Genomic DNA, 57,671 nt, shown 5'->3' with positions numbered 1-57,671 from the left:
GCTCGCGCATCACATTCTTCCATGACGTATTGCCGCTAAGCTTATCGACAGCAGATGAAATATGAAGCAAGCATGGCGTCATGCCTTTTCGTGACAGCCACTCCATACTTCTTATCACATCAGCGCCTGTATCAGGTGTAATCACAACGGCAAAGCTGCCAGGCTCAAGAATCGTATCCGCCTGCTGCAGCGAGGAATAAAGCGGCCTTACTGCATCCGCATCCACAAAGGTGAGATGCTTCATCATGATATTCCGCTGTTCAATGCCTGATTTGGGACTAATCATCGTCAGCTTATCGCCAATGGACAGCAAGCCCATTGCTGTATCATCCTTCAAGCCATTCTCAAGCAGAGAAGCCGCAGCCGAAACCGCGAGCTCAAATCGAGTCGCCAGCTCCATCGCATAGCCGCCGGCATATCGGTCAAGGATTACGATTGTACGCGGCAGCGACTCCCGCTCAAAGGCCTTGGATTTCCACTCCCCCGTCTTCGCAGTCGCATTCCAGTGCACGCGGGACAATCGATCACCGTACAAATATTCCCGAACCCCATTGATTTGTGTCGTTTCTTTCGCTGATCGGGATGCAATGGCATGAGAATAAGGACCGCGAATACCTCGCTGAATCCCATTCCATTGCCTTAATGGCACGGTCTGAGGCAGAACATTAAAGATTGTTTCGGTGCCGAATTGACCGGAGTGCTCGAATAATCCGAATACGTCATATGACATGCATTGCGTATGCGTAAATCGGTATTCACCGCGCTGCAGCGGAGGGGTTTGGTAGACTACCTGGCCGCTTCGTTTCCAATTCGGTACGAAAGAAGATTCGAAAGCCAATTTCTGTCCATTATGGCGCTGCATTTGATCTCTCACAATCACATATGGAAGCGGGTAATAGCCTGGAATTTTCATCGAGAGAGTGACATCCAGGGAGCTTCCCGCGGATAAGCTCTGTTCAAGCGCATTCGCGCTGGGAACCGTATAGGTTCTGCTGCCTGTAACTCGGTTAATGCCGCTCCAGCGGCCAAGCACCAAATAGACGAGCAATAGATTCAAAATCATATAGAGCATAAAAGCGGTTTTTCCGCCTTGAAATAAAAAATAAAACAGACTGGTCACATAAATAACGGCAACAAGCTGCCAGCGCAGCTTCTTCGATTTAGCCGCTGCCATCGTTTAACGCTCTAGCCGAACCGGCACCTTGGTGGATTGAATCACCTGATCGATGATATCCTCCGCTTTTAGACCGTTCATTCGGGCTTCCGTGCGAAGCAAGAGTCTATGGGACAGGACAAATGGCGCTAGCTCCTTCACATCGTCAGGCGTTACGAACTGGCGCTGCTGGATATAAGCGCTCGCTTTGGCTGCTCGTGCAAGCGCGAGTGCCGCACGCGGGCTGGCTCCCAGCATCACGTTCGCGTGCTCCCTTGTGCCTCTTATAACGCTAACCAAATATTTGCCGACAGCATCATCGATATGCACCTTGAGCACTTGATCTTGAATATGAATCATGTCTGCTATATCAATCATCGGTTGAATACGGTCTGACGGATGTATTCCTTCATTAGATAACACCATGCGCTGCTCATCGGATTCACTTGGATACCCAAGCGACAGCTTCATCATAAAGCGGTCCAGCTGAGCTTCCGGAAGCGTATACGTTCCTTCGAATTCGATAGGGTTCTGGGTTGCCAGCAGCACGAACGGGCGAGGAAGCTCGTACGTGTCACCGTCCACCGTAACATGTCCCTCTTCCATTGCTTCGAGAAGCGCCGATTGCGTCTTCGTGGTCGCGCGGTTAATCTCATCCGCCAATAGAATGTTCGACATGACCGGGCCAGGCCGGAAAATAAAAGATTCCTGCTTCGGATGATAGATCGAAACACCCGTAATATCAGTTGGCAATAGATCGGGATTGCATTGGATGCGGCGGAACTGTCCGCCGATTGATTTGGCTAGCGCCTTGACGAGCTGGGTCTTCCCCGTGCCGGGCACATCTTCGAGCAAAACATGTCCGCCTGCAATTACCGCGATGAGCAGCCTTTTGATTTCTTCCTCTTTGCCTAAGATACAAGTTTCTAAGTTTCGTAGAATCGTAGCACATAATTGCATGTCTGCAGGACGAATATCCATTCCATTACCTCCCGAAATAACGCTTGTGTTAATGTTCAATACTACTATTTTACAGTACTACCTTTCCACTGCACAAACTTTTTCGCTACAAAAAAAATTGGAAGATCCCACAGGATCCTCCAATTGTTTCATGCTATTCGTTAGCCCTTAGGCCTAACCACCAAAGCCGCCAAAAACGAAAAAATGATCGCTGCCGAAATGCCGGCGCTTGTCACTTTGAATATGCCGGATATGACGCCAATCCAGCCTTGACTATGCAGCTCAGTCAATGCCCCGTGTACAAGCGCGTTGCCGAAGCTCGTTATCGGGACGGTGGCTCCAGCACCAGCGAATTTCACCAGCGGCTCGTACAGGTCAAACCCATCTACTATTGCCCCAATTACGACCAACGTTGACATCGTGTGCGCAGGCGTCAGCTTTAGAACGTCAAACATTAGCTGGCCAAGCACGCAAATAGCTCCGCCTACCACAAAAGCCCAGAAAAAAATCATATCTTCTTAACCCCCTTTTGCGCTGATCGCAACCGCATGCGCGATGCACGGAATGCTCTCGCCCTGCTGGAACGAAAGCGGAGACAGCAAAGCGCCGGTCGCAACGACCAGAATACGTTTTAATTCTCCCTTTTTAATCCGTTTCAGGAGATGCCCGTACGTAACAACCGCAGAACAGCCGCAGCCGCTGCCTCCGGCCTGCACCTTTTGTTTCTGCACGTCATACACCATCAAGCCGCAATCGCTGAACACCGTATCATTCATCGGAACACCATTTTGCAGCAGCAGCTTATTCGCAATCGGATGCCCAACGCCTGCCAAGTCGCCTGTAACGATAAGATCGTAATCACTAGGCGTTCGTCCCGTATCATTAAAGTGAGCTTGGATCGTATCGACAGCTGCAGGGGCCATCGCCGCGCCCATGTTGAACGGATCGGTTATTCCCAAGTCAATCACTTTCCCAATCGTCGCACATTCTACGACCGGGCCATCGCCTTCTGCCGCAACGACAGCTGCACCGGCTCCGGTTACCGTATACTGAGCAGTAGGGGGCTTCTGCGAGCCATATTCAGTCGGATAACGGAATTGCTTCTCCGCAGTACAATTGTGGCTGCAGGTACCTGCAAGCACATGGGTTGCTGATCCCGAATTGACGAACAAGGAAGCAAGCGCCAACGTTTCCATTGAAGTGGAACAGGCACCGAATACGCCGATATACGGTACGCCGAGTGAGCGTGCCGCGAAGCTGTTGCTAATAATTTGGTTCATTAAATCTCCGCCGATATAGAATTGAAGCTGGTCGCGCTGTATGCCCGCATTTTGAATCGCGAATTCAGATGCTTGCTCAAGCAGAAGCCGCTCAGCCTTCTCCCAGCTTTTCTGCTGCATATCGAGTTCAGGATGTACGAGGTCGAAATCCGCTGCAAGCGGCCCGTCACCCTCGTCAGGACCTACAACCGTTGCTTCGCCGATAATAACGGGCCGTTTCTCGAACCACCAGGATTGTTTCCCACGCAGCATATTACTGACCCCCAGTACCAAGTATGAGATGCGCGATACCGACGAAAAATGCAGCTACCGTTCCGTATACAATGACTGATCCCGCGAGCTTGAACATATTGCCGCCAACCCCAAGTACGAGGCCCTCGCTTCGATGCTCCAAGGCTGCAGAGCACATGGAGTTGGCAAAGCCTGTGACAGGAACAGCAGAGCCGGCTCCCGCCCACTGCGCGATTTTGTCATAAACGCCAAGGCTAGTAAGAATAACGGATATCAGAATCAACGTAGCAACAGTCGGATTGCTAGCCGCTTCCTGGCTCATTCCCATCAAATGAACAAACATCTCTTGTATGGCTTGTCCGATCACGCATATTGCTCCTCCAAATACGAAAGCCTTTAAGCAATTTCCCAAAATGGATCTCGGAGGCTCCATCGTTTTCGCAAATGATTGATACTCCTTTGGTGACATCGCCATTTTTTTGTAATGATTGCGGCTCTTGCTTTTAGTAGCCACTGCGCCATCCTCCTTTTCGGTACGGTTTCCCTTGGCGCACTAGCGCAGAGTACCGTAAACACGTTTCTTTCTTCCCATTCATTATTTGTAATAGCAGGAAGCAATATTCCAGCAAAAAAAGGATTGTCCACAGCGCTAGCAAACGCCGGGGACAATCCTTTTTCAAATCCAAATTGCGAACAAAAGAAGAACGAGAAGAACGTATAGAACAAGCATGAGCATTCTCAAATATCGACGATGCCGTTTTTTTGACACGAATGTTTCTCTCCTCATACCGGGCATTTATCTCTAGCATATGCCAAACACCCAGTACCGGAGCAAGTCCTCGCCTCGCAGCTTCAGGAAATTAATCCTCCATTTAATCCTCAATAATCATAACGCCTTTGGCAGCAAGCCGATAAGCTCCGCTGACCACCTCGCCGGATAGAAGCTCAGGACGCGGCTGTGCGCCCAGCTCAACCTCTGCTTCGTCTGCATTATGGTTTAGAACAAATGTATATGCTTTGCCATCTTTGCTTCTGCGTGTAACCTCTACGCCGTTAGGAGTGGCCAGCAGCGGCTCAATGCCTTTATCCTTGCAAATATTTGCGATTAAGGATTGTAGGAAATGCTGATCCGGACTGGAGGCGATATACCATGCCTCGCCTTCGCCGAATTTATTAACGGTCACGACAGGCATGCCTTTGTAGAAATCAGATCCATACTCCGCAACGACCTCAGCGCCTTCGGAATGAATCAAGTCGCATAACAGGCTGCAGGTATACGTTCCGCTAAGAGCGCCATCAACCTTTTTCATTACGATCTGATTCTGTTGCCCTGGCAGCAATGCATCGATTTCTTCGGCCCAAATACCAAGCACCTTACGCAGCTTGCCAGGATAACCGCCCGTTGTAACGAGATCATTCTCATTCACGATACCGCTAAAGAAAGTCGTGATAAAGGTTCCCCCGCGCGCCACGAAAGCTTCAACCTTCTCGGCAAAGCCAGGCTTGATCATATACATAACCGGCGCAATGACCAAATCATATTGATCCAGCTGTTCTTCCACGCTGATCATGTCGGTTTGAACGTTCAGCTCGAACAAAGCGTCATAATATTTATGAACCTCATCCACGTACTTAAGCGCAATGCTCGGTCCGCTCGAGAGCTCAACCGCCCATCGGTTTTCCCAATCGAATACGATCGCTGCTTTGGCGTCAATACGCGAATCCAGCAGCTTGTCTTGGAGCTGCGTCAGCTCGCGTCCAAGCTCCGCGCATTCCCGGAACACGCGAGTATGCTCGTGACCCACATGATCGATAACAGCACCATGGTATTTCTCGCATGCCCCGATCGATCGGCGAAGCTGGAAGAACATGACCGTGTCCGCACCGTGCGCTACAGCTTGGTAGCTCCACAAACGCATAACGCCTGGCCGCTTCAACGCATTATAGGCTTGCCAGTTCTGCTGGCTTGGCGTCTGTTCCATCAGCATAAACGGCTGACCGCTTTTAAGTCCGCGCATTAAGGCATGCGTCATTGCTGTGTAGCTTACCGGCGTATCAATGGAAGGATAATTGTCCCAAGAGATTACGTCCATATGCTTCGCCCATTTGAAATAATCAAGCTCGGGGTATGTTCCCATCAGATTGGTCGTAATTTGAATGTCCGGTGAATATTTGCGAATTTCTTCATATTCAATCAAATAGCAGTCGAGCAGCGCATCCGATTGAAACCTGCGGTAATCCAGCGAGATGCTTTGAAAATTCGTACGGTTGCCGCCCCACTCCTCGCTTAGCGCATTCGGAGGAACAATCTCGTCCCAATCGTAGAACGTATGCCCCCAGAAGCTTGTATACCAAGCTTTATTAAGCTGATCGATCGTGCCGTAACGCTTTTCCAGCCATGCTTGGAACGCCTCCGCGCAGTTGTCGCAATAACAATAGCCGCCATATTCATTGGAAATATGCCAAGCAACAAGAGCAGGATGATCCTTGTAGCGCTCAGCCAGCTTGCCTGCAATAAGCTGAGAGTACTTGCGGTATGCGGGACTGCTTGGGCATGAGTTGTGACGACCGCCGAATTTGCGCTTGCGCCCTTCGTAATCGACCCGAGTTACGTCTGGGTAGCGCTTCGCCATCCACGCAGGATGAGCGCCTGTACTTGTCGCCAGACATACTGCAATACCGTCTCCATGCAAGCGGTCAATGATGCGATCAAGCTCAGTGAAATCATAGGTTTCTTCATTCGGTTGAATCTTTGCCCACGAGAAAACGTTAACCGTTGCCACGTCGATATCCGCCAGCTTGAACATCCGAAGATCCTCAGTCATCGTTTCATCGTCCCACTGCTCGGGATTGTAATCCCCGCCATACCATATTTTTGGAAGTTTATTATGTATCATATTGTTGTCCTTCTCCTCTCAACCTTTGCGTAATAAGAACGCGGGAAGAGAGCCCATGAAATGAGCCCTCCCCTTCCTTGCTATTTTAAACTTATTTGGACCAAAGCGCTACGCGGTCCTTCACCATTTTCGTAAACTCAGCATTTAGTTTGTCTACGCCGGCATCGTCAAGATCTTTCAAGAATGCATCGTAGATTTTGTCGAAGTCCGCTGGTTTAGCAAGAATAGCTTCTGGAATGCGTTTTTTCATAATATCTTGCGTTTTTTGGAAAATAACGTTGGCTTGTGAGCCTGTTTCGAAAGGAAGCGTCCAAGCTGCGCCGTACTTACGCTCCGGGAATGCATCGTCTGCAGGCCACAGATCTTTGTACGTTGTTGCATTGTACTTCGCAAGCGTCTTTTTGTCCTCTTCGGAATAAGCGGTTTGGATTTGCTCTGGGAACGTTGTTGTGTAGTAGTTGCCAGATGGATCCTTTACGCCGTCGCCGTAACGAGCGGACAGCAAGTAGTTGCCAATACCCGTTGTTTTCTTGAATGTGTTGTTGTCATTCGATTTCTGCGCTTGAATATCCTCAGGAATGACACGTTTGCCGTCTACTACATTGTAATGCTTGCCTTCGATACCCCAGTTGACTAGTACTTGACCTTCGTCGGAAGCAAGGTAATCAAGGAACTTGATTAAACGTTCAGGATCTTTAGCATCCTTCGTAATACCAATGCCGTAGCCGGCAATATAACCCGTGCCTTGGAAAGAGTGATCTTGGAACGTGTCATTCAATGTTACAGGGAAACGAGCATAGGTTGCTTTAAAATTGCCTGCAGCTTTCAATGCGTTTTGCGCATCGCCATAATCCCAGTCTTGGTCGATAAGGCCAAGAACGCGGCCAGAAGCGACTTTAGCTTTGTATTGATCGTACTTTTGAACGAAGCTTTCTTTGTCAAGCAAGCCGTTATCGTTCATGTGGTTCAACCAACGGAAGTATTCTCTTTCTTCTGGACGCTGGTAATGCATAATTGCTTCATGTGTCTCTTGGTTTACATAGAACTCGCCATCATCCGGAGCGCCTGTTGCATAGAAAGCAGGGTTCGTTACGGAAATCAGGATTTGCCATTCGCCGCCATTAAGGGACATACCGATTGTCGGTTGGCCGTCTGGCGTCTTCGGGTTTTTCTCAATATAAGCTTTAATTGCTGCTTCGTAATCTTGAACCGTTTTGATTTCTGGGTAACCAGCTGCTTCGAGCACTTGGTGCTGCAGTTGGAAGCCGCCACCTGCTTCGAAATACGTTTGGCCTACACCGCCAGAAGGAAGCGTATAAATCGCATCGTCATCCTCGCTCCAGCGAAGGCGGTTGAAATATTCGCCATACACCTTTTTGATGTTCGGTCCAAACTCTTCAATTAGGGGACGAAGGTCGATCAATGCGCCTGCATCAACCAATTTGCCTGCACTGCCTTTCGGCATAACGAGGTCTGGATACTCATCACTCGCTACCATAAGTGCGAACATCTCTGCATCTGTACCGCCTACAGGAAATTCCTGTTTCAACGTGATGCCTGTTTTTTCCTGAATGAATTTTCCTGTTTCGGATTGCATATCATCCCAGTTGGCATTGATATCGCCGGAAGCTACGCGGATTGTAATCGGTTCTGCCGCTTCGCCCTCGTTTGCAGCATTGGTTGCTCCATTTGTTGAACCTGTGTTCGAGCCGCCTTCATTATTCGAATTGCCACATGCCGTGACGAATACGAATACAAGTGCCAACATCAAGCTTAGTGCCATTTGCATCTTTCTTTTCATTGCTGGAAAGCCTCCCTTTTTTTCTTGAGCGTGATGTACATGTATATAACAGGAAACCTGCTATTACCAAGATTAGCTTTTTACTGCGCCTAATGTCATGCCCTTCACGAAATACTTTTGAAGGAACGGATACACCATGAGAATCGGAATGGTAACCACAATCGTAATCGCCATCTTGATAGATTCCGGCGAAACAGCAGAGATAGCTTGCTGTGCGTTCGGATCGCGGTAGTTGCTGCCCGTTTGCGTCGACAGCAGCACCTTCATCAGCTCATACTGGAGCGTCGTATTCTCAGGACTCCGGTTGTTGAACAGATAAGTGTCAAACCATGAGTTCCAATGGCCAACTGCAATAAACAAAGCGATCGTTGCAAGCACCGGCTGGCAAAGGGGAAGAATAACCTTCCAGAATATCGTCCAGTCGTTTGCGCCGTCGATTTTGGCGGATTCCTGAAGCGCATAAGGAAGTCCGTCAATGTAAGAGCGGACAACGAACACGTTCCACACACTGAGAAGCGCAGGAATGATGTACACGGAGAACGTGCCGATCAAACCTAAGTTTTTCATAAGAAGGAAGCCTGGGATTAATCCGCCTGTGAAATACATCGTAAGAGCGAACGCCACTGACATCCATCTTCTTGCCTGGAAATCAGGACGGCTGAGCGTATAAGCCATCATGGAAGCGGATAATACGCCGATTGCCGTACCGATTACCGTACGCAGCACCGAGTTTTTAAAGCCGACAAGCAGTCCGTCGAAACCGAATATCGTTTCGTAGTTTTTGAGCGTAAATTCACGAGGATATATCGTAATACCGCCCCTTACCGTATCCACAGAATCATTGAATGATATAGCAAGCACGTTAAGAAACGGATATAACGTCACAATGGCAACAATCGTCATAAAAATGTAAATGAAGGTATCGAATACTTTATCGCCTGTATTTCTTCTCATTGTTCCTTGCATATGCGTTTCCTCCTATATGATTGATTCTTTGGTGACTCGTTTGTATATTCCGTTCGCGATAAACACGAGCAGGATGCTGACGACGGAGTTAAATATACCGATTGCCGTACCATACGAATATCGGCTCATTTGAATACCGTACTTGAGCGCATACAGATCGAGCACCTCTGAGTAATCAGATACGAGAGGATTGCCTAGCAAAAATTGCTTTTCGAAGCCTATGCTGACCAAATGCCCAATCGAGAGTATGAATAAAACCATGAAGGTTGTCCGAATGCCCGGAAGCGTAATATGCCACATTTTGCGGAAGCGTCCTGCGCCGTCAACCGTTGAAGCCTCATAAAGCTCTGGATCAATACCTGACATTGCTGCTAGGAAGATAATCGAATTCCAGCCCATCTCTTTCCACAAATCGGACAACGTAACGATGCTCCAGAACCACTCGCCCTTTGCCATGAATTGAATCGGTGAGTCAATAATATTCAAATACATAAGCAATTGATTGACCGCGCCGCCGTCCGTCGACAGCATCTTGGATACAAGCCCCGCAACGACTACCCAGGATACAAAGTGAGGCAAATAGGAAATCGTTTGAACGGAACGCTTGAAGAACTGTCCTCTCATTTCGTTTAACAAGAGTGCGAAAATGACCGGTATCGTAAAGCTGACGACCAACCCCATCGTACTCATTGCCAGCGTATTACGCAAAACGATATAAAACCTCTCATCTTGGAACAGCTCTATGAAATTATCGAGCCCGACCCATTTTTGATTAAAAATGGAATCCTTCGGTTTATAGTTTTGAAAAGCAGTCAACCATCCCCATACCGGCACGTAGCTGAATATGAATATCCAGAGGACGAATGGCAATGACATCAAATACAAATAACGCTGCTGGAATGCTTTGGACCAGAATCGGTTCCTTTTGTTTGTTGAGCTTGTTTGCGTATTACCTTCTGTTAGCGGTTTCATCGCTGTTCCTCCTATTGTTTTTGCTTCGGGCAAAAACATCTTTCGTAAGCAACCTTTTTGTCTGTGTAGCTTACCCTCTCTTATCTGTACTTATCATAAACGATGAGTCCTATTCTCTTGCACCCAGTAAATTCGTTCTAAAATCATATCAAAATAAGCACTTTCAAGCGCTTTCATAACCATTGGTTACTTTGGGCTAAATAAAAACGCCTATATCTATTGCCCCAGCATTGGAGCATCGATATAGACGCAATAAAGAGAAGGATCGGATGTACTAGACTAGACTTCCATGCAGCTATTCTGACTGAGATTTACCTGAAATGCTTTTATAGGAAGAAGGAGAAACACCCTTATATTTTTTGAATTTGCTGTGGAAATAATCAACGTTCGCGTATCCAACCCGTTCAGATACCTGATGAACCTTCAAGCCCTCCTGCAGGAGCTCGATCGCATGCTGAATGCGTACCTGATCCAAATACGTATTAAAATGCTCGCCTGTATAGTTTTTGAACATTTTGCCCAGATAGCCGCTATTGTAATTAAATAGGTCAGCCAACGTCTCCAGTTTAATATTCTCGCTATAATGCCTTTCGATAAAGTCCGTCATCTGCTTCATCACAGACAGACTGTCAGATTTCCCGATCTTCGCCGTCAAATCGGCCAAACGCTGCTGAAGCTGGACGAGCATTTCTTGATTATGATGCGCCAGATAGAGCGCCGTAATCATCGACAGATCCTCCTGCATGGACACTTGAGGATTGGATAATGCGGCTTTATTCAGGACGATTGTTAATAGCTGAGCCCAGCTCGACTTGATGAATTGCTCAGAAGCATCATAGGCGCATATTTGGTCGGCTGCGTCCTGAATCGCTTTGCCGGTGCCCTCTATATTACCGATATCGATCATGTAATAGAGCTTCTGAGCTAATGTTTCGAGGGATAACTCCTCTCTATTCTCGGAAACGCTCACCACAGCCTCCTCTGCCCGACCAGCCAAGTGGATTTGCTGTCCTTGCAGCATGAAACGCCGCTTTAATAAGCTTCTCACTGCCGGAATGGAGGCTAGCAGCTCATTCGGCTCGCGCACAGGTTCCGTTGCAACCGCTGCGAATCTCACTTTCGGACCGCAGCATTCTTCAATCCATTGCTTCATCTGCTCGCGCGATCCGTCCTGCAGCAAATAATCCTTCAGCAGCAAGCCTACGTATGGCTCAGCTGAGAAAGCCCAGCCGAGCTGCTTCTGCGACATTCGGTCTGCGAGCTTCTTTTTGAGGGTTGCATTCATTGTCAACGAATGCTCTCTGCTATAAAGCTCGATGAGCAGCATTTGATAATATTTGGCCGGTTCTCCCAATAAAGCTTTGAATTCCGCATGCCGGGCAGTGTCCGCGTCAAGCTTGCCTGCGGCAAGCTGCTGCAGCATTTCTTCACGAAGCAGGACAGTTGTCTGCTCGGAATTGTGCTTCTGCTCTGTCCGGCTTACAAGTTGACTCGCGATTCGCTCCACGTAGCTCTCCAGCTCATCCTCATCAATCGGCTTCAATATATACCCGTCCACCTGATGTGCGATCGCCTGCTTGGCATAATTAAACTCGGCGTAGCCGCTCAATATTAAGAAATGGCAGATGGCATCCTTTTTTCTTATTTCCTCGATGGCTTGGAGCCCATCCATGCCAGGCATCCGAATATCGATCAAGATCAAATCTGGCGTAAGCGCTGCATGCTTTTCTATCGCCTCACGGCCGTTCGACGCTGTTCCTACGACCGCGAATCCGTATTTATTCCAGTCTACCAAAGTTTGAAGCCCTTCTCGGATCATCGGCTCATCGTCGACAATTAGTACCTTATGCAAGTGAATGACCCCCTATCGGTATTTCAAAAGTGATTCGTGTACCGGCTCCTAGCTCACTTGTCAAGGTCAAGCCTACGCCCTCCCCATAAATCATGACAAGCCGTTGATGGACGTTGCGCAGTCCTATTCGGTATTCCTCTTCCTCTTCCATATCATGCAGCGACGCCTTGATTTCATTGATCTTCATTTCACTAATCCCAACACCATTGTCCGAAACCTCGACACGCAGCTTTTGATCGATGATCTGCGTTGTTAGCAAAACGAAGCCTCCCTCGGCAATATTCTCTAGTCCGTGCACGACCGCATTCTCGATAAGCGGTTGAATAATTAGCGGCGGAACTTCAATGTCTTGACCTGTGGGATCCACTTCCAGGCGGAAGGTCAACCTGTCGTTGCCATATCTGAACTTCTGGATTTCCAAGTAGCAGCGGACAATCTCAAGCTCGTCCTTCAAAGCAATCTTGCGCGTGCCGATCTCTAGGTTGCGACGGATCATTTTGCCAAGCATGCGAACGATCGAGGATATTTCCGTCTCGCCTTTAATATGCGCTTTCATGCGTATCGATTCGAGCGCGTTGAATAAGAAATGCGGATTGATCTGGCTCGCCATCATCTTTAGCTTGATTTCCTTCTGCCGCAATTGAAGCTGTGCCTGCTGCTTGTGCGATTCAGAGACCTCGTCCATCAAGCCCCGTATGCTGACTACCATGTTATTGAATTGCTTCGAGAGAATACCGATCTCATCATTGCCGGTTACATGCGATATAACGTTCAAATCGCCCATCGCCACTTTGTTCATATCCTTGTTCAGCACCAGCATGCGCTTGGCCAGGATCGACGAGAAGATATAGATGAGAATAAACGCGATAACAAGGCTAAGCATGATAATGCCAAAGCCAAGAAGGCTGATGCGGTTAGCTCCGCTTACGATGCTGTCGATGGTAAATACGGATACAATTTTGAGACCATTTCGGCTGGAATCGGGCATGAGATCCTCAATAACGATCTTTGATGGCTTTCCATCGTATTTAAACGCATAGGTTCCCTCTGCCTTATCCGTTAATTGGCTGGCAAAGTCCAATTCATCAATATTTTTACCGATCCAATCCGGGTTTTTTGCAGCGACCATAAAGCCATGGTCATCAATGATCATCGTATCAAACGGCTCTTGGCTGACCATTGCGTTTAATTCGGCTTGATTCACGCCAATGACGAGCACGCCATTGGTCCGATAAGTGGGAAATGTGATTTTTCGGATCAAGCTCAAATAATTGCGGTTATTTTTCGTTTCGTCACCAATATAGCCCCAGTGGATGCCGTCCTCTCCTTGTGCGGATTGATACCACGGCTTCTCTTTTATCGCATCGGTAACCTTAAGAAACTCCCAGTTGTCTAAGATCGTCATATTCGTCGTATAGAATCGGATATTATAAATCTCACTATACAATTGAATGTAATCACGGAAATCACGGTAGTCCCAAAAAGCCTTCACGACTTCGAACGTCGAATCGTATTGGGTATTGACAACATTCGTTAACCGGCTGTCAACGAGCAATTTATCCGAAATCTCGATCGGCATTCGAATAATATCAAGCGTCTGCTTCTTTATCCGTTCCACGTTGTTCGTAATTTGCTGCGTGGCTTGATCCAGCACGTTCTGGCGAAAAGCGACGGTCAAAAATATACCTACGATCAGCACCGGCACGAATACAACGAGGATAAACGAAATTATCAGCTTTTTTTTGATACGGATATTGTCCATGCTAAGTGCGAGCGCTCTGATGCTATTCATCATGGTGGCTGCTCCTCCTTCATCAAGGAAAGCGTTTACTTTTATTTGCGTTCATTTGAAGCATCCTATATTATAAAGCGGGGGAGGACGCATTCATACATGATTTATTCGTTATTTTATCATATAACAATTAGACATTTGTGAAACCTTGCTTGCCCACAGCAAAAAACCGCCCTGAATCAGAGCGGAATCCGGTATTCAGAGTGAACCTCTACAATATGCTCACCTTGATTGTAAACCCACTTAAAGGCGAAGGTTTCGCCGGCATAGCCCGTACGGCTGCGTATATCGGGAAGAATGACGGATTCGAAATTGTCCCTAATCGCCTTCTCCATAAGGATGAAGCGCTCTTTATTCTGCTCAGCCAGCACTTCCGCTTCTTCATCCGATTGCGCGGTTTGGAGAAAATAAGCCACTGCGATATCCAGACCTCTAATGTTCTCCGGCAGCGCGTGCGGGGAGCCTCGAAAAATCTCCTTCACCGTTTCAATCCAATCGTTGTACAAATTCACTTCGATTTCACTGACCACAACGTTCCCCCCCACCAAGTTGAAATGCTATGTTCAAGGATAATGAATGCCATCCAAAATTGCAACCATCACACCTGCCAAGAAGAAACGGCTTTGCCGTCCTCTGCAAGAGGAGTGTATCCGTTTCTCGAAGAATTAGAAGAACAATTTATCGCGTGAAACATAAAAAGTCTTATATGTTAAGAGGAAACGGCTGCCGTCGTTCTTTTGCGGCGCTACGCGTTTTATTCCGAGATCTATAGAGCAAGTATGGTGAAATGATCTACTTTTCTATAGGTATAAAAAAAATAGCCGCATCAACGCTTTTTACAGCCTTGATGCAGCTACCTATGAACCATTCCTTTGCATTAGCGGATGCGGAATCCGCTCAGCTTCACGCTTCCATGCAGGCTAATGACTAAATCGCCTTCTGGCTTGACTGAAGCCGGCAGCTGGATGCTCACCGTTTGCCATTCTTGTTCACCGCTTGCGCCTACCGTGCATGATCCGATAATCTCAGAATCCTTAGCCCCAATCCGAATGCGCAGCTCACCGCCATGCTCGGATCCCGATACACGAGCCTCGAATTCGGATGATCCGTTGGACCAATCGATATCGGAGAATTTAATCCAGCCATCCGCTTGCAGCAGACGCACGGCCGTACCTCCCTCCTTGCTCTCATCGAGATACACGTTGGCATAATCATCATAGTTCTCTGCGCGCGTATGCAAGGATAGATTGCGAGCCGGAATCGTTTCGCAAATGATATGAATCGTGGCTGATGCCTTAACGTCCTCGGAAGAGCTGCCTGCGCTGAACGTATAGGCTGCCGTCTCCAGACAGAAGCGGTCGCGCGTAACGTCCCAAAGCGCAAGTTCCTCCGCTGGAACGATCAGCTCGACATCCCGCGTTTCTCCTGCCTTCAGCTTAATCCGCGTAAAGCCGACCAGCTTTTTGAGCGGACGCTCCACCCTTGAGCCAGATGTTCTTACGTACAATTGAACGACCTCGTCTGCCGTAATATCCGATGTATTCGTCACCTGCAGCATAGCCGTAACACTGCCATCCAGGCTCGTTGCGTCATTCGTCAATTCTAGCGGGCTGTATGCGAATGAAGCATAGCTAAGCCCGTGGCCAAACGGGTACAACGGCTCCCCATCGAAGTATAAATAGGTTCTTTTCCCCTTTTGAATATCATAATCCATCAAATCCGTAAGCTGCTCCGCAGATTTGTACCATGTCATATTAAGGCGTCCCGCAGGCGAATAATCGCCGAAGATCACGTCTGCAATCGCATTTCCGAGCTCCTGCCCCGCATGAGACAAATAAATGACTGCAGGTATGTGCTCATTGACCGCATTCAATGTAAACGGATAGCTGCCGATAACGACCACGACTGTATTCGGGTTCGCTTCGAATACAGCGCTGATCAAAGCATTCTGTGAATCGGCAAGCTCCAAGCTCGGACGATCAATCTCCTCCTTGCCGTTTATGAGCGGATTATTGCCTACAACGACGATAGCCGTTTCAGCTGCCTTAGCTGCTGCAACTGCCTCAGCAAGCCCGTCCACGACGACGTTTTTGGTGAACAGCTCGTTGCCGCCGATCTCAGCCGTCTCCGTAACTTGCAGCGAATCGTTGCCGCCGTTCGGAGCAGAGACCAATTTGCCATTCCATGTACGGATCGCGAACTGACCGCCATCCTGCTCATCGAGCTTGAATACTTCTTTCACGTACCAGCCGAAAGCTTCTTCGGCCGCAGCCGTGATATTCTCGTCGTCCGCGCTTGTCAGCAGCTTGCCTGTCGTTTGGTTCTCCAGCGTACAGCTTCCCCAGCCCCAATCTGTAAGCTCGAAAATATCTCCTTCCGCTTCAGACTCAGCCGCTTGCAGGCGATTCTCATTGTTAACAGCTGCACGTAACGCTTTTCCATTCGCAGCCGATTTTAATTCGATACGGTCATTCCCGCTGCTGAAAGTGACCGTTTTGCCTGCTAGCTTGCTTTTGATGCCTTCCAATGGCGTAATCTTGTAAGGCAAAGTACCTGAATACCAGTCGCGGTATACCACATCGGCAAGCGGACCAATTACGGCAATGTGGTTCAGCTTTTCCTTGCTAAGCGGCAAAGCCTTGTTTTCGTTTTTGAGCAATACGATTGATTCTCGCGCCGCTTGCAGCGACAGCTCCCCATGCTCCGGCGCACAGAGCTTCGATTCCGGCATGTCCGCATAAGGATTCTGCTCAGCCGGATCGAACTCGCCTAGACGGAAACGGACACGAAACGTATTGATTAGCGCTTTGTCGAGATGCTGCTCCGTCAGAAGCCCTTCATCCAAGGCTTCGCGAATCGCTGCGCATGATTTTTCTTTATCATCCGTAATGCTGTCAATTCCGGCTTTGATGGAATGGGCTACCGCTTCTTTATAGGATTCATAATAATGATGGTCGTTTACGATGCCGAGCAGATCTCCGGCATCGCTGACGATAAACCCGTTCATGCCCCATTCTTCCTTGACTACCTTGTTTACGTCCTCATGCAGAATGGTTGGCGTTCCGTTAACGGAGTTATACGACGTCATCATGGAATGCGCTCCGCCCTTCACAAAGGCTGGCTTAAACGCTGCTTGGTAATATTCCTTCATGTTGCGCGGGTCAATGCTCGCGGAACAGCTGCCGCGGTTGATTTCATTGTTGTTGCCGATAAAATGCTTCAAGGTCGCGACGGCTTTGAAATATAGCGGATGGTCGCCCTGAATGCCTTGTACGAGCGCTGCGGTTAGCTCGCCTGTGAGCTTCGGGTCCTCGCCGTAAGCCTCCTCGGTTCGTCCCCATCTTGGATCGCGCTCCATATCTACGGTTGGCGCCCACAATGTCAAACCGTTAATTGCCGGATTTTTCTGGAAATAGACACGTGCCTCGTCACCGATGACCGAGCCTACTTCCTTCAGCAGCACAGGATTCCAGGTACAGCCAAGTCCGATCGGCTGCGGAAAGGTAGTCGCTTCTCCCAGCCATGCCATCCCATGGGCTGCTTCCGTACCATGCTTGTAAGGCTTCACGCCTAATCGTGCGATTTCCGGCTGATATTGCACCATGGAATCAATCTTCTCATCCAGTGTAAACCGGGAAACGAGGTCGGTTACCCGATCTTCAAGCGGGAGGCCGGTATTTTGGAAAGGATACTCGGTATGAGTCGTCATTATGATTACACTCCTTCTGTTTGTACAGGCATGATGCTGTACCATTCTTTTTTACTTGTATGAAAAGGCTTCGATCCGTCTATAAAATGGCCATCCGAATTTTGTATCGTAACGCTGCAGCCAGCTTGCACACGGCATACGCTGCCATGAGTAGAATGAATGCGGGCTGAAGTCAGCTTGCGATCCTTCCATGCCATATCAACGACAAAACCGCCTCTTGCTTTAAGGCCTTGCACGGAACCACTCGGCCAAGCTGCCGGCAATGCCGGCAGTAGGACAATTCGGTCCAAATGGCTTTGCAGCAGGAGCTCAGCAATGCCAGCCGTACCGCCAAAGTTGCCGTCGATCTGGAACGGCGGATGATCATCGAACAGATTCGGATGGGTCGAACGCGCCAATAGCGTATGAATAAAACGGTAAGAGGCTTCACCGTCCGTCAGCCTAGCGTAAAGATTAATCAGCCATGCACAGCTCCAGCCCGTATGTCCGCCTCCGTTTTGAATCCGGGCCTCGAGTGAACGACGGCTAGCCTCAACAAGCACGGGCGATGCCTCATGGTTAATCGATGTACCTGGATATAAGCCGTAGAGATGGGAAACATGGCGATGTCCCGGCTCATGCTCCTCGAAGCTTTCATGCCATTCCTGCAATAATCCGTTCGCATTAACCTGCAGCTTCGGCAGCTTAAGCATAGCTGCAGCGATCCGCTGGGCAAATGACTCATCCTGCTGAAGCAAGCCAGCCGCGCTAATGCAATGGTCGAACAGCTCACCAATTAATGTAATATCCATGGCTGACGATTCAGCAACGCTGCTTGCCTCGCCCTCCTTAGTCAAAAATTTGTTCTCTGGCGAGGTTGACGGCACGGTCATTAACATGCCTTGCTCGTTTTCCTGCAGCCAGTCCAAGCAAAATAAAGCTGCGCCCTTCATAATCGGGAAAACCTTATCGCGCAAAAAAGTCAAATCCGGGTTGTACAAGTAATGCTCCCAAAGATGCTGAGTAAGCCAGACGCCGCCCATTGGCCAGAAAGCCCAGCTTGGATGGCCGGCTGTCGGCGTTGCCGTCCGCCATATATCAACATTATGATGGGCAACCCAGCCCGCGCTGTTATAGTGTATCGCAGCCGTTCGCGCTCCCGTCTCACTAAGGTCCTCGATCATTTGCAATAGCGGCTCATGACATTCACTCAGATTGCCTAGCTCAGCAGGCCAATAATTCATTTGCGTATTGATATTGGTCGTATAGTCGCTGTTCCAAGGCGGTTGCACGCGATCATTCCATATGCCCTGCAGATTGGCAGGCTGCGTACCCGGGCGTGAGCTTGCCATTAGCAAATAACGGCCATATTGAAAATACAACGCTTCAAGCTGCGGATCCTGTTCGCCTTGCTTATACGCCTCAAGACGCAGGTCAGTAGGCAGCTTCGCGTTCGTCGTTCGTCCTAAATCGATTTGTACGCGCTGAAACAGCCTGCGATGGTCATTTACATGCCGTTCACGAAGGCGTTCATATCCAAGCGACAACGCAGCCGCGAGCACGCGATCATTCTGCACGGCTAGTTCGCCTTCGCTTTTTGACGGCTGCCGGTCGAAGCGCTTAAAGCTGGTCGCTGCGCTAAGAAGGAATACAGCAGACCGTGCTCCCTCTATGACCAGCTTGTTGTCTTCTGTGACGAATGCCTTGCCGCCCTCGATAACAACCTGAAGCTTCGTCTGGAATTGAATGCCCCGGTTGTCCTCGTACTGTACCGCCGTGGGATGGTCGCCCAAATAATTGTCCGCCACATGGCTCGGACAGCGGCCATGCATCATAATAGCGCTCCCGCCAGTGGTGGTGAGAGTAAACGGTACGGGAGCTTGCAGCGATGCTGTCAGCTCCAATCTTTGCTCGCCCACTGCCTCATATTTCATGCAAATAATCTGGTCAGGCGTGCTTGCAAACAGCTCTCGTTTATACTGTGTTTGTCCGATTTGGAACCGAACGCCGGCCACACCCGCATCGATGTCCAGCTCGCGGATGTAGGCCACAGGCTGAGCATCAGGCAGCGCGAAACGCTGCTCTATGAACCAGTCGCCCATCGGCTGGTAAGACTCCGTATTCGTTCCCAGCATGCGGGATTCGATAAGCTGTTCCGCTTCAACGAAACGTTTCTCCTTGATCAATTCTCTTGATCGCTTTAGATAGCGCAACGCTTCGTAATTGTTTGTATCGCGCGGAAAGCCTGACCACAGCGTATCTTCATTTAGCTGTACCCTCTCCTGCTGTACGTCTCCGAATACCATGCCGCCTAGTCGGCCATTGCCGACTGGCAGCGCCTCTTCCCATCTGAGGGCGGACTGCTTATACCAAAGCTTCCAAGTTTGTTCCTGCTCTAATCTATCGCTCATATTGTTGGTCTCCTATGATCTCATCTAATCTCACTTGATATAGAAAAGGATATTATTCATCATAACGGATAGCACCTCTCGTACAGTACCCATTAGATTTCATAAAAATTCATATGGAAATTAGCGCTTACGTGAGATTATGCGCAAAAAAGCCGTCCCATCGTCATTTTCATGACTGATGGGACGGCCCCTTTCCGGCTCGCTGCCAATTGTCGCTATTCGTTATAGCCCTGCAGCGCCGAACACCTTGTCGAATCCGGCCTTGGAGCGCTTCACAAGCTCCTCCGGCGTTTCGTTTGGCGCTTCAGCCGTCAAAATCTCCTGTGAAACGGCACCTTTGTATCCGATTTTCGCCAGCGCGCGAAGAAAGCCTTCCAAATCGATAACACCTTCGCCTGGGTAAATGCGGCCATTATCTAGCGCTTCCCCAACCGGAACATTAGGAGCGTCATTGATATGCACATGTACGATTTGATCAGGGCGCAGCGCTTCGATATCCGATGTTGCAAGCTCATTTGTATACCAGTGGTAGGCGTCGAACAGCAATCCGACGTTGCTCTCGCCGATTGCGTCGATCCATTCCAGCGTCTCCTCCAGCGTCCATATGAAAGGATTAGCCCAGCGTGTACGCAGATGATGCGGCCCGACGAATTCAAGACCAAGCCGGATACCGTATGCGCCAAGAATTTGGGCACAAGTACGCAGCCTGCGAGTCGCAAGTGCCATGTAGCGCGCCGCCTTCAAGTCCGTTGACGGTAAAATATACGTGCAGCAGCTTGTACAGCCCAGTGCAGCAGCAGCTGCGGCTGATCTTGCGAGCTTCTCCAAGCCTTCCAGAAATGCTTCTTCCGTCGTTCTCCACTCTACTGGCAATCCGAACGAGCCAATCACTACGCCATTGCTTGCCAGCAGCTCGCGTGCTTTCTCCAAGCCGTGACGCTCGATAAGCGAATATGCGTCAATGTCTACCGCTTGGAAGCCGTTAGCGCCAGCAAGCTCAATCAAGCGCTCATCGCTTTCGATACGGCCAAGCCCTGCTCCTGTTAATCCTCTCAGCATTTGAAAGCCTCCTCGTTTCGTCTACTATTCGTTCAAGTTCCAATTCAGCTTAACCTCATTGCCCGTGCGTGAGGATTCATAGATGGCATCCAGCACAAGGTTGTTCGTAAATCCGGATAATACCGATGTAATCGGCTGCTTGCCATCACGGATGCATGCCAGGAAGTGTCTGCTAAGGCGGGCACGTTCTCCCTCGTCGTTTTCCGCTCTGCTAAGCGTGCTTTCAATCGGACGATCGAATTTTTCCGTGAGCAGCTTGCCTTCGGAGCCGCGGTAGCTCGCTCCGCCTTCCGAGCCCATTACATGGATGAACGGCGAGTTGTCCGTATCCATATGCACAGCCCAGCTCACTTCAAGCGATAACGTGCTGCCGTCTTCCATTTTGATCAATGCCGTTGCCAGATCTTCTACATCATAAGTGCCGTCCCAATCAGGCGTTCCCCAAGTACCGATCCCTTTGCGTTTTGGTCCGAACTCAGCATAAGTAGAACCGTAAACCGATACTGGCTTTGGATTGCCCATTAAGTATAACGCAAGATCAAGCATGTGTACGCCAATATCGATAAGCGGTCCGCCGCCCGACTGATCCATTTGCGTGAACCAAGTTCCCCAGCCAGGAATGCCTTTGCGGCGGAACCAACCTGTTTTGGCCGAATATATTTTCCCAAGCTCGCCGCGGTCGATTTGCTCTTTGATTTGCATGGCAACGGATTCCCAGCGCATTTGATGAGCAACCATCAATACGCGGTCGGAAGCATTGCTTGCTTTCATTATTTCACGTGCAGCCTCGCTGTTGATACCCATCGGTTTTTCCAGAAGCACATGCTTTCCAGCCGCCAACGCCTGGACAGCAAGCGGAGCATGAAATTGATTCGGCACGCCAATGATAATGGCATCAATATCCGTTCGATTGATTAGCTCTTCATTTGAAGCGATTACATGTTCGATCCCGTACTGCTTTGCAGCTTTCTCCGCCCGGGACAAATCAAAGTCCGTCACCGCCGTAATCACGCACTCCTCACCTAGCTTTGAAAACTCGCTTGCATGCACGTTGCCGATATTTCCCGCGCCGATCAATCCGATTCTTATTTTATTTCCAGTCGTCATTGGAATTCCTCCTGCGATTTTAGTGAAAAGCAAAGCAGCGTTTCGCAACCTTTCGTTGAATTGCGAGCGCTTGATCCCTGTATTTATGTTAGAATAAACGAGATGAGAAATCGTGCTTGTTTTTCGGTAAAAGTCTCAGTTTTTCGGAGGAATCCAATCATTCATGACCTATATACCCGATTATTTGAAAACGTATCCAAATATGAACACCTCATCGCCGCTCCACATCAGCTTGAATCGCCTTTATCATGGCTTTCGGCCGCATCGCCATGATTTTTTGGAATTCTCATATGTCGTGGACGGCAGAGGCTCTGAATCCATTAACGACGCGCGGCATCAAATGCTGCCTGGGACGTTCACCTTCGTATTACCCTATCAGGTGCACGAGTTGTTTACGGAGCCGGGCAGCACACTCGTTCTCTACAACTGTATGTTCAGCATGGATCTCCTTATGGAGCCCGGTCAAGAGGATGGCTTGCTCGGCCTTAACGACCAGAATGGCTGGCCGCCTTTTGTTCAGTTGAGCGGCGAGGACAATGAAAGGATGACCCGCCTGATTGAAGAAATGTACGTTGAGTACAAAGGCAAGGAGCCTTGGCGCAGAACCATGCTGCAGGCAAAGCTCAAAGAAATATTAATCTGCTTCGACCGGTACCGAAGAAAGTCGTCACCTGTAGCGGATGTGACCAAGCTGACGTCTCGGTCGAGCGCATCGATCTGGCCCATTATCCACTACATTCATCGCCATTATCAGGAGGAGCTCGCCTTATCCGACCTTGCAAGCCAATTTGCCCTCAGCGTCTCAAGAATAAGCGAGGTCATCAAGCATACTACAGGGCAGACCTTTGTTCACTTTCTGCATGATTTGCGCCTAAGACACGCGTGCAGCCTGCTCGTTTCCACCGATATGAGCGTTGCTGAGATTGCGCTTGAGGTCGGCTATGGCTCCTACAAAACCTTTTCACGCATCTTCCGCGAAACGAAAGGCGTCGTGCCGAAGGATTATCGAAAAATGAAGCTTTCCCCAGATCTGCTCGTCAAAGAAGAAACGCCTGACGGCTTACATTCTAAAGACGCCAACGTTTCGGCGAAACGTATAGAGAAAGGATGAGCAAACGCTTAAACTTTTCTATACGTCAAGCATAACCGAACCCATAAGCAAGGGCTGCCTCCAGTAGATCTAACTACTGCAGAGGCAGCCCTTGCTTGGTTATGTGTTTAATGAATGATGGATAAGACCACGAACAAGACGGCTAGCAATACGTAAATGACAAGCGACACGACCATTAAAGTCCGCTTACTCACAGCGCTAATCCCCTCCCTGCACCAAATAGGCTCTACACCATTATTGTATGTGGGCGGGGACAACGTGGAAATTGTCCGGTTATAGAAATTATGAAGAGCTTATCGGCTTGCCGAGCCCTTTCGGTCGGAAGGAAGCAGAATGGTAAGCATTCCGAGCAACGGTAAATAGGACGTGCAGCGAATGACAAACTCGATTCCCATCGAATCCGCCAAATGGCCTAGTATCGCCGATCCAATGCCGGCAAGTCCGAATGCCATTCCGAAAAACACACCGGAGACAAGGCCGACTCTGCCTGGCAGCAGCTCATTCGCATAAACCAAGATAACCGAAAAAGCAGAAGCTAATATGAGGCCGGCAAAAAAGATTAAAATAATCGAAAAGGTCAAATTAACGTAAGGCAAGAGCAGTGCGAACGGTGCCGTACCCAATATCGAAAACCAGATCAAGCTGCGGCGGCTGAACTTATCAGCAAGCATTCCCCCTAAAAGCAAACCAATCACATTGGCTGCTAGAAAAACAAACAAAACGATTTGTGCCCCGGTGAGCGATAATCCAAAATGACTAATGGCATAAAAGGAATAATAGCTGCTGATTGCCGCAATATACACGTTTTTGGAAAATACCAAAATCATTAAAATCGTTATCGCGAATATGACCTGTCCCATCGATACATTCATCCGCGAGACCGGTTTCACTGCTCGTGCCGTGCTTCTTGCTGGCATAAGAGCGAGCTGCTTCCCATACCACTTCGCCACATTGAACTGAATCAAGATGCCGATGGTTACGACTAAGGCGAACCAGACCACTCCCTTCTGACCGGTATGGACGAATAATACCGCCGTCATGATAGGGGCTAAGGATTGGCCTATATTGCCGCCTAATTGAAAAATCGATTGACCAGTCCCTTTTTTCGTGCCGGAGGCCAAATAAGACACACGGGCAGAAGCAGGATGAAATACCGCTGAGCCCACGCCAATGAACATAACTGCTGCCAATACCACCCAAAATTGGCTTGCGTACGATAGAGCAGCTACCCCTCCAAGCGTAAACAGCATGCCGATTGGCAGAAGCATCGGCTTCGGATGCGAATCCGATAAGATTCCAATCACCGGCTGCAGCAACGCTGCCGTCAGGTTGATCATCAAGGAAATTAACCCGATTTGCGCAAAGCTAAGTGACAGCGAATCCTTCAAGATCGGAAATAATGCAGGAACGACCGATTGGATCGAATCATTAACGAGATGAACGAAGCTAATCGCGAACAATAAGGGGTAAACCGTCTTCATCGCGGACGGAGGCGCTGCTAATGCGGTTTGATTGCTTGACATGGTGTCACTTCTCCTTCATCGTCTTCTATCAATATACGATATGTGATATATCGCATATTATATTTCGATCTAGATAGAATAGCAATACAAGATTTGCACCTCTGCTGCTTTTCGTTTGCCTATACCATCCACCCTGCGATATATTATATATGGTTGCATGGTACTAACATCAAGGTTTATGGCAACATTCCACTATAAGGAGGGCCTCCGTTGCCTATTCCAACAGACTATTCATCACCGGTTAGACTCTCCGCCAAGGAACGTACGCTCGGCCAGCTGCAAAAATGGATTATTGACGGCACGCTTCAGCCAGGCGAGAAGCTGATTGACTCCGAGCTTTCCGAAGCGCTTGGCGTCAGCCGCACTCCGATTAGAGAAGCCTTCCAGCTGCTTGAGGTACAAGGCTTGATTCAGACGTTTCCAGGCAAAGAAACTCGCGTTACGACACTTGAAAAGGAAGATATTATAAAGCTTTACGCACCGTTAACGGTGCTGCAGGCGTTGGCCGCCGAGCTGGCATGCGAACTCATCCAACAGGAAAATATCGAGCAGCTTCGTTCCATTAATGCGAGCTTCAGCGATAGCGTAAATAAGGAGCAGCTCTATGAGGCGATGGAATACGACGAGGAGTTTCACGAAACGATTCTTCATGTTGCGAACAATCAGCACATTCTAACCTTCTGCTCCTCGCTGCAAATGCATATTAGAAGATACAAATACATCTTCTTCAAACGGCCGAACTGGGAATCTCAAGCTGCAGCCGATGATCATGAAGCAATCATCAACGCACTAGCGGCTCGCGATGCAGTCGAAGCATCGCGGCTAATGAAGCATAATCTTATCCGGCCTCTCGCGCATTTGGACAGCATGCTTTCATAAACTACGCTTCATCCATAGCCGAGTTCAGCAAAACGAGATTAAGCTTCTGCGCGGCAGGCTTAATCTCGTTTTTGGCATATGCTCCTATACATTGATTAGAATGTATCGTGATATCGATGTTGATTAATGTCCCTATTTCGATGATGGCATACAAGCTTATCTTGTGCTGATCCGCTTGCCCGACTCGAACGATTCTATGGCTGCATACGCAAGCCGGAGCGCCCTAAATCCTGCCGAGGCATGAACAGGCGGCGCAGCCCCTGCTTGAAAGGCTTGGAGCAAATGGTCGAAATGCTTGTCGAAGGTCAGATGGAATTGACGATCGGCGTCGTTGAAATACCCAGCCTGCCAAACCTCCGCAGTCTCATTCCCGGCTTGCTGGAACGTGTATCGCTTCACGGTGTCCTCAATCGTCGCTCTGCCTAATGAGCCGTTCAGCTCAAGCACATGCGTGCCTGCATATGCGTATGAGGAATCATAGGAGCCCAGCAGCGTTCCCACGGCACCGGACTCGAACTCCAGCGCTAACGCCAGCGTAGAGAAACCATTCCCCATTTTATTCGTCATTTGCGCCATTACCGATCGGATCGGTCCGCATAAATACTCCAGCGTATCAAACCCATGGCACTGCGTTTCAATCAGATTCGCATGAGGGTGACCACCATCCCCTTCTCCGCCGAAACGCCAAGCTGCAAACACAAGGTCGCCAAGCCTTCCCGCATCAATCGCTGCTTTTGCCTGCTGAACGGGAACCGCATAACGGTGATTGAAATTAATCGCGAAAAACAAACCTTTTTTCTCTGCCGCTTCCAGCAGCGTCTCCGCTTCCTTGATTCCGAACACGAGCGGCTTCTCCACTAACAAAGGCACTCCAGCTTGAATGATTTGAAGCGTCGCGTCAAAATGTCCTTGGTTAGGCAGACAGAGGCTGACCATATCAGGGTTTTCCCGCTCCAGCATGCTCGCGATGTCTGTATAAGCCCTCGTTCCGAACTCCGCTGCCCGCGCTGTTGTCTTGCTTTCGTCACGGCCGACTATGGCACAGAAATCAACTTCCTGACGACCTTGAAAGATCCGTGCGTGGTGGTACCCCCAGCCGCCCGCACCAATTAGCGCGATTTTCGTTTGCTTCCTTATACTCATTGCTCGATGACCACCTTGCCCGTTTCGCCTTGGAAAAAAAGCTCGAAAGCCGCTTGCAGCGACTCCGGACCGAACCGATGCGTAATGATCTGCTTCAAATAAAACAGATTTTCAGCTAACAGCCGGGAATTGTCCGCGAGCTCACCGAAAGAGAAATATTCGCTGCCGAGAACCGCTCTCTCCGTTGCGATAAGATCGGAAGACACCTGCAAAGTAAGCTCTTGCCCGTGGCCAATGCATACGAGCACGCCGCGCGCATTCAGCGCATGCAATGCGGTTTGGCGCGCAGCCGTCTTGCCGCTCGTATCAAATGCCGCATCCACTCCCGATAAACCCGCATCCGCCAAGACGCGCTCCAGCGTCACCTCTCCCAAATGAACCGGGACTGCTCCCATTCGGCGGGCAAGCTCCAAACGATAATCGGTATAATCGGTCACAAACACAGGCAAATCAATGCCAAACAGCAGCTTCGCCATGGACAGCACCGCCAGACCGATCGGCCCGGCGCCTGCGACGACAATCGAATCGATATCGTCGCGCATAAGCTGCGCCCTTCTAATGGCATGTCCGCCCGTCCCCATAATGTCTAACAGCATGGTAGCCTCCGTCAGCGGAATATCCGAATCAATCGGGAAAAATACACTTTCGCTGACCAGCATGTACGGCGCATACCCGCCATCCCGATTGAATCCATAATCCCCTTTCTTGCTCAAGCATTGATTCGTGTATCCCTGTTTGCAGCTGCGGCATTGTCCGCAGTAGTCCATCAAATAGACAACGCCTGGCGTACCTACCGCGCAGTTCGTTCCTGCTCCTGCTGCGGCAACGATGCCGGCCGCCTCATGTCCTGGCGTGAAGGCCGAGCCGTCGCTAAACTGACCTCGCTCAGACCCGCACAATGCGTTCGCTTTAACTTCGATCAGCAGCTCGCCAACACCGGGATCCGGAACGGCCACCTCTTTATAGCCTATTAATCCATTGCCCAGAAATTGCGGTATTCTCATCTTCCTTGGAACGTTCGCGGTCATTTTCCTACCTCCATCATATACATGTCATAATCTTCGGCTGCTATTCTTGCTATTTCATATGATAGCCTTATATGATTAGCTAATCATGTTCAAAACGATGATGTATGATGTCAAAAACCATGAATGTACACACCTCATTGGTGTTTAGGAGGATGCTTGCTTGGAACAACCATCGAACAGTTGGACCGATCACCCGGTCCTGCCTTTTATCCGGCTATGCTACCGCTTTGAGCAGAGCGATTTTTTCCAAGGAGAGCGCCGGCTGCTTGATTACTTGTTTTTATTTCTCGAAGAGGGGCGTTACCTGCTTACAGTAGAAGGTACGGAATATGAGCTTTTGCCTGGCGATTTCGCGCTCATTCAGCCTGGCCAACTGTTTACGACAAAAGGAATCGGCAGATGCTTGGTGCCGAATGCGCACCTCGACTTCTTCTACAGCCCATTAAGGGAACAAAGCTTCGTTACTACACCTGGCCAAACGAGCCTAGCTTCTTATATGGAGCTGCTTCAACCGCGTTTGAACGACTTTCCTTCGCTCCAGCTTCCCGTTAAGCTAGCGCCTAAGCAGCCCCAGCAGTTTAAGGAGCTGCTCTACCGCATGATTGGCCATTTCAAGCATAATGACATCCAAAGCATGCTGCTCACTCAGAAGCTGGCGACAGAGCTTCTCGTCCTTCTTATCTCCGACTACGAGGAATCAAGCTCTGCCCGGTTCGAGGATCAGCAATTCGCTGCCAAGATGAAATCCTTCTTAGTCTCGCATATATCCAGCACCGTTACCGTATCCGAAATGGCGCAGCATGCCGGTTATTCCGACTCCCATTTCAACGTTGTTTTCCATCGCCTGTTCAGTGTGACACCTCATCAATATTTACTGGGATTAAGACTCGATAAAGCCAGCGAGCTGCTAGCGGGAACCGACCATAAGCTCGATCTAATTGCGGAGTATTGCGGCTTCGCGAATGCGTCGCATTTCTCCAAAGCCTTCAAGAAGAAGCTCGGCTGCTCGCCGCGCGCCTATAGAAACAAGCTCGACCATGGCGTGATGAAGGGCATGGAGTGAGCATCAAAAAATCCTTTCAACCAAAAGGCCGGTTACCGGCATTTCTGGGTGAAAGGATTGGTTTCATCCGTTACGAGATGATTTGCTGTCCTAAGACGCTTAAATGAAATCGCATCCGGTTACTTCTGTTAAATGAAAAGTCCATACGCGCAAAAAAGCCTCTCCTTCTGCACAAAGGAAAAGCTGTCATCGTCTTTCATATCCAAAATGAGGCAAGGTCTAAGGCGTTGCACCATCATGCATTTCATAATACCGTACGATCGCGATAATGAGTGCGCCCATTCTTTCGATATCTGGGACGACCATTCGTTTCACACCGTATTCAGAAAGTGCTTCAGCGGTTACCTTGCCGACCGCTGCGGCGACAACATGCTTATCGAAGATCTCCAGCAGCTGAGCTTGATTTCCAGCCTGAATCGCATGCCTGAACAAGTAATGGACCTGTACAGCCGTGGTGAAACAAATGGTATCCACAGCTGCTTCCGTGAGCTCTCCCATTAATAAAGCTAATGTTTCAGGCTCCGGCGGGACATGCCGATAGGGCAGAACGGAAACCACCTGGGCCGCGCCTCTTTCCTCAAGAAAGCGAACCAGCTCAGGCGCTGCTTCTCCATGCAGCTGAATCCATACGCGCTGCCCTTCAAAGCCGTAAGCCGATAAGTTTTCCATGAGCCCCTGCATCGTTCCGTCATCATCGCTGACAGTCGCTTTAAGACCAGCCCGCTTCATGAAAGCAGAGGTTTTGTACCCTCTAGTCGCAATTCTTGCCTGCGACAGCCGCTCCTTTACCTCTTCGCCGATCCCAAGCCGATCTGCGGCGCCCATTAAGCTGTCCGATCCCAACCCCGTCGTCAGAATGACCCAGTCGGCACCTTCCGCTGCAAATTTCCGCAGCGGTTCCTCCAGCTGCTCCTCCTCAAACATCGTTAATCCCTGCAAGGAACGCGTAAGCGCCATCCCGCCCTGCTTCTCTATGATCAAGCTCATCTCATCCGTTTTCCGCGACCCGGCAATGACGACTCGTCTTCCTTGCAACCCAGTTATCCCCATATTCTAAAAGCCACCGTACTTTCGGTAAATTAGCCTCAGCCGTGGTCATTATATCAAATGAAGAGCCATTAAGCATCCTTTATGTCATCTTTATGTCAGGCATTTTCCCATTGCTCCTTAAAAAACAGAGCATATACTTTGCGGTACACGATCTTTAAGATCATATAAATCGGAATAATAAGCAAAATTCCTAAAATGCCTGCAATATCCCCGCCGACAAGCACTAATATTATGGTGGTAAGCGGATGAATATCGAGCTGCTTGCCAAATACGTAGGGAGCCACTAAATTGTCTTGTATCTGCTGGGCAACCGTGATGATGACAATCGACCAGATCGCGATCGACGGCGACTCAATGAAGCCGATAATAACGATGGGAACAGAAGAAAGAAATGACCCGATAAACGGGATAAAGTTCAATATTACGGCAACAACCGTTAGCAATAAGGCATAGGGCAGATCAATAAACAGGAAGCCGACATACATCAGAATGCCGAGCGCTACGTTTACGATGACACGGCCTACGATGAAGCTGCTGAGCATATGATCGATATCCTCCATGACTTCTGAGCCATCACGGCGAAACCGTTTGGGAATAAATCGAACGATTTGCTCGCCGAATTTCCCTCCCTCCTTCAGCATATAGAACAGGAGGATAGGAAACGTAATCAACACAATTGCAAAATTCGAAAAGAACGTCAGCATGCCTGACAAATAATCAGTCAAAAGCGTAAATCCCCGATTCAAATACTCGGTAAGTTTGGATAGCGGATTCGAATTTTCGGGCAAAAACGACGAAATGAAGCCGTTATGCTCAAGCTCTGAGACCTGCTCGCTCAAGGCCGTGAATAAGCTTGGCGCATTCTCAACTAAATTGACAAGCTGCGTTCGGAGCGAAGGCCATACGCCGATGCTGAAGCCGACCATAATTAGGGCGAAAGCCAAATAAATGAACAAAATCGCCATCGTGCGGTTCACCTTTCGTCGCTCCATGAGGTTCACAAGCGGCCTAAGCAAATAATAGAAAAAACCCGCGAGCATAAGCGGGATAATAATCATGCTGAATAACGAGAGGATTGGCTTGAAAATAAAATCAACGCGCGATCCCAAATAAATGATGATTAACATTAAAATAATAGTAATACACCAACGGATGAACCGGTTATGCCTAGCCATACGCACACCTTCTTCTCTTTTTATATAGGCGGCTCTAGCGCCCTGCTTCCTCTTTTCCCTCTGCCTTACGTATCATTATTCAAAATAGGTTACGTACCTTTTACCCCTGCCCGCCTTCTATGAAACGCTGATAACAAAAATGGACCGCAGCCCGGGGAGCTTCCTCCCCCAAGCAGCAGTCCATTTCAAAACAGGCTTTACTTCGCGAATAATTTTTCAGCATCATCCAAAGCCATTCGATGCCCAATAGAGGAGTAATCCAGCCATTTCTGTCCGTCTAGCACATAAACATGGTTATTTTTCACGGCTTTCAGATTTTGCCACACTGTATTTGTAGCAAGCTCGTCGAATCTGGCTTTCGCCTCGCTGCCTTTGCTAATAATGACAAAGATGGCATCCGCGTCGAAATCAGGCAGCACCTCTTGTGAAATAACTGCGTAAGGCTCTTCTGTTATTTTCTCCACGCCAGCTGCCGGTTTAAGAGCAAGGTCCTCGAATAGAATAGGTCCTAAGGGACGTTTCATCCCCATCACCCGCAGCTCCTTCGCCGTCATGCGAATAGCCATTACTTTCGCATCTTGCCCTAGCTCCGTATGGATTAAGGCTTTGACATGCTCTGCTTGATCGGCGTACTCCTTGATGAATGCTTCCGCTTCCTTCTCTTTGCCGATATGCTGAGCAATTCGGTTCAAATGGTCACGCCAGGTCCCCTGATCCATATCGATGCTTATTGTTGGTGCGATCTTCTCGAACTTTGCTTGATTATCGCCGGAGTAAACCTCGTCCAAATAAATAACGTCCGGCTTCAGCGCTAGTACGGATTCCATGTCAGGATCCGTTACGACGCCCAGCTTAGCAACACCCTGCAGCTGGTCCGCAACATGCGGAAGAAAGTCCTTTACATCTCCGCCGACAACCGAGCCTGCGGGTTTAATGCCGAGCGCGAGCAAATTATTCGTAATATGGATCGACATCGATGCGATTCTGGCATTTGCATCATGGGCTGCCGTTCCCTCGTCTGAAGCTGCCGACTCGGTCGGTGCCTGAGATGGAGCATTCTGTTCCGCTGCCTGCTGATTGGATGGGGCCTTATCTCCGCATGCGGATAAAACAACGAATACAAGAAGTGAAATAAACAAAGCCAGCCATTTTCTATTCATGTTAACGATTCCTCCGAGAGTTTGGTTTGGACTGCAAGAGCAAATACAAGAAATAAGGTCCTCCAATTGCCGCCACGACAACCCCTGCCGGAATGGCATTCGGCTGAAACAGGGATCTGCCTACCGTATCCGCCGCGACTAGAACGACAAGCCCGATAAGCCCCGCGATCGGCAAAAAATGACGATGCTGAGGTCCAGCCAGCCGCCTCGCAATATGAGGTGCAATCAATCCGATAAAGCCAATCCCGCCGGCCATCGATACGCTTGCGCAAGCTAACGCTACAGCAAAGATCGTCAGCGCCAAGCGGCTTCGCCCAACAGGGCTGCCTACTCCCATAGCTGTCTCATCTCCCAGCGCGAATAAATCGAGCGTGCGGGAGCGCATATAAATAACGGGTACAAGCAAGGCAATCCAAGGGAGCAGCGCCAGCACGTTCACCCACTCCCTTCCCCATACGCTGCCAGCAAGCCATCTTGCCGCAAAAGCGTACGTGTCCTCGTCAAGCCGAAGCGACAGAAATAACGTAAAGGCGCTGACGCCAGCCTCAACTGCGATGCCGACCAGCAGCAGGCGGATCGGTATTAACCCTTTGAATCGGTCAAAGGCAAGCACGAAGATCAATACTGCGATCAGAATCCCGCCAGCAAACGTAAACAACGGAATGAGCAGCGCAGTCGGACCTTCCATGCTTCTGAAAAAAGAAACATACAAAATCAATCCCAGTGCAGCACCCGCATTGATGCCGATAATACCGGGATCGGCTAAAGAATTGCGTGACACCCCCTGCAATACCGCGCCTGAAATGCCCAGTCCGATACCTGCAAGCACGGTCACAACGATACGGGGAAGCCTGTATTCGAATAGTACCAGCTTCTCGTCCGTGGTCCCCCCGCCAAGAAGCGTCCGCCATATCGCTTCAGCTGGCAGCCTAATCGTTCCCGTATTTAAGCTTACGATGACAACGGCAGCTGCTCCTGCCAATAGAACAGCCGCGACAACGATTGCCTTTGCTGTTCTTTTCTGCTCCACGCTTGCCATATTAAAGCTCCCGCCTTTCTTGCCGGGCTAAATAAAGGAAAAACGGCACGCCTACCAACGCCACCATTGCGCCGATCGCAAATTCACGTGGAGGATTTACCATGCGGGAGGCGTAATCCGCCCAGATGAGCAATATCCCGCCTAATAAAGCAGAGAAAGGAATGAGCTTCCGGTAGTCCACGCCTACAATCCGTCTAGCGATGTGCGGCACCACAAGGCCGACAAAACCGATTGAGCCAGCTACCGCCACAGAGGACCCTGCAAGCATAACCGCAGCCGTCATGCCCAGCACCTTCACTGTTTTCGTATGTACGCCAAGACTTGCTGCCGTTTCATCGCCAAGCGACAGAAATGATATCGATCTGCCCATAACCGACGCACCAGCTATGACGACCAGTACAATTGGGGCGAGCAGCTTCAAGTGCTCCCATTTCACGCCAGCGACGCCGCCTGCATACCAGAAAGCAAGGTCCTGGCTCAGCTCGTAATAAATCGCAATGCCGCTGCTGAAGGAATGAAGAATAGCTGCAATGACGGCACCGGCTATCGTTAATCGAATCGAATGAAGCCCACCTTGCGTGGCTGTTCCGAGAAGAACGATTAGCAGCGTGCTGATCGCAGCACCCGCGAAAGACATGAGAATAAGCTCCCAATATGAGATGCCCGGCAAAAAGGCAAAGCAAAGCGCTACTACAAAAGCTGCGCCTGCGTTTACGCCAAGTATGCCTGTATCTGCCAAGGGATTGCGCGTGACGCCTTGCATCAGAGCACCTGCTGCCGCAAATGCCATACCTGTCACGGCGGCTCCAAGCACGCGAGGAAGCCTGTACTCATGCATAATTTGATGAGCGGTCAAGTCTGGGTCATAAGCGAACACGGAGCCCCATACGACAGCTAAGCTAAACGCCTTCGCCCCGAAGGAAACCGCTACGCCTATCGATAGGAGAAGCACGACCGCAGCCGCTGCAAACCACAATCCTGTTATACGTGCATGATTTATCTTCATCTGATAGCCTCTCGTGCTCCTCCCTTGTTCGATAATACTGATAATCATTATCATTATTTTATTATAGCTTTCCCACTTTGTCCGTACATGACATAATTCAAGATTCCCTCATGGACAATTTCAAGATTGCCGCCGCGAGCAGCTGTCAGACGAGCAGCAGCCGCTCTGCTTCTTCTAATTGTTGGTCAATACCTTGTGGCGCATACACGATCCACTTCTCCCAATCCAAAAAACGAAGCTTCTGCCCCCTTACAGCGGGATGCTTCTTCCAATTCGGATTGGTCGCCAGTAGATGCAGCACTCGCTGATGATCAAGCATAGTCTCGCATACGAGGAACATATAATCCGATTCGAAATCTGTGATTTCATCCGGCTTGATGGACATCCAGTTAAATCCGGTGCCGATCCGGTGCTTGGCTTGGTCGTTCGCGATGCGATCCGGCATTGCCATCCCTAGAGATCGATAGAACACATGGCCAATATTTCTTGTCCCGTACATTCTAAGATCGTTTTTGCGGACAACACAAATCGCAGCGGAGGCTTCACCGACCGATGCCTTCACCTTTTTCCGTATCCGGTCCGCGTTTCGATTGTGGGCATCCACCCAATGCAGCGCTTCTTGACGCCTATCGACAAGCTCGGCAATCTCACAGTGATGCGTATAAATGTCTTTGCTTGCCCACGGAATGGGAACAATTGGCGCAATATCGTTAATATGGGCTTTCGCTTTGGCCAATACGTTGTCCTTGCACACGATTAAATCAGGCTGCATATCACTGAATGCTTGACGGCTCGTTTCCCATGGATCGGATTCATGCTTGGGCAGTGTAAGCACCTTCGTCACGAGCGGCATGAAGCGATGCACCTGCGCTGCGCAGGGAACAAGACCGAGCGTAAACAAATGATCGGTGTAGGGCGAAGAAAGAGAAATGATGTTCAAATCTTGTTTTTTCGTAAATATAGTCGGGGAATAGCCGTTCGTTTCCTTAAAGCGGCGGCTGAAATAAAACTCATCCACGTAGCCCACATCAGCTGCAATATCATTAACAGGCTTGTCCGTCGTGAGAAGCATCTCTTTCGCTTTGTTCATTCGCAGATGGGTCAGATAAGAAACAGGCGTTTTATCCATGGCTTTTTTGAAAATTTGCGAGTAATACGAGGGGTGAAGCCTAGCCAGCTCAGCCAGCTTATCGACTCTGATCTCCTCTCGATAATGGTTTTGCATATAATCAAGCGTTGATCTAAGGCGGTCAGATAGATTAATAGCCGAGGCCGGCACGGCATGTCGAAGCAGAATTTGGAGCAAATCGGACAAATGCTGCTGCGCGAGCAGCGGACTTCTGCTCTGATCCTCTCCAGCTGCAAGCAGGTACATATACCGCTTAAACAGGCTTCCGCTCAGCTGCAGTCTGCCTTCAAGCGGAAAGCTGAGCTCTCGCCTGTAGGACCTGCCGGCATCCGTCTGCTCTGTCAATCGAAACCAATCAAAGGATACGACATACAGCTCGTTGTCCGGCTCCACTGCAAGCTCAACCGACAGGAACTTGCCTGGAGGATATATAGAGAGAGAATCCCTTTCAAAGCTGCATGGCTGACCGTTGATCGTCAGCTTGCCTGCACCCTTTGCCAGATAAAGCAAAGTATGCCGGGCTAACGGCGTAGAGCCGTCAACCCAGCTTGGTGCTTGAATGCCTTTTCCGGTGTATCCTATTTCGAAAATAACGTCTTTCAACCAATAATGATGATCAAGCGTGCTCATTTCAGCACCGCTCCTCTCAGCTGCTGCATCGCTGCTTTTGGCAGCAATAATTGAAAATCATTATCAATTGTAAACATTTGACCCGTTTAAATCAATCCTTTGCAGCTGTATATTTCTTCAATATTATAACGGCATTATGGCCGCCGAAGCCAAATGAATTGGACATGCCGATCTCAATGCTCGCCTTGCGCGCCTTGTTCGGCACATAATCGAGATCACAGGTTGGATCGGATTCTTGTTGATTGATCGTCGGTGGAATGATGCTCTCCTGCATGCTCTTCACCAGTGCAATCGCCTCTGCTCCGCCTGCTGCGCCAAGCATATGACCGGTCATCGACTTATTCGCCGTAACCGGGATACGACTTGCTTGCTCGCCGAACAGCTTCTTAATGGCTGCCGTTTCGGAACGGTCACCGATATCCGTACTCGTTGCGTGCGCGCTGATCACATCAATCTGATGCGGCTCCAGCCCAGCTTCGCGCAGCGCTGTTTTCATGGCTAGGTAAGCACCTATTCCTTCAGGGTGAGTGGCTACCATATGGTAAGCGTCTGAGCTGGCTCCGTAGCCAATGACCTCGGCATGAATGCGAGCCCCTCTACGCTGCGCATGGGATAACGATTCCAGAATAAGAATGCCGGCCCCCTCCGCCATGACGAATCCGTCGCGTCCCGCGTCGAATGGCCGGCTAGCTTGACTAGGCTCTTCATTCCGAGTCGAGACGGAGGTCGCGTTGCCGAAGCTGGCTAGCGAAATATCCGTGATTGCGGCTTCTGACCCGCCCGCAATAACAACGTCAGCGCTGCCGGAGCGAATGAGCCTCCAAGCTTCGCCTATGGCCGTATTGCCAATCGAACAGGCGGTCACAGGTGCCATGGATGGACCCTGCGTGCCGAACCTGATGCTGATCATAGCCGCAGCCATGTTCGCGATCATCATAGGAACGAGAGTAGGACTAACCCGGTCAGGTCCTCGATCATGCAATACCGCCGCTTGATCCAGCAGCGTTTGGATACCGCCGATTCCGGAGCCTACGTATACGCCTACACGCTCGCGGTCCGTATCCGCCATAGAGAGCGACGCATCCGCCAAAGCCTGCTCTGCCGCCGCGACAGCGAACTGGCTGAAGCGGTCTATTCGGCGTGCATCCTTGCGTCCGAACAGCGCTTCCGCATCAAAATCACGAACGACACCGCCGATTTTTGATTTATGCTTACTCGTATCAAAAGCATCGATCCGGGATATTCCGGATATGCCGTTCACTAGCCCGTTCCAGAATTGTTCTACGGTGTTCCCTAAAGGCGATACAATACCCATTCCTGTTATGACTACACGCTCCATGCTATTTCCCATGCTATTTCCTCCTTCGTTACTACCTTATAGTTAGTAGTTTGTCACAGCTGCTATCCTATTACAAGTTGTCGTTTATTATAGTATAATGAGTACCACTATAACAGGCTGGAAGGGTTGCCGGATATGATTAATCAAGAAACAAGGCTGCAAGCATTATCTTCATTCTTAAAATCAAAGCGTGCCAAAATATCGCCTGAGGCTGCCGGATTTCCTGCTGGCACTCGACGTAGGACGCCTGGCCTTCGGCGCGAGGAGGTTGCTCAGCTGGCCGGTGTAAGCCCAACCTGGTATACCTGGCTGGAGCAAGGCCGGGCGATTAAGGTATCCAGCTCCGTTCTTGAATGCGTAGCAGTCGCGCTGCAGTTAAATGACGATGAGCGAAAATATTTATATGCTCTAGCTATGGAGGCAAGCCATGTTGCCCCTCCTTTGCATGAGGATCATTCAGAGATAACGCCTTCCTTGAGGCATATCTTGCAAGAGCTGCGATTCTGTCCAACCATAATCTCTGATCGACGCTGCCAGATTGTCGGCTGGAACGCGGCTGCCTCGCATGTATTCATGGACTTCGAAACGATTCCGGCTGAGCAGCGCAATATGATCAGGCTGCTGTTCACGCGGAAAGAGCTGCGCAGGCTGGCAGGCAATTGGGAGCATTTTGTCGGAGGCTTTCTAGCTATCTTTCGCGCTTACTACGGACAATATGTGCAGGATGATTGGTATGAGCGGTTTATTGAGGAAATGAAGAGCAGCCATCCGGAATTTCAATATTTATGGGAACAAAGCCAGGTCAGCTCCGCACCGGATGTGCTGCTCGAATTTCGCCATGCGAAAGCGGGGAAAATGCTGTTTCACCTCACCTCGTTCCAGGTGCAGGGAAACGCGGATTTGCGATGCAGCGTATATACGCCGGCACCGGAAACTTCAACGGAAACGAAGCTGCGCCGGCTGATGGAGAAGCAGGATTAACCTGCATTTCGGAAATATGCGGATTTCGTTGCATGAATCATTGGCCGAACGGTAGCATTCGTGAACAGATTCGGTTCACCAGCGCGTGGTCATGGCTGATGACCAATAATCCGATTTGACGTCTGCTTGCAATCTCCAGCACGGTATGCCAAATTTGAGCCTGCGTGACCGCATCCAGCATCGTCGTCATTTCATCGGCAATTAGAAACTTGGTGCTCGGGCCAAGCGCCCTCGCTATACAGCAGCGCTGCAGCTCGCCGCCTGATAATTCGTTCGGATACCGCCGCAGCCATTCGCTTTTAATGCCTAGCGCATCGAGCAGCGGAGCATCCGGCGACCAGCCCTCTGTTAAAGTCCTGGCCATGCTCCATCTCGGGTTAACAGCGCGCTCCGGGTGCTGGAATATCATCTGGACCGGGTCATAGCCTGTTTGCTTCTGGCTGCGTCCCGGAACGCACACTTCGCCTGTCATCGGCTTCTCATATCCGGACAGCAGCCTTCCGAGCGACGTTTTGCCGCTGCCGCTTGGACCTATCAATCCGACCGACTCGCCAGGCTGTATCGCAATGTCATAGTCGCTGAACAGCCAAGGCCCATTCCCGTAGCGCCAGCCTATCCCTTTTCCTTCAAGTCGCATGGAGGCACCTCACCGTTCCGCCTCTTAGCTGGCGCGGCTCGGGCTGCATAGACATGCAGGAATCACCGGCCGAAATGCAGCGGTCAGCGAAAAAACAGCCTTGCAGTTCCACGCTCTTAGAGGGCTGACTTCCTGCAATCGGGATAAAGCCGTTGCTCGGCAAAGCCTGCCATAATGCTTGACTGTAAGGATGACGCAGCTGCTCGCCTTCACCCTGGAAATCACTGGCTGGCGCAACCTCTACAACCGCCCCCGCGTAAATAACCGCTATTCTATTCGCGATTTGAATGGCCGCTTCGATATCATGCGTAATTAACAGAACCGCGCAGCCTTCCTCTGCCAGCTGCTTGAAGTGCCTCAACGCTTCCGCAACGTCCGCGGGATGCATGCCTGGCGTCGGCTCATCCGCAATGATCAGCCGCGAGCGGCTGTGGGCAGCCGTTGATACGAGCACTTTGCGTGCCATGCCGCCAGAGAGCTGGAAAGGAAACAACCGATTGACATGCTCCCCTAGCCCCAATCGAGCGAATAGGCCTTTACGTTCGCTAACCTGTGCCTTGCCGTCTAGCTTCGTCTGAAGCTGGCTTCCAACGCGCATAAGCGGATTCAAGTAGGTCACCGATTGCGGGACAAGCGCAATTTCATTGCCTCTGTACTCCCTGAGCTTGCACTCATCCAGCAGCTCCCCGTTAAATCGGATGCTTCCGGAATAAACGGCATTAGCCGGAAGAATGCCCATGATCGCGTGCGCGAGCAGGCTTTTCCCCGAACCGCTTGCACCTACCACAGCAACGATCTCGCCTTCGTTAACGGCCAAGTCCAGATTCTCCATGACGGTAACCGCCTGCTGCCGGCTGCCTTTTGCATATTGCCGGAATGATATCGATAATTGCGTTACCTCTAAGAGTGCCATCGAGCCTCTTCCTCTCCATATGGGCGCTACTGATCCCAAACCTAAATGCTAAAGATGCGTATGCCTCGGGTCCAAGAGCTGCCGCAGGTGATTGCCGAGCTTATCAAATGCCCGTACAGTCAGCAGCAGGCCTAAACCGGGAAATACAGCCAGCCACCACATGCCGGTAGACAAATAACGCATGGATTCCGATAGTATGATGCCGATAGCCGGCTGATGCGGCGACATGCCGAGACCAAGAAAGGTGATCGCGGCTTCATGCAGTACCGCATGCGGGAATAGGACAAGAAACCCGACCAGCAATTGCGGAAGCAAATGCGGTGCCAAATGACGTGTCGCAACCTTAAAGCGGGAGCTCCCCAGCTTTCTCGCGACGAGCACATATTCCGCTGCCATCAACTGCATGGCTTCCGCACGAATGATTCTGGCTAAGCTGGGCCAATGAGTCAGCATGATGCCGATCGCTATGCCTTTGAGTCCGCCGCCGCATACAAAAGCGATCAGAATGAGCATTACGAGATGCGGTACGCTCAAGCATACATCGATCAGCCAGCTGATAATGCGGTCAACAGTGCGCCCAAGCGTGGCAGACATCAGTCCCATCGTCGCTGCGATGACAACGCTGCAGGCTGCGCCGAGCAAACCGACTTTTATACTCAAGGCTAGGCCCTTCACGGTACGGGAGAGCATGTCCCTTCCCAGCCAATCGGTGCCGAACAAATGGGTCATCGATGGCGCTAGGTTGCGGTTCTCAAGCTGGACGGATAAACCCGAAGAACCAAGCAGCCAGCTGCAGGCTGCGATTCCAACAAGAAGAATAGCTGCCAGTATCGTTGAAACGAAGGCTCTGCGCCGTTCATTCCAGCGGCTCGCTCCGTTTGTTGTTGCAACTGTAGAAGCTTGCTTCATCGCCTAGCCCCCTTCTCCAGCCTAAGCCTTGGGTCTACGATACGGTAAAAGTAATCCGCCAACGTATTCCCCGTAAATACAAATAGCGTACTGCAAAGCACGAGCCCCATCAACAAGGGCACATCCCCTCGAAGGCCGGCTTCTACCGTTGCTTGTCCTAAGCCTGGATAAGAAAAAACCTGCTCCGCAAGTACAGCCCCCCCGAACAATTCGCCAAACGAAGCGAATTGAAGCGTGATCGCGGGAAGCGCAATATTGCGCAGCGCATGTCTGAAAAAAAGACGCGCTCCCCGTTCTCCTCTTGCTCTGGCGAATAATATAAAATCGCTGTCCATCACCTCAATGAGCTTCTGCCGAGTATGAAGCGCGATAGGTGCTATCCCAACGATGCTTAACGTAATGCCCGGCAATATCATATGCCGGATGTAATCGAAGATTGTGACGCTGCCGGCCAGCATCCCTGCCGGCACGCCAAGGCCGACCGGCAGCCAGCCCAGCCATACGGCAAATATCATCATAAGCAGTAGTCCGACCCAGAAAGCAGGCGTTGAGGCAAGCGTGTAGCAATAGCCGGTAATAACGCGGTCAATCCAGGAGCCCTTCCGCACGGCAGCAGCTGCTCCTGCTGTGAATCCGATGATTCCTGATAAGGTCCATGCGAATGCCATCAGCCATACCGAATGCATAAACCGCTCTCCAATGACCTTTGTTACAGCTTCGCGGTAAATCATAGAGGTTCCCAGATCGCCTCGAAGCAGCGCGCCTGCCCACATCATGAATCGCTCGGCAAACGGCTTGTCGAGTCCCCAGTATGCGGCAATTGCTTCCCGCTGCTCCGCACCGACGCGCATCACATCGGCGCCAACATAGGATTGAACCGGATCAATAGGCGACATCGCGACCAGAGTAAACGTAATCATGCTCACTGTGGCCAACAGCAGAATAAGACGAATTAATTTTTTACCCGTGAATACGGCAATTCCTCGCAGCATGTGCATTCCTCATTCCGGTGCTGTTATTTCCAGCCCCAGCTTTCAATATTATCCGTTACGGGCCAGCCGTGGCCATGCGGTTGAATACGCTGCTTCCCGATATCCAAGCCGTCCTTCACTAAGTACAGATGGTCAATGTTGACAAGCCAAGCCCAAGGCGCGTCTCCTTTTACGCTTAGGCCCGTTTCTCCGTCCCACTGCGCTTTTTTCCAATATTCGATCGATTCCTCCTCGGTACGAGCCTCAAGTGCCTGTTCAAACCATTTGTCTACTGCCGGATTGCTGTAATATCCCGTATTGTAATAATCGACTCCGCCGAAATCACTGCTGTAAAGATTGTACATTTCGAGCGGATCATGGCTGCCCCATCCGAGCAGAATGGCATTGGCGTGCATGAGCTTCTCCAGCTCGTCCCAGCTCTTGCCTTCTACGTTGATTCGAATGCCGGCTTCCTTGACCATCTCTGCGGCTGCAAGCGCCAGCGATTGCCTTGTTACATCGCCTGCCGGGTACAGCAGCGTAAATTCCGCTTTTAGTCCGTCCTTCTCCGCAACTCCGTCGTTATCGCTGTCTGACCAGCCTCCGTCCTTCAAAATGCCGAGTGCCGCTTCCACATCATGATCTTGGAGCTTTGTATCCTCATTCCACCATGGCAAGCCGTCATTTGTGGTATAAGCTGGCGAGCCGTAGCCTTCCAATACGCCTTCGACCAATTGCTCACGATTGATAACGGTATTTATCGCAAGGCGAATCGCTTTATCTGCCGTTACGTCATTGCCAATCGCATATCCCTTGTCTGTTTTTCCGCCTGCTTTCACATAAGGAAATGCAATGCCGCGGTTATCGACCGTTTTTACCGCTTCCAGCCGCATGCCGGCAACCTCTTGGCCGCTGAATGCGGAAGGGATATAAGCCACGTCCACGCTGCCTGCTTTTGCGGCCGCGAAGGCAGCATCCTCATTCAAAAACAAAAAGGTCAGCTTATGGAACGATGGCTTCTTGCCGTAGTAATGCTCATTTGCCGCTACGATGAGCTGCTGTCCGCGATCCCATTGTACGAATGTGAAGGGACCCGATCCGATTGGCTGCTCCGCGTACGAGCTGCTATACGCATGCTTTGGCACGATTCCAGTCGTAATCAAATAATAGACAAAGGTAGACTGCGGCTTCTTAAGCCGAAATATAACTTCATTTTCTCCTGCCGTTACACCTGCCAGATTCGTCAAATCGATAGCCGAGCCGTTGCTCGCTGACGTATCGAACGTGAACTTAACGTCTTCGGACGTCAGCGGCTTCCCATCCGTGAAAACGACGTCTTCACGCAGCTGAACTGTCCAGGCGAGTCCATCCTCGCTCACTTCATAGCTCGTTGCCAAGTCGCCTTCGATTTTCAAATCATCATCCCGCTTGAGCAGCGTGCTCTGGAATAGCGGAGAACCATAGCGTCCCCAGCCCTTTGTCGGATCGAAGCCCGTATCAGGCTCTGCACCGATTGCCACGATAAGCGAATCCGATTTAGTCGTGCTGCTGGACGGCTTAGCCGCACTGCAGCCATTTACAATCAAAAGAATAGCTAAAACAGAAATGATCGTTAACCCCATTTTTCTCAAAGCAATCCCGCCTGTCAATGTTAAGTTTAGTGACACGAATATGGGATATTGTAACACGTTTTATTCAAAATATCATTATATACGTTCTATTATCCATGATTATGGCATGAAAAAAGACTACCTCGCATGGTCGGGCCCGACCATAGAGATAGCCTGTAATATGAACCATTCTAGAACCCATAAGGATGAATGACTCTAGAACGGTGAATGTTAACCGCTTCAAAACCGACAAGCAATCCTATGTATGCTTATGCTCCTTTGAAGCGTCATGCTTATCGGCATAGGTAACTGACAGCTCTGCGTATATTACGCCTTTCTGCGCTTGAATCTGCTGATGGAGCGAGCGCAGCCGTGCGAGCTCTCCTCTTACGACGATGACCTCCAAGCATTGATCATGATTCAGATGAACATGCATATTCGAGATAATGTCATGGTGAAAGCGATGCTGTACTTCCATCAAGACAATCGGAAGATCGCTGACATGATGGTCATAGACGAGCACGATCGTACCCGCTACATGCTCATTCCCACTCATGCGGGAAGGCTCGAGCAAGGAGCGCCTTGCCATATCCCGTATGGCTTCCGATCGGTTCGTATATCCTTGTTCGTCAATATACTGGTCAAACTGCTCGATTAAAGGTGCCGGGAAGGAGACTCCGAACCGGACAAGCTCTTCCTTTTCCGCCATGTGCTCACACCCTGCCTGCTTTAATTTGTCAACGTGATCAAGCGTACGAATTTGCCTTTACACGATCGGATAATCAATGACAATGACGTTCTCGACCAAACCATCCAGCATCGCTACGAAGCTCTGGTGGGCAGGATGCGGGCCATAGTCTTGTAAGGCCTGCCGATCGGTGAAGGTTACCCGAAGGCCTAGCATATAGCCTTGAATATTGCCTGTCTCCAACGTTTCATTGCGGCCTGCCGTCAGCTCGACGATACCTGGAACATGTGTCTTAAGCGCATGCAGCGCCTCCAGAAGCTCCGCTTCTTTGCTAGGGGACAACGCTTCTTTAAACTTAAAGGATACCAAATGTTCAAACATGTAAGTCTGATTCTCCTCTCATGCTTTTCGCGTGATTTCTACCTATCATACCACGGAGCTCAGCCTATATGGTAACCTTGAATTGGATGGGGCATAATACTTCCAATTGGTTCTGTACAATTCATGCGCCGTCCGTTACCGTTGTAATTGTACATCAAATACCTACCAATATAGATAAAGGATGAACCCGCCATGTGGAAACCTGATCGCTCAGAACCCATGCCGTTATACCGGCAAATCGTCGAGCATATCGAGCGCGGTATCACCTATGCGCAGCTTCCTCCAGGCAGCGCTCTTCCTTCGGAGCGCAAGCTCGCCGAGCAGCTCGGCGTTAACCGCAGCACCGTCGTTCAAGCTTACGAAGAGCTGAGAGCTTCTGGGTTAGTGGAAAGCACCGTTGGCAGCGGAACCCGCGTAAGCTTGACCAAGTGGGGTGTCTCACCCTTGCATACGCCGAATTGGCGCTTATATACGGAGGGAGGCACATTCCTGCCCAATCTGCCATTTATGAGAAGAATTCGGGAAGTCACGCACTATGATGCATCCATCATTAACATGGCAAGCGGAGAGCTCGCATCTGATCTTTTCCCAAATCGTATCGTCAGCCGGATTTTACGCGAGGAGTCATTCGATGAGCATTTGGGCTATGATGACCCACAGGGCTATTTGCCGCTCCGGCAAGCCCTTGTGAATAAGCTGCGGCAGGATCAAAACCTGCTCACATCTGAATCGTCTATGTTAATCACATCCGGATCGCAGCAATCCTTGTATTTGATTACGCAATGCTTGTTATCGCCGGGAGATGCGGTAGCCATCGAGGATCCTTCCTATACCTATTCGCTGCCGATGTTTCAATCAGCAGGCTTGCGAATCTTCCGGCTGCCCGTCCATGCGGATGGCATCGATCCCGAGGATATCATCACGCTGTATAAGAACCACCGTATCCGAATGGTCTTTTTAAATCCCAACTATCAAAACCCGACCGGCACTACCCTTAGCGATGTCAAAAAAAGAAGGGTCCTCTCTATAGCCGCCGACCTGCGTATTCCAATCGTAGAGGATGACCCGTTCAGCTTGACCGACTTCCGCGGCAGCATTCCGACATCCCTAAAGGCGCTGGACAAAGACGGCATTGTCCTGTATATCGGCTCGCTATCCAAAACCGCTGCCTCCGGGCTTCGCATTGGCTGGCTGGTTGCTCCCCAATCGGTCGTTGAACGTCTTTCTGACGCTAGGCAGCAGATGGATTTCGGCTTGAGCATACTTGCGCAGTGGACTGCGGAGCGCCTGCTTGCCTCGGAAGAATTCGATACGCATATCAAGGAGCTGCGCCAAGCGCTGCAGCAGAAGCAGCTACTTATGGTGGAGGCGCTCACGCATACGCTGCAAGATCGAATCAGCTTCGTCCCGCCGCTTGGGGGCTTGAATCTATGGTGCAAAATCAACAGCGCCATCGATGACTGCAAATTGCTTGAGGATGCGATCAAACGCGGCGTCGTGTTTGTGCCCGGGAGCGTATACGGCTCAGAGCCGGGGCATGTTCGCCTCAGCTACGCAAAGCCGAGGCCTGAAGAAATAGCGATAGGCATCTCTGCCTTCGCGGAAGCTCTAGCGCATAGCTAATAGGAATGAAAGGAGAGGATTGCGATGACTTACATTATCATTTTGAGCGCTTTGTTTTTTGGCGGCATTATCTACATCTTGCTTGCTGGTGCCGGCATCGTTCGTGACGACAACCATATTCAAGACCAGATCTTGAAGAGAATGAACGACGGGCACTAAAAACACCTTTCCCCTTTTGTTGTTGCGGGAATAAAAAAATGGCCGTACGGGCTTTAAAGCCCGTACAGCCATTACTATATGTCCAGCCTACAAACGCTGAATATTGAATTCAAACGTCAGCTCTTGGTTCGCTGGAATCAAATACTCGTCATGTACCGGCGCACCCCAGCTATCATCGCCGCCAACACCCATCTGTCTGCCTGCTACCGTAATCACGGTATAATGCACGTTTGGCAGCTCATAGTGATGATATGCGCTCTCGAGTTCAAATGCAGTGTATGGTGAAATGTTGCATTCCACAGGCTGATTGGCAGGTGCTGTTATTCGAATGCCCTGGCCATAGTCATTGCTAACGCTAACGCGACGAACGCCTGTGCGGTTGCCTGATTCCTGAGGAACAACATAACCCGATACATTATCTGCAGCATCGTTCTGGAATTCGCCTAATCTGGCTCCGAACGCGCGGTCGATATAGTTTTCTTCAGGACCCATTGCATACCAGTCCAAATGGCAATAATCCGCTGGAACCTTAAAAGAAAGCGCGAATATCGGCAGTTTCGGCAAGCCCTCGACACCTGCATAACGTGATTTCACATTCAAGCTTCCGTCAGGCTTCACGGTGTAAGCAACGGATACTTGAACATCAGCGCTTATGCTTAGCCTATAGTCGAAAGTGACGGTTGCGTTGCCTGCTTCCTCGACAAGCTGCACGCTGGTGCATTTACGAGTCAAGCTGGCAGCGAACCATGCTCCAGAATCGAAGCCAAGCGCAAAGCCCTTGTCATTATCGGTTGTTGCACGCCAGAACAACGGTGCCGGCGGAATTGCGATCATTTCTCTGCCCGCATAATTAACCGAAATCAACGTACCTGCTTGCTTCGAGAACATGATGCTGAAATCGCGTCCATGGACACCAATATTAACATCGCCCTGCACGACTCTAAGCGATCCTTCTTGCTGCACTTCAACGTGATTGCTTTCCGTTACGAATACATATTGACCGAACGAAGTCTCATGACCCGCATTCGCCCAAAGTGTGCCTTCTTTCAAATGAAGCGAAGCATGAATGACGTATTCGCCAGGCTCGTCCGTGATTGGCAGCTTAAGCTCCACATACGCTTCGGATTGTGCGTCAACCGCTATGCTCTGCGAGCTGCGGAATACTTCTTTCCCTTCAAGATGCAGCGCGATAACCAAGTCATAAGCATCCGTGCCCTCGAACAGATTTTCGTTGATGATCTTTACGCCGCTGCGGTCAGGAATCAGCTTAATATTCTGGTAAAGGAACTTAACCTCCTGCATCTTAGGCGATTCCTTGCGGTCCGCGAATACGATGCCATTCGTACAGAAGTTATAGTCTGTCGCCCGGTCGTCGAAATCGCCGCCGAAAGCCAAAAACTCTTTGCCGTAACGGTCTTTTTTCACAATGACCTGATCGATATAATCCCAAATAAATCCGCCTTGATACATCGGATATTTCTGCTCAAGCTCCGTGTATTTGTGCATCCCGCCAACCGAGTTGCCCATCGCATGCATATATTCGCAGCTGATGTACGGCTTCTGCGGATCAGCGTTCAAGTATTCCTCAATATCGGCAGGCTTCGCATACATCCGGCTTTCCATGTCGCTGGTCGCATCGTATGTCCGGTTATGGAATACGCCTTCGTAATGAACGAGCCTGCTCGGATCCGTCTCACGGAAATAATGGGATACGTTCAGCAGCACTTCGCCTGCGTATGCTTCGTTACCAACAGACCAAATGAGTATAGAAGGATGATTCTTATCCCGTTCTACCATCGAAATTGCGCGATCCATTACGATCGGCTGCCATTCCGGTTTGTTCTCCGGGATGTTCCAGGACGGCTCAACCGCGCCCATTTTTTGCCATGAGCCATGCGTCTCTAGATTCATCTCGTCAATTACATATACACCGTAAATATCGCATAGCTCGTACCATAAAGATTGGTTCGGGTAATGGGAGGTGCGAACGGCATTCAGATTGTTGCGCTTAAGGGTAGCAATATCCCACAGCATGTCTTCCTTCGTGATGGAACGGCCTCTGCGGCTGTTGAATTCATGGCGGTTAACGCCTTTGAATACGATACGTTTTCCGTTGAGATGCATAACCTTGTCAATCATTTCGAAGTTGCGGAAACCTACCCTTTGCGGAACGGCTTCAACTAGATTGCCTTCTGAATCAAAAACCGAAATATAAAGCATATACAAATAGGGCTTCTCGGCGCTCCACGGCGTTACATGTCCCGCATCCATCGAAACGACTGTCTTGCCGTCCTCGAACGACTCGGCTTTGCCTGTTGCGACTACTTGACCATCTGCATCCTTTAACGTCATAGTCACACTGGATGGCTGCTCGCCCGCCAGCTTCAAATCTACGCGCAATTGACCGTTCTTGTAAGCTTGATCAAGCTCAGCATGTACGAATAGGTCACTTACGTGAACACTAGGAACCGTATATAAATATACATCGCGGAAAATACCTGAAAAACGCCAAAAATCCTGATCTTCCAGCCAGCTGCCCGTGCTCCGTTGATACACTTCTACCGCAAGCTTATTCTCGCCTTCAACCAGAAACGGAGTCAAATCGAATGCCGATGGCGTGAAGCTGTCTTCGCTATAACCAACAAATTGCCCGTTCAGCCATAGATAGAAGGCGGACTCTACCCCTTGAAACGAAAGATACACAGGCTTGCCCTGCATATTGCCTGGCACAGAGAAATATTTCACATAGCTGCCAACCGGATTATGGTCCTCGGGAATTGCCGGCGGACGAATTTCATTGTGGCCATCCCACGGATACATCGTATTCACATACTGAGGTTTACCAAAACCTTGTAGTTGAATATGGCCCGGAACCTCGATACTGCTCCAGCCATTGCAGTCATAGTCCGCTTCATGAAATAATGCTGGACGGTCGGCAGGCTTAACGGAATAGGCGAATTTCCAGCTGCCGTTCAATGAGTGGCGAAGTGCCATCGGCGCTTCCTTCTCGGCTTCCTCCAACGTCTCGTAATAACGGTGATCAGAGTGCGCCGGCAAACGGTTTACCGCAAATACGCTCACATCCGTGAGCCAGCTCACATTCGGTTTCATTGTTGTCATTGCGATTTCCCCTTATAGTCGTGTAAAAGTCAGGAGGCACGTATCGAGTACGCGGCCTCCTGACTTTTCGTGTACCTATTTCACTGAACCAGTCATTCCCGCTACGAAGTGCTTCTGCATCAAGAAGAACACAAGCGCTGTCGGTATCGTTGATATAACAATAGCTGTCATAATAATACCATAATCAGGTGAATAGCTTGATCCTAAATTAGAGATCAGCATCGGCACCGTTTTCTTCTCCGGCGATTGCAAGACGATTAGCGGCCACAAATAGTTGTTCCAGCTTGACATAAAGGTGATAATGCCCGCTGCCGCGTATGTCGTCTTCATCGTTGGCATAAAAATTCGGAAGAAGAGACTGATCTCATTCAGTCCGTCGATTCGACCTGCTTCAAGCAGCTCCCGCGGAAACATTTTGGTGTTCTGACGGAAGAAGAAAATAAGAAAAGCAGTCGTAAACGTTGGCAGAACAACGCCAGACAAGGTATCCAATCCGATAAACGGAATTACCTGCGAAATTTTTCCGAACATTTGGAACAATGGCACCATAATTGCTGCGAATGGGATCATCATCGAAAGCAGCAGGATGCTAAATACGACATCCTTTGCTTTACTCCGATAGATTTCAAAGCCATAACCGGCTAAAGATGCAATAACCATGGCCAAAATCGTAGTCGTGACAGAAATTTTCGCTGAATTCAGCAATGCTGGCACGATGTCAACGGTATTGAAAAGCTGTTTAAGATTCTCGATAAGCTGTCCGCCGGGAAGCAATCTTCCTTGGGTTACGTCAGCCGATTTGTTGGTAGCGCTGATAACCATCCAAAGAAACGGGAAGATCGATATGAAGGCAAGCAAGCTTAGAAAGATATAGATAAATACACGCTTTAGCTTATCCATTTTTATCACCTGCCGCTTTGAACTGAATAAATGCCAAGATGATGATCATAATTACGATCGAGTATGATACTGTTGCTGCGTAGCCGAAATCGGCTGAGTATTTGAAGGAAAGGTTATAAATATATTGCGAGATGGACATGGATGCATTACCCGGTCCGCCCTTCGTAATATTGACAACCTCATCAAACAATTGCAGCGTACCGATGGTTGACGTTATGGATGTAAACAATATGATTGGCTTGAGCAAAGGAACGGTAATTCCAAAAAATTGTCGTGTTGACGAAGCACCGTCGATTTTTGCAGCTTCATATATGGAATGGTCGATATTTTGAAGCGCGGACAAATAAAAGATCATGTTATAGCCCGTCCAGCGCCATGTGATTGCGATAATAACGGTAACTTTCGCCCAGAATGGATCCGTAATCCACTGAATCGGCGCTGCGATCAAATGAAGATTGGTCAACAGCTTATTGACTAGTCCTTCAGATGCGAACAAATATTTAAAGATGACGGAATACGCTACGAGCGAGGTAACGGCCGGCAAGAAAATAGCCGTTCGGAAAAATCCTTTAAACTTCAGTTTACTGTCGTTAAGCAAAACAGATATAAACATAGCAAGCACGATCATTACCGGAACTTGAATGATCAAGTAAATAAAGGTGTTCTTTAATGCAGTCAAAAACGTTTTGTCAGTGAACAAGCGGACGTAATTGTCAAATCCTACGTAATCGAGATTCATCCCTTTACCCGATTTGAACGATAGCAGCAACGCTTGAATCATTGGATAGAAATAGAATGCCACAATCATTACAACCGCCAGAATGATGAACATCCATCCGGTCAAATTAGCTCTAGTGCGAATTTTCACGCCAGGCCTCGCTGCTTTCACGTTAGCCTAACCCCTCTCTTGACGGTCATAAAACCTGGGGAGACTTTCCCAGATCCCCAGCCGAAGTATTCACTTGGCACTGGAAAAGGAAAAGTCTCGGGTTTTATTTCTCAGCCGTATGGTCTAATTTATTTCACTTGTGTTTCGGCTTGTGCTTGCGCATCTTTCAGTACATCGTCGATTGCCTTGCCGCCTAGGTAATTCTGCATTTCTACGACAAGAATATCTTCAACCGCATACGTGTGCATGCCGTAGTTCACGTTAGGAATTTGTTCTGTCCATTTCGCGAAATCCTCGATTACTTTTTGGCCGCCGAAGAATTCATCAGCTTGCTTGTAAGCATCGCCTGCAGCCGCAGCTTTCAGCGTACCAATTGCACCGATTTCAGTAACAAGCTTCTGGTAAAGATCAACATCAGAACCGAACGTTTGCTTCAAGAACTCAGCTGCTGCTTCTTTACCGTCAACGTTCATCACATACCATGAGCTGCCGCCAAGGTTGGAAGCATGTACAGAGCCTGCTGTAGTCGTCAATTTAGGGAATGGAACAACTGCCCATTTGCCTGATTGTGAAGCTTCTGCTTTAACGGATGCTGTGATCCAGTTTCCTGTAGGAATGGAAGCAACCTCGCCGCTGTTGAATGCACCAACGAATTGGCTCCAGTCGGAATTCGCTTTGACAATATCCGCATCCATCATTGCTTTGTATGTTTCGAATGCTTCTTTAAGGGCTGCGTTGCCTGCCAGATTAGGCGTAGTGCCGTCTTCTTTCAAGTACCATGATCCAGCAGATTGAATCATCATGCGGATAAGCCCAAGATCGTTGGGATCTTGTGTAAGCAAGGATTTGCCTGTTTTTTCTTTAACTGCTTTGCCGATTTCGATGAATTTAGTCCAATCGATATCCTGCAGGTCAGCGACTTTGTAGCCCGCTTGCTCCAAGTAGTCTGTTCTTACATATAAACCGGCTACGCCAGAGTCGAACGGAACACCGTATTGTTTGCCGTCGAAGCTTGTAGGTCCGATTTTGTAATCCGCGAAATCTTCAGCATTGATGAACTCCGAAAGATCAAAGAATGCTTCAGGGTAAGCTTGCAAGAAGCTTTGCGCACGGTAATCCTCAATCAATACGATTGTCGGCAAGCTTTTTGTCGTACCAGCGTTCAAGCCCGCATTCAGCTTTTGAATGATATCCGCTTGTGCGTTCTCCACGATGTTAACCTTAAGGTCTGGATTTTTAGCTTTGTAAGCTTCGCTTGCACGTTCCATTGCGCCAATGTTGAACGCTTTATCCCATGCCCATACTGTAACTTCTTTCGTGCCTTCAGCAGCGTTGCCGCCGTTGTTTGGTGCATTGTTTTCCTTACTTGAGCATGCTGTCAGCAATACAAAGCTGGCAAGCGCTACCGCGAGTAGTTTTTTCAATTCCATTCAACCCCTTTGACTAAACTGATATTTCTCTTAAGCAATTACTGGCTAACGGTTATCAGTATAACAATTCATTAAATTGACTCGTTAGCAAAATATTTGTGTGGATTTGTCATTCTATTGTTACCTTCCCATTCGTTATTATGTAATTAAAAATAAATTTGCATTTTGGTATTATTTTTAGGTTTTATGCAGCGGCAGCTTAATTTTCACCCTCGTGCCCTCACCGATATTGCTGACAATTTCTACACCGTACTCCTCTCCATAGAGCAGGCTGATTCTGTCGTGCACATTGCGAATGCCGATTCCGGAGAAGAAATGACTCGTGCTGATTGCGCTGTGATCGGGATTTTCGTGATCATAACCTTCCATTCCGACGCCATTATCAACAACCTCGCATACAAGCGTTTCATCTTCACGTGAGAAGAGTACGTAAATATGGCCATCCTTTCGCTCCTGAAAAGCATGGAAAAAAGCATTCTCAATAAAGGGCTGTATGATGAGCTTGGGAATATGGTAACCGTAGCAATCATCCGCTATGAAATAATTGACAGCAATCTGGTCTCCGTAACGCACATGATTGATAAATACGTAGTTTTTTAAATTGACCAGCTCTTGAGCAACGCTGATGGTCTCGCTAATATTGCCCACCGTATTTTGCAGCAGCGAAATTAACGAATTGATCGTAGCTGCTGCTTTTTCCTTGTTGCCCTGCTGCACTAGTATTTTGACAGACGCAAGCGTGTTATATAGGAAATGCGGATTAATCTGCATCTGCAAAGCCGATAATTCGGCGTTGCGTTGATCCTTCTGCGTTTGGATGAGCTTGCGCACATATTCGTTCAGCTCATCAAGCATATAATTATAGGCTTTGCCTAGCTCCTTGATTTCATAGCTGCCCGATACGGTAATGTAATTATCGAAATTATTTTTAGTGATTCTCGGCATTTGCCTAGCAAGCAGCGTTAAGGATTTCGTTAACCGCCTCGAAATGAGAAATACAATAATGAGTGCAACGAGAACGATGCCAACACAAATAAGCGCGACGGTCTTGAAATCGACCATCTCGCTGAGCACCTCTTTTTTATCGATTAAATTGACCAGGTAAAAATCATAGACCGGCAAATATTCGGACAGCACCAGGCTGTTTTCCCCAAGCACGCTAACGTCCTTGAATGCTAGCCCTTTCTCTTCCATTTCTTGCGCGTACGTGAGCAAATCCTGATTTTCTTTGCCGATAAGCTCTTGACGGTTGCTTGATACTATAATGCCTGACTGATCTAGGATGGCTACATCGTTGCCGCCGCTGGTGAAGCTTGCATAGAATCGCTTGAAGTCGCTTTCTTTTATCGCAAAATATAATATCCCGTATTGATTGCCGCTCGTACGCTCCATAAGCGCCCTTGATGCAACGATAACCGGGTCTTCGTCCAATCCACTTATGTTTTCTTTATCCAGCTGATACAGCAATCGTTTTGGCTCGACAAGCGTATTGACCGTCAACATACTGTTTCTCAGCTTTTCCAGTGAATTCGGCCAGTATGTACTATCATTCGAATGGCTTTTTCGATTGACGCCGGTAATGGTCATCATGACGGGATATGCCGCAACGTTGGACTGAATCCGCTCCATTTGCTGACTAGCTTGGTAATAGCTTTTCAAAGAAGTAGTCGAGTTCAAATCCGGATTCGTGAGAAAACCCTTTATTGTCCCGTTCTGCTGCACATTGTTCGACGCGGTTACAATGGAATAGTTAAAGGATTCGAAATTGGCTTTTATTTGGCTGATAATCTTTGAATTCGTGATGCTAAAGGTGTTCATGAACAGCTTCTCTGACATTTGAATCGTTACTAGCGAGGTTAACAATGCGACTGTAACGATGCTGACTAACGTAACCATAAACATTTTGATAAAAAGACCGTGATACTTGAATTTATCCAAAAAACCTCTCATCGCCTAATCCCTCTTCTTAGCTGCGTATTGTTTTCTGTAATGGCTAGGTGACAATCCCGTTACCTTCTTGAACACTTTCGTGAAATAACTATGATCGGAGTACCCGACCAAGCCGCTAATCTCCGAAATGGAAGCCGTAACATCCTCAAGAAGCTCCGCCGCCTTCTCGACTCTAATCTTGTTCAAATATTCGCTAAAGCCCTCCTTATTATGCGAGGTGAAATAGCTTGATAAATAAGACGGATTGAAATGAAAATGCTTGGCCAGCTCCGTCAAGCTTAGCGGATCCGCATAATGCTCGCGAATAAACAGAAGCAGCTGTGTCATATTCGAATTGCTGCCCGTGACGCTTCTTTTTTCAATCACAGCATTCGCTTCAGCGATGAACGAATGAAGGAGCGCAATAGCGCTGCTCGCATGGACGGCTTCTCCGATCTGCTTGAAATAAGAATATTTCGCTTCCTCCAGCTTCTTCATGTCTGAATCCAAACGGCTAAGCAGAATAGTAATATTAAAAATAACGTTGCCAACGAAAGATTTAAATTCAAAAACATCCGTTTTGTAGTTGGCTGCCAGACCATTCACATGCTCAAGCAGTTCAGCAAAAGCCGTGTCGAATTGCCTTCGGTTCATGAGCTCGGTGAATTGATTCATATTAAAAGGCTGGTTTTCATTCGGGATGGACGGCAGCTCATCGTAAATGATCAAATGCTGTGAGAGAGGCAGAAAAAACTGATAATGGTTTATTCTAATAAATTGCTCTTTATAGTTCGCGCCAAGCTCCTTTAAGCGCAGGAATGGTTCGCTAATCGTCCATACGCGTGAAGGGTAATGCGCACTGGAATACTCCGCCAGCCGCCTTCCCACATTAGTTAACCCCTCCTTCTCCGAATGATTCATATTAACGAGGAGCACGAGCATATCCGGTTCTGCAGGCAGCTTCGCATGCACCGCATTAGGCAGATATTCATCGAGCTCTGTTAATATGCGCTCCATCCATTGCAGCTCCTCTCCCCGCTCGCTGCCCTTTGAACCCGCTTGCTTCAAATCTGCCCCTATTAATTGAAAGGTGTCATACGGGAAAGAATGATGAATTCGATTTTCATCAAGCTCAATCTCATACCCGGACATCAGCTTATCTAGTATCCACGGAATCGTCTGACCGCCTTCAACTTCTCCTTCTTCAAGCTTCAAAGATGGAATCTTCCGCGCCGTTCGCTTCACGATATCCAAGAGCTGGAAGGCTTCCAGCTTTGGCTTTAGAATATAATCGGCAACTCCGCTTTGAAACGTTGATCTCACGTAATCAAACTCCCCGAAGCTGCTCAAGATAATAACCTCGATTTGCGGAAATCTTGATTTGATCGCACGGGTCAGCGCCTCGCCGCCCATAACGGGCATGACAATATCCGTAATGACAATGTGGGGCTCCTCGCGCTCAATCAGCTCAAGCGCCTCTTTTCCGTTAGAAGCCTCGCCTATAATTTGAAAGCCCTCTTGCTCCCAATTCAATAGATGCTTAATTCCTTGTCTGACCAATAATTCGTCGTCTACAATTAACACACGACATGCTAACACCATCATTAAACCTCCGCAAATGAAAATATATTCCCATGCCTCTATGGCGATTTATTCGTAATAGCTTCTGATGACGATATCTTGGTCATAGTTGCCAAAGCCTTTTCCATATAACGTAAGTCCGCCTCGGCCTTGCGAAGTATCGTCGGCGCTTATTCGAAAGGTCCAATGTGACCCGTCCCAAGGCAGCTCCATAATCGTTATATCGGATATTTGCATACCGTCGATGAAGCTCCCCTGTTTGTTTATGCGAAGCACCTTCATTAAACCATATTGATTCACATCGCTATGCCACCAGGCTGGCGAGAAGCGTCCTCTCATTTTGCCAAAATCACCAGGACTTGTCCAAGAGCCGAGCGAAACCCCATTGATGATGAATTGGATATCCGATGGCCAATTGTCATTAATATACGGCGCTTCGGAGCCTATTTCTAATGAGATTTCAATTTCCTGAACGGCTTGGTCCTTAAATAAATAATTAGGCACTTTATATTCAACAAAACCTCGGGTGAACCATAGTATACCTGCATGTACACGCTCCGGGTCAAGAAAATAGGCAGGATTGTCATAATGCCCAATCATTTTCTCAGTTGTGGCGAGCCCGCATGTCGGTGCTGCTTCAATATTCGTATAATGCCCTACTGGCAAAGTTACTTCAGAAAATTTTCTTTCGATTGGCACCGTTCGAGACAGCTTGATTTGTAGAAACTCCGTAGAAAGGGAACAGTACTTGTAGGTTCCCCCATTGATTCTGCGCATGCGATAGCTGACCAGTCCAGCCTTCTGCAGCTTGCTTACATGCGTGCTTACGATCGCGCTGCTCAAATAGAGCTCGGAGGCGAGCTCTTTAATATGCATCTCTCTCGTATTCAAACGATCAATAATTTGCAATCTTACCTCGCTTGCCAATGCTTCATACACCTCGAGCGAGGCTGCATCCGTGGATAAATACATGTTTCACCTGCTTTAGAATTAGTTATTTAGTTAATCCTTCAATTCTAGGACCTACGCATATTGATTGTATTTACTCATTATGATAAATATTAAATATAATATCAACAAGTTTGAATTCATTTATTAATTAATCCAATATAGGAGGCTATTCATTTGACTATCCAATCAACGATGCTTGTCGACAAAAACTTTACGGTGTCCGAAGTAGATCCAAGGCTTTACGGCTCGTTCATCGAGCATTTGGGAAGAGCCGTGTATGGCGGTATCTATGAGCCAGGTCACCCTACAGCTGATAGCAACGGTTTTCGCATGGATGCACTCGAAGCCATTCGTGCGTTGAACGTTCCAATCATTCGTTATCCTGGCGGAAACTTCGTATCGGGCTACAACTGGGAGGATGGCGTTGGACCAAAGTCGGAGCGCAAGCGTCTGCTCGAGCTCGCTTGGTGGACAACTGAAACAAATGAAGTCGGCACAAACGAGTTCGCCGATTGGGCGAGGCTTGCTGGAACCGAGGTCATGATGGCTGTCAAT

Annotated in this window: 47 protein-coding genes (2 of these 47 running past the window's edge); 7 read left to right on the top strand and 40 right to left on the bottom strand. The window is 49.2% G+C overall.

Features of this window, described 5'->3' with window-relative positions; genetic code table 11:
• From AB4Z29_RS12785 to AB4Z29_RS12710, 16 genes are all read right to left on the bottom strand, one after another.
• Nucleotides 1-1,174, bottom strand: partial view of a DUF58 domain-containing protein gene (locus tag AB4Z29_RS12785; protein WP_441943437.1) — the 5' portion only. The gene continues 74 nt to the left of window position 1, outside the view; the window shows 1,174 of its 1,248 coding nt (coding positions 1-1,174); the start codon lies at nucleotides 1,172-1,174; its stop codon lies beyond the left edge, outside the window.
• A 3-nt stretch (nucleotides 1,175-1,177) separates the two neighbouring features.
• Nucleotides 1,178-2,134, bottom strand: coding sequence for an AAA family ATPase (locus tag AB4Z29_RS12780; RefSeq protein WP_441943436.1), 957 nt, complete (start codon nucleotides 2,132-2,134; stop codon nucleotides 1,178-1,180).
• 140 nt (nucleotides 2,135-2,274) lie between these two features.
• Entirely contained in the window at nucleotides 2,275-2,625 is a 351-nt protein-coding gene (spoVAE, locus tag AB4Z29_RS12775) for a stage V sporulation protein AE (protein ID WP_441943435.1), read from the bottom strand.
• A 6-nt stretch (nucleotides 2,626-2,631) separates the two neighbouring features.
• Nucleotides 2,632-3,645 carry a stage V sporulation protein AD gene (gene spoVAD / locus AB4Z29_RS12770; protein WP_441943434.1) on the bottom strand — a complete coding sequence of 338 codons (1,014 nt, stop codon included), beginning with the start codon at nucleotides 3,643-3,645 and terminating at the stop codon, nucleotides 2,632-2,634.
• Nucleotide 3,646: 1 nt separating this feature from the next.
• On the bottom strand, nucleotides 3,647-4,099 hold the full coding sequence (gene spoVAC, locus AB4Z29_RS12765; protein WP_441943537.1) for a stage V sporulation protein AC: 453 nt from the start codon (nucleotides 4,097-4,099) through the stop codon (nucleotides 3,647-3,649).
• Nucleotides 4,100-4,496: 397 nt separating this feature from the next.
• Complete coding sequence (locus tag AB4Z29_RS12760; protein ID WP_441943433.1) at nucleotides 4,497-6,521, bottom strand: beta-galactosidase; 2,025 nt, start codon at nucleotides 6,519-6,521, stop codon at nucleotides 4,497-4,499.
• Between the two features lie 91 nt (nucleotides 6,522-6,612).
• Nucleotides 6,613-8,322: an ABC transporter substrate-binding protein gene (locus AB4Z29_RS12755; protein WP_441943432.1), complete on the bottom strand. Its 1,710-nt coding sequence runs from the start codon at nucleotides 8,320-8,322 to the stop codon at nucleotides 6,613-6,615.
• A 72-nt stretch (nucleotides 8,323-8,394) separates the two neighbouring features.
• Nucleotides 8,395-9,288 carry a carbohydrate ABC transporter permease gene (locus AB4Z29_RS12750; RefSeq protein WP_441943431.1) on the bottom strand — a complete coding sequence of 298 codons (894 nt, stop codon included), beginning with the start codon at nucleotides 9,286-9,288 and terminating at the stop codon, nucleotides 8,395-8,397.
• 12 nt (nucleotides 9,289-9,300) lie between these two features.
• Nucleotides 9,301-10,260, bottom strand: coding sequence for an ABC transporter permease (locus AB4Z29_RS12745; RefSeq protein ID WP_441943430.1), 960 nt, complete (start codon nucleotides 10,258-10,260; stop codon nucleotides 9,301-9,303).
• Nucleotides 10,261-10,555: 295 nt separating this feature from the next.
• Nucleotides 10,556-12,112 (bottom strand): response regulator transcription factor, encoded by a 1,557-nt coding sequence (locus AB4Z29_RS12740; protein WP_441943429.1) that lies wholly within the window; start codon nucleotides 12,110-12,112, stop codon nucleotides 10,556-10,558.
• Nucleotides 12,105-13,907, bottom strand: coding sequence for a sensor histidine kinase (locus AB4Z29_RS12735; protein WP_441943428.1), 1,803 nt, complete (start codon nucleotides 13,905-13,907; stop codon nucleotides 12,105-12,107). The genes AB4Z29_RS12740 and AB4Z29_RS12735 overlap by 8 nt, the downstream gene beginning before the upstream one ends.
• 176 nt (nucleotides 13,908-14,083) lie before the next feature.
• Complete coding sequence (locus AB4Z29_RS12730) at nucleotides 14,084-14,434, bottom strand: hypothetical protein (RefSeq protein ID WP_441943427.1); 351 nt, start codon at nucleotides 14,432-14,434, stop codon at nucleotides 14,084-14,086.
• 347 nt (nucleotides 14,435-14,781) lie between these two features.
• Nucleotides 14,782-17,613: a glycoside hydrolase family 3 C-terminal domain-containing protein gene (locus AB4Z29_RS12725; protein ID WP_441943426.1), complete on the bottom strand. Its 2,832-nt coding sequence runs from the start codon at nucleotides 17,611-17,613 to the stop codon at nucleotides 14,782-14,784.
• Between the two features lie 5 nt (nucleotides 17,614-17,618).
• Complete coding sequence (locus tag AB4Z29_RS12720) at nucleotides 17,619-20,003, bottom strand: glycoside hydrolase family 95 protein (protein WP_441943425.1); 2,385 nt, start codon at nucleotides 20,001-20,003, stop codon at nucleotides 17,619-17,621.
• 222 nt (nucleotides 20,004-20,225) lie between these two features.
• Nucleotides 20,226-21,062, bottom strand: a complete 837-nt coding sequence (locus AB4Z29_RS12715; RefSeq protein ID WP_441943424.1) for a sugar phosphate isomerase/epimerase family protein — start codon at nucleotides 21,060-21,062, stop codon at nucleotides 20,226-20,228.
• A gap of 24 nt (nucleotides 21,063-21,086) precedes the next feature.
• Nucleotides 21,087-22,169 (bottom strand): Gfo/Idh/MocA family protein, encoded by a 1,083-nt coding sequence (locus AB4Z29_RS12710; protein ID WP_441943423.1) that lies wholly within the window; start codon nucleotides 22,167-22,169, stop codon nucleotides 21,087-21,089.
• A gap of 163 nt (nucleotides 22,170-22,332) precedes the next feature.
• On the opposite strand from AB4Z29_RS12710, the gene AB4Z29_RS12705 reads away from it, so the two are divergent.
• Nucleotides 22,333-23,280, top strand: a complete 948-nt coding sequence (locus AB4Z29_RS12705) for a helix-turn-helix domain-containing protein (protein ID WP_441943422.1) — start codon at nucleotides 22,333-22,335, stop codon at nucleotides 23,278-23,280.
• Nucleotides 23,281-23,573: 293 nt separating this feature from the next.
• On the opposite strand, the gene AB4Z29_RS12700 is transcribed toward AB4Z29_RS12705, so the two are convergent.
• Nucleotides 23,574-24,803: an MFS transporter gene (locus tag AB4Z29_RS12700; RefSeq protein WP_441943421.1), complete on the bottom strand. Its 1,230-nt coding sequence runs from the start codon at nucleotides 24,801-24,803 to the stop codon at nucleotides 23,574-23,576.
• 210 nt (nucleotides 24,804-25,013) lie between these two features.
• On the opposite strand from AB4Z29_RS12700, the gene AB4Z29_RS12695 reads away from it, so the two are divergent.
• Complete coding sequence (locus AB4Z29_RS12695; protein WP_441943420.1) at nucleotides 25,014-25,682, top strand: GntR family transcriptional regulator; 669 nt, start codon at nucleotides 25,014-25,016, stop codon at nucleotides 25,680-25,682.
• A gap of 156 nt (nucleotides 25,683-25,838) precedes the next feature.
• Here the strand turns inward: AB4Z29_RS12695 and AB4Z29_RS12690 are convergent, their stop codons facing one another.
• Complete coding sequence (locus AB4Z29_RS12690; RefSeq protein ID WP_441943419.1) at nucleotides 25,839-26,825, bottom strand: Gfo/Idh/MocA family protein; 987 nt, start codon at nucleotides 26,823-26,825, stop codon at nucleotides 25,839-25,841.
• Nucleotides 26,822-27,853: an alcohol dehydrogenase catalytic domain-containing protein gene (locus tag AB4Z29_RS12685; RefSeq protein ID WP_441943418.1), complete on the bottom strand. Its 1,032-nt coding sequence runs from the start codon at nucleotides 27,851-27,853 to the stop codon at nucleotides 26,822-26,824. The genes AB4Z29_RS12690 and AB4Z29_RS12685 overlap by 4 nt, the downstream gene beginning before the upstream one ends.
• 160 nt (nucleotides 27,854-28,013) lie before the next feature.
• On the opposite strand from AB4Z29_RS12685, the gene AB4Z29_RS12680 reads away from it, so the two are divergent.
• Entirely contained in the window at nucleotides 28,014-28,916 is a 903-nt protein-coding gene (locus AB4Z29_RS12680; RefSeq protein WP_441943417.1) for a helix-turn-helix domain-containing protein, read from the top strand.
• Nucleotides 28,917-29,135: 219 nt separating this feature from the next.
• Here AB4Z29_RS12680 and AB4Z29_RS12675 read toward each other — a convergent pair whose 3' ends face one another.
• From AB4Z29_RS12675 to fabF, 7 genes are all read right to left on the bottom strand, one after another.
• A complete protein-coding gene (locus AB4Z29_RS12675) occupies nucleotides 29,136-29,966 on the bottom strand; it encodes a uroporphyrinogen-III synthase (RefSeq protein WP_441943416.1) in 831 nt (276 codons plus the stop codon).
• 95 nt (nucleotides 29,967-30,061) lie between these two features.
• Nucleotides 30,062-31,141 (bottom strand): AI-2E family transporter, encoded by a 1,080-nt coding sequence (locus tag AB4Z29_RS12670; protein ID WP_441943415.1) that lies wholly within the window; start codon nucleotides 31,139-31,141, stop codon nucleotides 30,062-30,064.
• Nucleotides 31,142-31,338: 197 nt separating this feature from the next.
• Nucleotides 31,339-32,301 (bottom strand): ABC transporter substrate-binding protein, encoded by a 963-nt coding sequence (locus AB4Z29_RS12665; protein ID WP_441943414.1) that lies wholly within the window; start codon nucleotides 32,299-32,301, stop codon nucleotides 31,339-31,341.
• Nucleotide 32,302: 1 nt separating this feature from the next.
• A complete protein-coding gene (locus AB4Z29_RS12660; protein ID WP_441943413.1) occupies nucleotides 32,303-33,340 on the bottom strand; it encodes a FecCD family ABC transporter permease in 1,038 nt (345 codons plus the stop codon).
• 1 nt (nucleotide 33,341) lies between these two features.
• Nucleotides 33,342-34,346: a FecCD family ABC transporter permease gene (locus tag AB4Z29_RS12655; RefSeq protein ID WP_441943412.1), complete on the bottom strand. Its 1,005-nt coding sequence runs from the start codon at nucleotides 34,344-34,346 to the stop codon at nucleotides 33,342-33,344.
• A 145-nt stretch (nucleotides 34,347-34,491) separates the two neighbouring features.
• Nucleotides 34,492-36,105 (bottom strand): helix-turn-helix domain-containing protein, encoded by a 1,614-nt coding sequence (locus AB4Z29_RS12650; protein ID WP_441943411.1) that lies wholly within the window; start codon nucleotides 36,103-36,105, stop codon nucleotides 34,492-34,494.
• A gap of 91 nt (nucleotides 36,106-36,196) precedes the next feature.
• Nucleotides 36,197-37,444 carry a beta-ketoacyl-ACP synthase II gene (fabF, locus tag AB4Z29_RS12645; protein WP_441943536.1) on the bottom strand — a complete coding sequence of 416 codons (1,248 nt, stop codon included), beginning with the start codon at nucleotides 37,442-37,444 and terminating at the stop codon, nucleotides 36,197-36,199.
• A 138-nt stretch (nucleotides 37,445-37,582) separates the two neighbouring features.
• On the opposite strand from fabF, the gene AB4Z29_RS12640 reads away from it, so the two are divergent.
• Nucleotides 37,583-38,425, top strand: coding sequence for a helix-turn-helix transcriptional regulator (locus tag AB4Z29_RS12640; RefSeq protein WP_441943535.1), 843 nt, complete (start codon nucleotides 37,583-37,585; stop codon nucleotides 38,423-38,425).
• A gap of 37 nt (nucleotides 38,426-38,462) precedes the next feature.
• Here the strand turns inward: AB4Z29_RS12640 and AB4Z29_RS12635 are convergent, their stop codons facing one another.
• The 7 genes from AB4Z29_RS12635 to AB4Z29_RS12605 all read right to left on the bottom strand — a co-directional run bounded on the left by AB4Z29_RS12635 (nucleotide 38,463) and on the right by AB4Z29_RS12605 (nucleotide 44,534).
• On the bottom strand, nucleotides 38,463-39,062 hold the full coding sequence (locus AB4Z29_RS12635) for an ABC transporter ATP-binding protein (protein WP_441943410.1): 600 nt from the start codon (nucleotides 39,060-39,062) through the stop codon (nucleotides 38,463-38,465).
• Nucleotides 39,052-39,975: an oligopeptide/dipeptide ABC transporter ATP-binding protein gene (locus AB4Z29_RS12630; protein ID WP_441943409.1), complete on the bottom strand. Its 924-nt coding sequence runs from the start codon at nucleotides 39,973-39,975 to the stop codon at nucleotides 39,052-39,054. The genes AB4Z29_RS12635 and AB4Z29_RS12630 overlap by 11 nt, the downstream gene beginning before the upstream one ends.
• 48 nt (nucleotides 39,976-40,023) lie before the next feature.
• Nucleotides 40,024-40,884 (bottom strand): ABC transporter permease, encoded by an 861-nt coding sequence (locus AB4Z29_RS12625; protein ID WP_441943408.1) that lies wholly within the window; start codon nucleotides 40,882-40,884, stop codon nucleotides 40,024-40,026.
• Nucleotides 40,881-41,876 carry an ABC transporter permease gene (locus AB4Z29_RS12620; RefSeq protein ID WP_441943407.1) on the bottom strand — a complete coding sequence of 332 codons (996 nt, stop codon included), beginning with the start codon at nucleotides 41,874-41,876 and terminating at the stop codon, nucleotides 40,881-40,883. Before AB4Z29_RS12620 ends, AB4Z29_RS12625 begins: the two co-directional genes overlap by 4 nt.
• Nucleotides 41,877-41,899: 23 nt before the next feature.
• Nucleotides 41,900-43,477, bottom strand: a complete 1,578-nt coding sequence (locus AB4Z29_RS12615; RefSeq protein WP_441943534.1) for an ABC transporter substrate-binding protein — start codon at nucleotides 43,475-43,477, stop codon at nucleotides 41,900-41,902.
• Nucleotides 43,478-43,724: 247 nt separating this feature from the next.
• Complete coding sequence (nikR, locus tag AB4Z29_RS12610) at nucleotides 43,725-44,174, bottom strand: nickel-responsive transcriptional regulator NikR (RefSeq protein WP_441943406.1); 450 nt, start codon at nucleotides 44,172-44,174, stop codon at nucleotides 43,725-43,727.
• Nucleotides 44,175-44,231: 57 nt separating this feature from the next.
• Complete coding sequence (locus AB4Z29_RS12605) at nucleotides 44,232-44,534, bottom strand: Dabb family protein (RefSeq protein WP_441943405.1); 303 nt, start codon at nucleotides 44,532-44,534, stop codon at nucleotides 44,232-44,234.
• A 192-nt stretch (nucleotides 44,535-44,726) separates the two neighbouring features.
• Between AB4Z29_RS12605 and pdxR the strand changes: the two genes are divergently transcribed.
• Together pdxR and AB4Z29_RS12595 are read left to right on the top strand one after the other, a co-directional pair.
• The gene (gene pdxR, locus AB4Z29_RS12600; protein WP_441943404.1) at nucleotides 44,727-46,157 is read left to right on the top strand and encodes a MocR-like pyridoxine biosynthesis transcription factor PdxR; all 1,431 of its coding nucleotides are present in this window, start codon (nucleotides 44,727-44,729) and stop codon (nucleotides 46,155-46,157) included.
• Between the two features lie 24 nt (nucleotides 46,158-46,181).
• Nucleotides 46,182-46,316, top strand: coding sequence for a hypothetical protein (locus AB4Z29_RS12595; protein WP_441943403.1), 135 nt, complete (start codon nucleotides 46,182-46,184; stop codon nucleotides 46,314-46,316).
• A gap of 87 nt (nucleotides 46,317-46,403) precedes the next feature.
• On the opposite strand, the gene AB4Z29_RS12590 is transcribed toward AB4Z29_RS12595, so the two are convergent.
• The 7 genes from AB4Z29_RS12590 to AB4Z29_RS12560 form a co-directional block, all read right to left on the bottom strand.
• Nucleotides 46,404-49,436, bottom strand: coding sequence for a glycoside hydrolase family 2 TIM barrel-domain containing protein (locus AB4Z29_RS12590; protein ID WP_441943402.1), 3,033 nt, complete (start codon nucleotides 49,434-49,436; stop codon nucleotides 46,404-46,406).
• Nucleotides 49,437-49,511: 75 nt separating this feature from the next.
• The gene (locus AB4Z29_RS12585) at nucleotides 49,512-50,336 is read right to left on the bottom strand and encodes a carbohydrate ABC transporter permease (protein WP_441943401.1); all 825 of its coding nucleotides are present in this window, start codon (nucleotides 50,334-50,336) and stop codon (nucleotides 49,512-49,514) included.
• The gene (locus AB4Z29_RS12580) at nucleotides 50,329-51,168 is read right to left on the bottom strand and encodes a carbohydrate ABC transporter permease (protein WP_183564241.1); all 840 of its coding nucleotides are present in this window, start codon (nucleotides 51,166-51,168) and stop codon (nucleotides 50,329-50,331) included. The genes AB4Z29_RS12585 and AB4Z29_RS12580 overlap by 8 nt, the downstream gene beginning before the upstream one ends.
• Nucleotides 51,169-51,353: 185 nt before the next feature.
• Nucleotides 51,354-52,649, bottom strand: coding sequence for an ABC transporter substrate-binding protein (locus AB4Z29_RS12575; RefSeq protein ID WP_441943400.1), 1,296 nt, complete (start codon nucleotides 52,647-52,649; stop codon nucleotides 51,354-51,356).
• A 183-nt stretch (nucleotides 52,650-52,832) separates the two neighbouring features.
• Nucleotides 52,833-54,605: a sensor histidine kinase gene (locus tag AB4Z29_RS12570; protein ID WP_441943399.1), complete on the bottom strand. Its 1,773-nt coding sequence runs from the start codon at nucleotides 54,603-54,605 to the stop codon at nucleotides 52,833-52,835.
• Nucleotides 54,606-54,608: 3 nt separating this feature from the next.
• Nucleotides 54,609-56,189, bottom strand: a complete 1,581-nt coding sequence (locus tag AB4Z29_RS12565) for a response regulator transcription factor (RefSeq protein WP_441943398.1) — start codon at nucleotides 56,187-56,189, stop codon at nucleotides 54,609-54,611.
• A 45-nt stretch (nucleotides 56,190-56,234) separates the two neighbouring features.
• The gene (locus AB4Z29_RS12560; protein WP_441943397.1) at nucleotides 56,235-57,137 is read right to left on the bottom strand and encodes an ArsR/SmtB family transcription factor; all 903 of its coding nucleotides are present in this window, start codon (nucleotides 57,135-57,137) and stop codon (nucleotides 56,235-56,237) included.
• A 171-nt stretch (nucleotides 57,138-57,308) separates the two neighbouring features.
• On the opposite strand from AB4Z29_RS12560, the gene arfA reads away from it, so the two are divergent.
• Nucleotides 57,309-57,671, top strand: partial view of an arabinosylfuranosidase ArfA gene (gene arfA / locus AB4Z29_RS12555; RefSeq protein WP_441943533.1) — the beginning only. It continues 1,134 nt past the right edge of the window; only the first 363 of its 1,497 coding nucleotides appear in the window; it begins with the start codon at nucleotides 57,309-57,311; the stop codon falls past the right edge of the window.

The sequence above is a fragment of the Paenibacillus sp. 2TAB23 genome, from assembly GCF_052115165.1.
Lineage (GTDB): Bacteria > Bacillota > Bacilli > Paenibacillales > Paenibacillaceae > Pristimantibacillus.
Note: the sequence above shows the minus strand (reverse complement) of the source record. Positions and strands in the feature narration are given on the sequence as shown.

Coding starts and splice junctions, on each gene's coding strand:
- AB4Z29_RS12710 (WP_441943423.1), bottom strand. CDS start 22,169: ATGACGACTGGAAATAAAATAAGAATCGGATTGATCGGCGCGGGAAAT.
- AB4Z29_RS12675 (WP_441943416.1), bottom strand. CDS start 29,966: ATGGGGATAACTGGGTTGCAAGGAAGACGAGTCGTCATTGCCGGGTCG.
- AB4Z29_RS12700 (WP_441943421.1), bottom strand. CDS start 24,803: ATGTCAAGCAATCAAACCGCATTAGCAGCGCCTCCGTCCGCGATGAAG.
- AB4Z29_RS12585 (WP_441943401.1), bottom strand. CDS start 50,336: ATGGATAAGCTAAAGCGTGTATTTATCTATATCTTTCTAAGCTTGCTT.
- AB4Z29_RS12690 (WP_441943419.1), bottom strand. CDS start 26,825: ATGAGTATAAGGAAGCAAACGAAAATCGCGCTAATTGGTGCGGGCGGC.
- AB4Z29_RS12665 (WP_441943414.1), bottom strand. CDS start 32,301: ATGAATAGAAAATGGCTGGCTTTGTTTATTTCACTTCTTGTATTCGTT.
- spoVAC (WP_441943537.1), bottom strand. CDS start 4,099: ATGGCGATGTCACCAAAGGAGTATCAATCATTTGCGAAAACGATGGAG.
- AB4Z29_RS12670 (WP_441943415.1), bottom strand. CDS start 31,141: ATGGCTAGGCATAACCGGTTCATCCGTTGGTGTATTACTATTATTTTA.
- AB4Z29_RS12755 (WP_441943432.1), bottom strand. CDS start 8,322: ATGAAAAGAAAGATGCAAATGGCACTAAGCTTGATGTTGGCACTTGTA.
- AB4Z29_RS12635 (WP_441943410.1), bottom strand. CDS start 39,062: ATGCGACTTGAAGGAAAAGGGATAGGCTGGCGCTACGGGAATGGGCCT.
- AB4Z29_RS12655 (WP_441943412.1), bottom strand. CDS start 34,346: ATGAAGATAAATCATGCACGTATAACAGGATTGTGGTTTGCAGCGGCT.
- AB4Z29_RS12590 (WP_441943402.1), bottom strand. CDS start 49,436: ATGACAACAATGAAACCGAATGTGAGCTGGCTCACGGATGTGAGCGTA.
- AB4Z29_RS12595 (WP_441943403.1), top strand. CDS start 46,182: ATGACTTACATTATCATTTTGAGCGCTTTGTTTTTTGGCGGCATTATC.
- pdxR (WP_441943404.1), top strand. CDS start 44,727: ATGTGGAAACCTGATCGCTCAGAACCCATGCCGTTATACCGGCAAATC.
- AB4Z29_RS12620 (WP_441943407.1), bottom strand. CDS start 41,876: ATGCTGCGAGGAATTGCCGTATTCACGGGTAAAAAATTAATTCGTCTT.
- AB4Z29_RS12745 (WP_441943430.1), bottom strand. CDS start 10,260: ATGAAACCGCTAACAGAAGGTAATACGCAAACAAGCTCAACAAACAAA.
- fabF (WP_441943536.1), bottom strand. CDS start 37,444: ATGGAGCGTGTAGTCATAACAGGAATGGGTATTGTATCGCCTTTAGGG.
- AB4Z29_RS12685 (WP_441943418.1), bottom strand. CDS start 27,853: ATGACCGCGAACGTTCCAAGGAAGATGAGAATACCGCAATTTCTGGGC.
- nikR (WP_441943406.1), bottom strand. CDS start 44,174: ATGGCGGAAAAGGAAGAGCTTGTCCGGTTCGGAGTCTCCTTCCCGGCA.
- AB4Z29_RS12570 (WP_441943399.1), bottom strand. CDS start 54,605: ATGAGAGGTTTTTTGGATAAATTCAAGTATCACGGTCTTTTTATCAAA.
- AB4Z29_RS12705 (WP_441943422.1), top strand. CDS start 22,333: ATGACCTATATACCCGATTATTTGAAAACGTATCCAAATATGAACACC.
- AB4Z29_RS12760 (WP_441943433.1), bottom strand. CDS start 6,521: ATGATACATAATAAACTTCCAAAAATATGGTATGGCGGGGATTACAAT.
- AB4Z29_RS12660 (WP_441943413.1), bottom strand. CDS start 33,340: ATGGCAAGCGTGGAGCAGAAAAGAACAGCAAAGGCAATCGTTGTCGCG.
- AB4Z29_RS12565 (WP_441943398.1), bottom strand. CDS start 56,189: ATGATGGTGTTAGCATGTCGTGTGTTAATTGTAGACGACGAATTATTG.
- AB4Z29_RS12605 (WP_441943405.1), bottom strand. CDS start 44,534: ATGTTTGAACATTTGGTATCCTTTAAGTTTAAAGAAGCGTTGTCCCCT.
- AB4Z29_RS12780 (WP_441943436.1), bottom strand. CDS start 2,134: ATGGATATTCGTCCTGCAGACATGCAATTATGTGCTACGATTCTACGA.
- AB4Z29_RS12725 (WP_441943426.1), bottom strand. CDS start 17,613: ATGACGACTCATACCGAGTATCCTTTCCAAAATACCGGCCTCCCGCTT.
- AB4Z29_RS12650 (WP_441943411.1), bottom strand. CDS start 36,105: ATGAGCACGCTTGATCATCATTATTGGTTGAAAGACGTTATTTTCGAA.
- spoVAE (WP_441943435.1), bottom strand. CDS start 2,625: ATGATTTTTTTCTGGGCTTTTGTGGTAGGCGGAGCTATTTGCGTGCTT.
- spoVAD (WP_441943434.1), bottom strand. CDS start 3,645: ATGCTGCGTGGGAAACAATCCTGGTGGTTCGAGAAACGGCCCGTTATT.
- AB4Z29_RS12715 (WP_441943424.1), bottom strand. CDS start 21,062: ATGCTGAGAGGATTAACAGGAGCAGGGCTTGGCCGTATCGAAAGCGAT.
- AB4Z29_RS12735 (WP_441943428.1), bottom strand. CDS start 13,907: ATGATGAATAGCATCAGAGCGCTCGCACTTAGCATGGACAATATCCGT.
- AB4Z29_RS12720 (WP_441943425.1), bottom strand. CDS start 20,003: ATGAGCGATAGATTAGAGCAGGAACAAACTTGGAAGCTTTGGTATAAG.
- AB4Z29_RS12625 (WP_441943408.1), bottom strand. CDS start 40,884: ATGAAGCAAGCTTCTACAGTTGCAACAACAAACGGAGCGAGCCGCTGG.
- AB4Z29_RS12560 (WP_441943397.1), bottom strand. CDS start 57,137: ATGTATTTATCCACGGATGCAGCCTCGCTCGAGGTGTATGAAGCATTG.
- AB4Z29_RS12615 (WP_441943534.1), bottom strand. CDS start 43,477: ATGGGGTTAACGATCATTTCTGTTTTAGCTATTCTTTTGATTGTAAAT.
- AB4Z29_RS12630 (WP_441943409.1), bottom strand. CDS start 39,975: ATGGCACTCTTAGAGGTAACGCAATTATCGATATCATTCCGGCAATAT.
- AB4Z29_RS12750 (WP_441943431.1), bottom strand. CDS start 9,288: ATGCAAGGAACAATGAGAAGAAATACAGGCGATAAAGTATTCGATACC.
- AB4Z29_RS12580 (WP_183564241.1), bottom strand. CDS start 51,168: ATGTTCATCATTCTGGCGGTTGTAATGATTGTGGCATTCTATTTCTAT.